This is a genomic window from Fibrisoma montanum (assembly GCF_003583365.1).
Taxonomy (GTDB): Bacteria; Bacteroidota; Bacteroidia; order Cytophagales; family Spirosomataceae; genus Fibrisoma; species Fibrisoma montanum.
This window is the reverse complement of sequence record NZ_QXED01000004.1, coordinates 57,672-115,342: the sequence shown is the minus strand read 5'-3', so window position 1 is coordinate 115,342 and position 57,671 is coordinate 57,672. Positions and strand designations below refer to the sequence as shown.

The window sequence follows — 57,671 nt, the reverse complement described above, 5'->3', positions numbered from 1 at the left end:
ACCGCTCCCGCCGGTGATAACATCGTGGGCTTCATTCGCATGATGAAAGACGAAAAAGTGACGCTTTACGAATTGTTTGCGTTTGAGCAGACCCCCGCAGGCCCAGTAGCGATGGTGAAGCACTTCAAACCCGGTCTGATTGGCGTCGAAGAGAAAGACAAGTCTGATCGCTATAAATTCATTGAAGCGAAACCGGACCAGGCCCTGTTTGAAAAGGAGGATGCGTCAATCCGGATCATCTACGAGCAGCGCGGTCCCGACCAACTCGTTATCCGGCGCGGCCAGCCTAAAGACGGTAACTGGACGTTCAACGACCTGTTCGTATTTTACCGAGTTCGGTAATCAGCACCTCATCGGACCGCTGAAGCCTGGTTCACAGCGGTCCGATGAGGTTACCGTCAACGCGTTACTACCTTTACCAGGGTGCCGCGGGCGACGCGGTCATCAGCACGCAGGCTGTTTAGGGTTCCCAGCTCTTCGAGACGGTTAGCAGGCATGCCCAGCGCCGTCATGACCTCGCGGAACGTACCGTCGCGGGGAGCGCTTTTCACCCGTACGCGTTCGGGCTGGCGGTTCAGCTTGTCAGAATCCGTTAGTTGACGAAATCCACCAGCCACCTGCTGAAACGTCCGGAACGGGCCATTGAACCCCTGCACAGCCGCCAGTCCGTGCAATGCATAAATGCTGCCGTTGTACTGAATCAGCCAGGAAGCGATCTGCAACGCATTTTGGGTAGTCTGTTGCTGTTGCTGCCCCTGCTGGGGTTGCTGCTGCGAAATGAGCACGTAGGCCGGGTTCCCGTTTATAGTCGTCCGCTGGTTTTCCAACACACGCAGCCCAAACTGCTGCACCGTGTTTTGAGCGGCTTCGTCGAGCGAATTGCCTTTTGCCAGCATCAGAATCATTGCCGACTTACCGTCTTTTGCGGCCATCTGAAACTGACTTGGTGAGTTCTGGTGCTGCCAGCCGTTTGGTACAGGAAACTGAAATTTGAGCTGGGGGTGATAAAACACATCGTTTTCAACAAACCCCTGTTTTGGATCTTCGCCAAAAACAAGGCCGTCGATCATCCGCAGGTACGACTCCCGATCGACCTGGTAATTTCCCGGATTTTTGGTCTGATACTGCTGCGCAAGTTCCAACACCCGCTTGTTGCGGTTGCCCGGATCGGGGTGGGTCGACTGAAACTGCGGGATGGCCTGCCCTGAGTTATCCTGAATACGTTTGATCGTTCCGAAGAAACCAGCCATCTGCTTGGCATCATATCCGATTTTGCTCGAGTACTCCACGCCAATACCATCGGATTCGGTTTCATGAGCGCGGCTGTAACCGAGCAGGGCCAATTGGAGCCCCTGTGCAGCAGCTTCGGTCAGTTGACCGGTTTTGTCCAGCAGCACCGAACCCAGAATCAGCCCGGCCGTACCAAACAGTTGTGTACTCTGCTGGCGGGCCGAATGCCGGGCCGTAATATGGCCGATTTCGTGTCCGAGCACCCCCGCAAATTCAGCTTCATTATTAAAATGCGCCATGATACCACGCGTAAAATAAACGTAGCCACCCGGCACAGCAAACGCATTTACAACCGGCGAATCGACGATGTAAAACTGATACGGCAGATCCGGACGGTGCGAAATGCGGGCCATCGCTTTTCCTTTTTCATTGATGAAATCCTGAAGGCGTTTGTCTTCATACAAACCCATGCTGGAAACTACCGTCGGGTGCGACTCCTGACCAAGGGCAATTTCCTGCTCTTTCGACATGAGAATCACCTCACGCTTGCCCGTAACGGGATTGCGGGAACAGGTTGTCAACGTTGCCAGGGCAATCAGCAGAACGAGTCGGGTTAGGGTATTATTCTTGTGCATAGTGTCTTATAAAACCCTTAACCTCCAAAGGGTTAATTAGTTAACGTATCCGGGGAGGTAATCAGAACGCGGATGTTATTGAGATAAACTACTTAGCCCGTCCGTTTTGTTTACCAACTTATTCTGCACAGGAGTCATCCCTTAGAGTTGACCAGCTTTGCGGAGCAGGTCAAGCACCTGGTCTACCGGCAAAGCACTGACCCGGTGCCCCTGATCGCCGGAGAGAGTCTGGGCCGCAAACAGTGAATTAATAATCGCTTCTTCGGTGGCTTCGATAGCCGCCATAAAAAGGGGAGAAATGTTGTCGTTACGCAGGTGTTTCACTTCATCAAACTGGCTGGTCGTTTCGTGCGGAATGCGGTACGCGGTCGATGCGGCAATGACATAATCTCCGCTGCCGTTGGACGCAATACCTCCCGTACGGGCTAGGCCCATAAACGCCCGTTTGGCGAGCCGTCGGAGATTACGCGCGTCCAGCGGTGCATCGGTGAGCACTACGATCATACACGAGCCGTCCAGCTTTTCCTTAAAGTCATACGCCCCGAGCCTGACGCCAACCGGTACGCCGGCAATCTGTAACACCCCGCCGAAATTTGTCTGCACCAATACCCCTACAGTATACCCGCCTAATGACGCGGGCAGTTTTCGGGACGACGTACCAATCCCTCCTTTGAAGCCAAAGCATACGGTTCCGGTGCCGGCCCCAACGTTTCCTTCCTCAACCGGACCGGTTTTGGCTTGCTGAAGCGCCTGAAGTACGTGTTGTTTAGTGACGTGACGCCCACGAATATCATTCAGAAAGCCGTCGTTGGTTTCGCCGACTACGGGATTGACTGATCGTACGCGGCCATTACCGGGCTGCGCCAATGTATAGTCGATCAGCGCATCGGTGGCTGTCGGTACACTTAGCGTATTGGTGAGGACGATGGGTGTTTCAAGCGTGCCCAGTTCCTCAACCTGACTGTAGCCGGTGAGCTTACCGAACCCGTTTCCAATGTAAATGGCTGCGGGCGCTTTCTGCTGGAAGATGTTGTCTTTATGCGGCAGAATGGCCGTAACGCCGGTCCGAACGCTTGTTCCCTGCTGAAGCGTCACCTGCCCAACCCGGACACTCGGTACGTCGGTGATGGTGTTTAGTGGACCTGTAGGCACTACCCCAAACCGAATACCGTATTCCCGGGGTCGTTTGTTTGGTTGCGCAACTGATGTAGTTAGAGACAAGCAGAGTAGAGAATATAAGAGCAGGGCGGTCTTCATGCCCAAAAATACGCTGGAACCCGAAAGCATACACACGCCGGCCTTGTTTCGTGTTCCGATACGGCATAAATCCGAAAAGTACCCGTGTTTAAAGCACACCCTTCACAAATCCCAGCACATTGTTGAGCTGCCCACGTACCGCCGGTTCAGCCGCCGACGCAGCAGGTCCCGCCTGCCTGAGCTTGGACAAACCACCCAATGCCCCGCTGATCAGCGAGTTTCCCGTGTTTGACGAGCCGCCACCAATCAAAGGCAAAGCGCCCTTCAGGACATTAAGATTAGACGTCAGTCCACCAATATTCGACAACAGGCTTCCACCCCCGCCCATCAGGCTCTGAAGTTTATTCGCGGCAAACGCCATTTTTGCCAGGCCAATCGCTTTTTGGAGAACATTCCCACCCAGTGCACCAGTTTGAGCCAGCGGTATGAGCTTTTTCAGATTTCCGGCCTGGCTCATTAATTTATCCTTGAAACTGGTAGTGCTTTTACCCGCTTCCTGTTCGAGAGCCGCCGAACTGGTCTGGAGCGCTTCGACCGTAGCCGCTTTGTTCCCCGCGCCGTTCGACGCAATAACCTTATCCAGCATGGCAATCGTAGAGTCGTTGGCCGCTGTCGTATCGGTTGCACTGGCTACGGCGGTGCTGGTAGGATCACCCTGTGAAACGCGATTCAATACGTTGGTCTGGGCCTGACAAGCGCAAGCCAGACCAGCGGCTAACCAAAGGCCGGCAGATAGTAGGGTCGTTTTCATGGGACAGTTGTTTCGGGATAAAACGTCAGGTCAAGTTAGGCAACTTTGCTGTAAGACGTATCAAATTGAGTATGAACCCTGTGAAAACGAAAAAACATGCCTTGCGGCATGTTCTTAACGTTAGCTTAAATCCTCAGTGGCTTCCGATCTAAACAACTTCGACGTTGACGGCATTCAAACCTTTCTTGCCGCGTTCAACTTCGAATTTCACCTTATCGTTTTCACGAATTTGGTCAATGAGTCCCGATGCGTGGACAAAAATGTCATCACCGGCGACATCCGGCTTAATGAAGCCGAATCCTTTCGACTCATTAAAAAACTTAACTGTTCCTGTTTGCATTGTAATATTTTAACAACTTCTAAAGATAACGCCTTTATCTGAGAATTAGTTATTTCTTCCCATTTTTTATTGTCAAAGGGTGTAAAAAGTCTAGTAAACGGCCTCTTTACCTTGTTTGTGAAGGGCTTATGCGCTACGTAGCCGATCACATGCCCGCAAAGTCAGTTACCGAACCGTCATAAGTTTCAGACACACAGGCGATGGTACACGCACGGATTTACCCGTATCGGTCAGCTTTCCGGTTTTAGAATCCAGGCGGAAAATGGTGATATTATCTGTTTCCTGATTAGCCGCCAGCACGTATTGCCCTTTCGGATCAATCAAAAAATTACGAGGAGTTTTGCCGCCCGTTGGCTGCTGCCCGATCAGCGTCACTTTGCCATCTGTAGCAATCGACATCATAGCCAGTGCATTGAAGCCCCGGTTTGACTGATACAAAAACTTACCGGCGGGATCGGTATGAATGTCGGCGCTGGTGTTGTTGCCACTAAAGTCGGCCGGCAGCGTCTTTACGTTATCCTGAAGCAGCGTTAATGCACCCGTTCTGGCATCGCGATTAAAACTGGCTACGGCGGAGGTCAGTTCTTCTACAACGTACACGTAACGACCATTCGGGTGGATTGCCAGATGGCGCGGTCCCGACCCTGGCTTCACGGAAGCAAACGGCGTCGACGCTGGTTTCACCTTGCCGTTTGCCGGATCGATTTCGTAAATGTAAACTTTGTCGGAGCCCAGGTCAGCTACATACACAAAGCGATTGTCGGGCGAGAGAGTGGCCGAATGAATATGCGGTTTTTCCTGTCGCTGCTGGTTGGGGCCGCTTCCTGTGTATTCTATTGATTCACTCGGTTCGCCCAGGGTTCCATCGGCCTTGATAGGCAGAACGGTGAAAACACCACCCCCGTAATTTGAAACAAACGCCAGCTTACCGGTTTGATCGATGCTGACGTGACAAGGCCCGCGCCCCTTCGACGATTGCTGGTTCAGTGGTTTCAGCGTGCCTGTTCCAGGCTCGATGGCATAAGCGCTCACCCCCCCGTTCTTATCAGCCCCTTCGTTGACGGAATACATATAATTCCCGGACGGATGAATGGCTAGAAACGACGGACTTTTATCGTTTGATACGGTTTGTATCTGTTTCAAGTCGCCGGTAGACCGATCAAATTCAAATACGTATATGCCTTCGCTGCCACGCACCGAATAGGTGCCAACGTACAGGATTTCTTTAGGCGACTGAGCGAATGCACTCAACATAATCAGGCACAGGATGGAAGTGAGAACCGATTTCATAAGGAGAAAACAAAGCAATGTTGCTTTGACGATAAACGAAATGAGCCCACTAATCTACTGTCATCAGCCGACATAGTAGGTTTCGACAACGCCCCGGTAACCATGTCTGCTTCAACCCCGCCCGCTCCCTCGGCTGCTGAATCGTACGATCCGTACGTATTGTCCACGGCCCGCATACGGCCCGCGCCGACAACCTTTATCGGCCGATTGCGCCATTTGGGGCCAGGTTTTATCCTATCGGCGGCCATTGTCGGGTCTGGTGAACTAATTGCCACTACCGCGCTGGGTGCCAAAGCAGGCTTTATCACGTTCTGGGTAATTCTGGTTAGTTGCCTTGTGAAAGTAGCTCTCCAGATTGAATTTGGCAAAAACGCGATTTACACGGGCCTGCCCACCATGCAGTCGCTGAATCAACTGCCGGGCTGGCGGATTCGCACTACCCACTGGACCATCTGGGTGTGGCTGAGCCTACAGGGCCTGAAGCTTTTGCAGGTTGGCGGCATTGTGGGTGGTGTCGCGCTGGTTCTCAACATGGCACTGCCTGTGCTCAGCGTCACGTGGTGGGCTATCCTGTCGGCTCTTGTTACAGCGCTGCTTATCTACCGCGGCAACTACGGCTGGATCGAAAAAGGCACCCTGTTGATGATTATTGGGTTTACGGCGCTGATTCTGCTGTCGTTGCTGCTGCTGCAATGGACGCCCTACGCTATCAGCGGAGAAGATATCGGCACCGGGTTGACCTTTTCCCTGCCTCCTGCTACCGTCGGAGTAGCATTAGCAGCCTTTGGTATCACGGGGGTTGGGGGCGATGAGATTATGTACTACAACTACTGGTGCATTGAAAAAGGTTATGCTACGTATACCGGACCGCGCGTGACCTCACCCGCAAGCGAAGCCAGCGCCTGGGCCGAACGGGCACGGGGCTGGATTCGGGTCATGACCGTCGACGCGCTGTTTTCAATGGTTGTTTACACCACCGTAACGGCCGCCTTTTATCTGCTTGGCGCATCGCTGCTACACGAACAGGGCCGGATCCCTGAAGGCTATGCCATGGTCGAAACGTTGTCGCGGCTCATGACCACCACGCTCGGGCCGGGGGCAAAGGTCGTTTTTCTGATTGGTGCTTTCTTTGTATTGTACTCAACCCTGTTCACCGCCACGGCCAGCTGGGCGCGCATTTTTGGTGATGCATTTGGCCAGCTCGGCTGGGTTCGTTTTGATGACCCGGCTATTCGGAAACGTACGTTATCCATTTTATCCTGTGTATTCCCGGCCATTTGGTGCCTGCTATTTCTGGGTATCAAACTGCCGGTTCTAATGATTTTACTAGGCGGCCTGGCAACGTCTGTGCTCTTACTGGTTGTGGTTTGGGCCGCGTTCGTATTCCGGTACCGTCAGCTTCCGGCTGAGCTAACGCCCTCCCGCTGGTACGATGCCTGGTTCTGGTTGAGCGTGCTGTCAATTCTGGGAGTAAGCGCTTACGGGATAAGCCAACTTTTATGAGATTGCGCTCAGGCGAAACCTAGTCTTTTAGACAACCGGACAAATTGATGATCAGGTTTTCGTAAAGGAGAACTACACAAAATAAAGAATCAGCCTTAAAAATTAGTACATAATAAAACCAGTGTTTTTATTAATTTTGTCCAAAAATTAACCCAACATACTTAATAAATGACGGTCAGTTGGCCGTCTTTTCGTTCAGCACTGTTTTAAAGTTAATCAAAGCCCATGAAGCGTTTACTGTTTGCCTGCGCTATTCTATCCCTGCTATCTTCCTGTGCCAGTAAGAAACGTCTGGCCGAGATCAAAGCCCTTCAGGAAGCTCGCGACAAAGCCCAGGCTTCGTTGAATGATTGTGACCGGCGTACAGCTGATCTGCGGACTCAACTGGCTACTCGGGAAACCGATATCCAGAATAAGGATAAGCAACTGGGTGACCTGCAGAACCAGTTGGACTATCTGAAGAAGAATAACACGAACCTGCTTGATCGCATGGCCGACCTCTCTGTTGTGAGCAAGGCTGGTGCCGAGAGTATGAAAAAATCGCTGGAGACGATTGCTGGTATGTCGTCGTCTATGCAGAAGAAAGATTCGATCAACCTCGTTCTTGTCAGAAGCCTGAAACGTTCGCTGGAAGATGTGAACGACGAGGACGTACAGGTTGAGGTCCGCGGTGGGGTTGTCTACGTATCAATCTCCGACAAAATGCTGTTCCGTTCAGGTAGCTACGATATTAACGCCCGCGCCGAAACGGTCCTGGGTAAAGTGGCCAAAGTAGCCGCTGATCATAAAGACCTGAACATCCTGGTTGAAGGCCATACGGACATCGTACCTATTTCAACCCAGTACATCAAAGACAACTGGGATCTTAGCGTTCTGCGTGCAACGTCAGTCGTTCGGATGCTGCAAACCAAATTTGGTATCAGCCCAGCGCGTCTGACGGCTGGTGGTCGTGGCGAATATGCGCCCAAAGCCGACAACGCTACGGCATCAACTCGTCAGGTAAACCGTCGTACGGAAATTATCCTGACACCGAAGCTTGATCAATTCTTCAATCTGGTTTCAACCGGCGAAGAAGGTCCCGCTACTGATGCCAAGTAAGGCATTACGTCAGTTCTAAATAAAATGACCCGGGCGAAGTCGCCCGGGTCATTTTATTTAGAGTAGTATTTCCTCCGTGATCCGGATCGAGAACGACGCATTGAATACTTGCCCTGCCCCAACCTGCTGAATGGCTTCCTTTTCCTGAATCGGCACGGCCTGGTCTTCGCTGTCGGCGCACCCAAGCCAGGGCTCAATACAAACGAATGAAGCACCGGGTTTTGCCCAGATCCCTAAGTAAGGAAAAGCTGTAAAATCGAGCGTAATGGCTTTACTATGTCTCCAGCTTTTCAGAGAAACCTGACGGGATTGCAGCGATTTGAAAACAAGTGCATCCTGATCAAACAAATGCTTCGTCAGCGGCAAACGGGTATCTTCGGCCTCCAGTTCAACAGGGCGGGTTTGGCCCGTAAATAAACCCGCCGATGACAGAACATGGGTTTTCAATTCTTCTTCTTTGTCAAATTCAATGTAATAATCCTCGTACGCTTCTTCTTCATTGAACGGAACACGAAACGCCGGATGGGCACCAACTGAGAAGTACATCGTCTGCTCATCCTCATTCTGTATCCGGTATGTTACCTGTAAGGTTGATTCGTTCAGTTCATAAATGATCTGAAACTGGAAGCGATACGGATAAACCGCTTCCGTTGTGCTGTCTGACGACAGGGAAAATACGGCGTGAGATGCTGTTGACTCTACCTGCATGAACGTCGACTGACGGGCAAATCCATGCCGCTCCATCGGGTAACCCTTTCCGCCGATGTGCAGCTGATTGTTCAGGCACCCCCCAACTACAGGAAATAAATTAGGCGCGTGCCACCCCCACACCGATGGATCGGCCTGCCAAAGGTGTTCAGTATTCGTTGGCTTATGAACAATAGATGTTAGTTCAGCGCCTTTCGGCCGGATACTAACCTTGAGCTGGTCGTTTTCTAAGGTCGTCATACCTCACAAAACTACAAAAGCCATCCAATGTTGGATGGCTTTTGGCGGTTAATCTATGAACAGGCAGATTAGAACCGGAAGTGCGAGAACGCTTTATTGGCTTCTGCCATGCGGTGCGTATCGTCTTTCTTCTTCACAGCAGCACCTTCCCCTTTCGACGCAGCAACGATTTCAGCAGCCAGCCGGTCTACCATTGTTTTTTCACCCCGCGAACGAGCATACCGGATCAGCCATTTCATGCCTACCGAGACCTTCCGGTCTGCCCGTACTTCGGTGGGTACCTGGAACGTAGCACCACCAACGCGACGGCTTTTCACTTCGACCGACGGCATAACGTTATTCAACGCCTTCTTCCACACGTCCAGACCACTGTCGTTCGTGCGCTTGGCGACTACGTCAAGTGCATCGTAGAAGATTGAGTACGCCAGGCTTTTTTTGCCTTCGTACATCAGGTTGTTCACAAATTTGGTTACCAGGACCTCCTTGTATTTAGGGTCGGGCAACACGTAACGCTTGGGCGGTTTCGCCTTTCTCATTGTGTCTTCAGATTTTTGGTCTTACTCTGAGCGTGTCCATAGTACATCTTCACGCCCAGTCAGATTTTATTAATTACTTCTTTTTACCTTTTGCGGGAGCACCTTTACCAGCAGCAGGAGCCTGGCCTGGTTTCGGACGCTTGGCACCGTACTTCGAGCGGCTTTGCAAACGGCCGCTTACACCCGCCGTATCCAGCGCTCCCCGCACGATGTGATAACGAACTCCCGGAAGGTCTTTCACCCGGCCACCGCGGATCAGCACGATTGAGTGCTCCTGCAGGTTGTGGCCTTCGCCCGGAATGTAGGCGTTAACTTCTTTGTTGTTCGACAACCGCACCCGGGCCACTTTACGCAAGGCTGAGTTTGGCTTTTTAGGCGTCGTCGTGTACACACGCGTGCACACCCCCCGACGTTGAGGGCAGGCGTCAAGAGCCGGAGACTTCGACTTAAACTCCAGCTTCTCACGGCCTTTGCGTACTAATTGTTGTATGGTAGGCATACTAAATTTGGTTACAAAAAACAGTATTCTCGAAATTTGAGGTGCAAAGATAGCCAAAAGTGGCTGAATGTCAATGCATGAACTGGCATTTAGTGTGAAGTTTGTGGTTTGTAGTTCGTGGTTTCAGTTTAACTACAAACCACAACTTTCCTATGCTTGCCCAACCGGTCCGCTGAAACCCGATGGAAACCGGAAACTATCGTTCGGCTGATTGATGCCGCCGTAGGCTTCTTCGTACCGATTAATATTTTCGCGTAAGGCATCGAGCAACCGTTTAGCATGTTCAGGCGTCAGGATGATGCGCGCTTTTACCTTCGCTTTGGGTACTCCCGGCATCAACCGGATAAAATCCAGAATGAACTCGCTGTTTGAGTGAGCAATCATAGCCAGATTGGCATAAACGCCTTCGGCAATCTCTTCGGTCAGTTCGACATCAATCGAACCTTCGTTGTTAGGTTCCTGAGGATTCATAGCTGAAGTTGGTCTATAAAAAAGGGTCAGGCCAACTGGCCTGACCCTACTCATTAATTGCTATTTGAGCGTATTTTATACCGTTGCCCGGCGTTTGCTGCGTGCAAACTGCTCGCGCGACTCGGTAATCGTATCCAGCTCTTCTTTTGAACCAACGATGGCTTGCTGGTAGCGACGGATACCTGTACCGGCTGGTACGAGGTGACCAACGATGATATTCTCTTTCAGGCCCTGCAACGTATCCTGCTTACCACGGATCGATGCTTCACTCAGTACCTTCGTCGTTTCCTGGAAGGAAGCGGCCGACAGGAAGCTATCGGTCCCCAGCGATGCCTGCGTAATACCCAGCAGGGTCGGCTGCGACACGGCAGCCATTGCATCGCGGACTTGTACGAGCGCCATGTCCCGGCGTTTCAGGCTTGAGTTCTCATCCCGCAGACGGCGTGACGTTACGATCATACCTGGCTTCAGGTTCTCTGAGTCACCGGCATCAACAACCACCTTAGCGTCGAGAACCTTGTCGTTTTCTTCGCGGAAAGCCCACTTGTCCACAACCTGTCCTTCGAGGAAGTTGGTATCACCTGAGTCGATAATCTCAACTTTCTGCATCATCTGGCGCACGATGGCTTCAATGTGCTTATCGTTGATCTTCACACCCTGCAGGCGGTATACTTCCTGAATTTCGTTCACCAGGTACTCCTGAACAGCCGTTGGCCCTTTGATTGCCAGGATGTCGCTCGGCGTAATGGCACCGTCCGACAAAGGAGCACCGGCCCGTACGAAGTCGTTATCCTGGACAAGGATGAACTTCGACAGAGGCACAAGGTACTTCTTCTTCGTACCGTCTTTCGACTCGATGTAAATCTCGCGGTTACCACGCTTGATCGTACCATATGTAACGACACCATCAATTTCGCTTACCACGGCCGGATTTGACGGGTTACGGGCTTCAAACAATTCCGTTACCCGTGGCAGACCACCCGTGATGTCACGCGTTTTACCTACGTTACGCGGAATCTTTGCCAGAGGCTGACCAGCTTTGATAGACTGCCCCTCTTTCACAACCAGACGTGATCCAACCGGTAGGTTATAGCCTTTCTGGAGCTGGCCGTTACCAGTTTCATCGAGGTGCAGCAGCAACGTACTGGTACCGCTCACAACGATTGCCGGGTTCTTGGTTTTATCACGACTTTCGATGATCACTTTCTCCTGGAAGCCTGTCTGTTCGTCAAACTCCTCCCGATACGTGATACCGTCTTCAATCGCGTCAAACGTTAGCGTACCTGTCAGTTCGGATAGAATTACGGCGTTGTACGGATCCCAGGCGCAGATATCGTCGCCTTTTTTCACCATGTCGCCATCTTTCACCCGCAGGAACGCGCCGTATGGTACGTTGTTGCTGATGTATACCTGGTTGCGGTCATCCGGATTCACAATCCGAACCTCACCCGAGCGGCCCATTACGACCGTCTGGGGGTTACCTTCATTGTCTTCCGATTGAACCGTCCGCATCTCTTCGAACTCGATAAGACCATCGAATTTCGCCTTGATCGACGCGTCGACCGCGATGTTAGAAGCCGTACCACCCACGTGGAAGGTACGCAGCGTCAACTGAGTACCCGGCTCACCGATGGATTGCGAGGCAATTACTCCTACCGCTTCACCGATGTCTACCATCCGGCCTGTTGCCAGGTTCCGGCCGTAGCATTTTCCACAGACGCCCTGGCGTGATTCGCAGGTGAGTACCGAACGGATTTCAACCATTTCGATACTGGTTTCATCGATAGCAGCCGCAATTTCTTCGGTGATCTCCTCACCTGCGCCTACCATCAACTCCTTCGTCAGCGGGTTATATACGTCGTGGACAGTCGTGCGGCCCAGAATTCGTTCTGACAGTGGTTCAACGATATCCTCGTTGTCTTTCAAAGCCGAAATCTGAATACCCCGCAGCGTACCACAATCTTCTTCGGTTACGATAACGTCCTGCGCTACGTCGTGCAGACGGCGTGTCAGGTAACCTGCATCGGCTGTTTTCAGAGCCGTATCGGCCAGACCTTTCCGGGCACCGTGGGTTGAGATAAAGTACTCCAGTACGTCGAGACCTTCTTTAAAGTTCGACAGGATTGGGTTCTCAATAATCTCCCCAACTGAGCCCTGCAGGTTTTTCTGTGGCTTAGCCATCAGACCCCGCATACCGCCCAGCTGACGAATCTGCTCCCGCGAACCACGAGCCCCCGAGTGCATCATCATGAAGATTGAGTTGAAACCGCCCTGGTCAGCTTCCAACTGCTTCATCAGCGTTTCGGTGATCCGTGAATTAACGCGCGTCCAGATGTCAATAACCTGATTATAACGCTCGTTTTCCGTGATCAGACCCATCAGGTAGTTCTGCCATACGCTTTCAACTTCCTGCTTCGCTTCTTCGATCAGGCCGTTTTTCGCTTCCGGCACCTTCACGTCGCTCAGACCGATTGAAAGTCCGCCTTTGAAAGCCATCTGGAAGCCAAGTTCTTTGATTTCGTCAAGGAACTGAGCCGTCCGGGCACCGCCCGAAATCTTGAAGATCAATGCAATAATCTGTTGCAGTTTCTTCTTCGTCAGCAGTTCATTGATGAAACCTACCTCTTCCGGAACGGCCTGGTTAAACAAGACCCGACCTGCGACCGTATCAATCAGTTTAGTCACCAGCTCACCTTTCTCGTCCCGTACTTTTAAACGGCACTTGATATTGGCATGCTTCGACAGTTTGCCTTCGTTGATAGCGATGATAACTTCCTCAGGGCCGTAGAACGTCATGCCTTCGCCAACCACCGGGTATTCTGGCGTAGACTTGCGGCCTTTGGTCACGTAATACAGACCCAACACCATGTCCTGCGACGGTACCGTGATCGGCGCACCGTTGGCAGGGTTCAGGATGTTATGCGAAGCCAGCATCAGCAGTGAAGCCTCAAGAATGGCTTCCTGTCCCAGCGGCACGTGAACGGCCATCTGGTCACCGTCAAAGTCAGCGTTGAAGGCCGTACAGACAAGGGGGTGCAGCTGGATAGCTTTACCTTCGATCAGTTTCGGCTGGAACGCCTGAATACCTAAGCGGTGCAGCGTCGGAGCACGGTTCAGGAGAACAGGGTGGCCTTTCAGAACGTTTTCCAGAATGTCCCAGATAACAGGATCCTTCCGGTCAACGATCTTCTTTGCCGATTTCACCGTCTTCACAATACCCCGCTCGATCAGCTTCCGGATTACAAACGGCTTGAACAATTCAGCCGCCATGTCTTTCGGCAGACCACACTCGTGCAGTTTCAGTTCAGGACCTACTACAATCACCGAACGACCTGAGTAGTCAACACGCTTACCGAGCAGGTTCTGCCGGAAACGTCCTTGCTTACCTTTCAGCATGTCAGACAGTGACTTCAACGCCCGGTTTCCTTCCGAACGTACTGCGTTCACTTTCCGCGAGTTGTCGAACAGCGAGTCAACAGCCTCCTGCAGCATCCGCTTCTCATTACGCAGAATCACTTCCGGCGCTTTGATTTCGATCAGCCGCTTCAGACGGTTGTTCCGGATGATTACCCGACGATACAGATCGTTCAGGTCAGACGTAGCAAACCGGCCACCGTCGAGAGGCACCAGCGGACGAAGCTCGGGCGGAATTACCGGTACCATCTTGATTACCATCCACTCGGGGCGGTTCTCAATGCGGCCATTGGCTTCCCGGAAGGCTTCGACTACTTTCAACCGCTTCAGCGCTTCGGCTTTCCGCTGCTGCGACGTATCAGTTGCAGCCGCATGGCGTAGTTGATACGACAGTTCGTCCAGCTGCAGGCGTGACAACAGCATCTCCAGCGCTTCGGCCCCCATCTTGGCGATGAATTTGTTCGGGTCCTTATCGTCGAGGTGCTGGTTCGTGCTGGGCAGCTTGTCAATAATATCCAGATACTCGTCTTCCGTCAGGAAGTCCAGTTCCGAAATACCATCGGCGGCTTTGATACCCGGCTGAATAACAACGTACCGTTCGTAGTAAATAATCTGGTCAAGCTTTTTGGTCGAAAGACCAAGCAGATAACCAATTTTGTTCGGTAAGCTGCGGAAATACCAGATGTGCGCAACCGGCACAACCAGTTCAATATGGCCCATCCGCTCCCGACGAACCTTCTTCTCGGTCACTTCCACGCCACAACGGTCGCAGATAATGCCCTTATAGCGGATACGCTTATACTTACCGCAGTGACATTCCCAGTCTTTTACAGGCCCGAAGATGCGCTCGCAGAACAAGCCGCCCATCTCAGGTTTGTAGGTCCGGTAGTTAATCGTCTCCGGCTGTGTCACCTCGCCGTAGGAACTCTCCAAAATTGACTCTGGCGACGCCAGACTGATCGTCACGCTGGCAAAGTCGCTATTGAGTTTTTTGTTCTTTTTGAACGACATTGGTTGGAGATTTAATTTATAAAAGGAGGAAAGGGAGGAAGGAGGAAGGGGAGGAAAGAACGTGGATCAGGTAGCGACCTTCTCCTTTTTCTTTCTTCCCTTTCCTCCGTTCTCCTTATTCTAATGTAATTTCTAGCGCCAGACCACGCAACTCGTGCACAAGTACGTTGAACGACTCCGGAATATTCGGCTTCGGCAGGTTTTCACCCTTCACGATAGCTTCGTATGCCTTCGCACGGCCAACTACGTCATCGGATTTAACAGTCAGAATCTCCTGCAGGATGTTTGAGGCACCAAACGCTTCGAGCGCCCATACCTCCATCTCGCCGAAGCGCTGACCACCGAACTGAGCCTTACCACCCAGCGGCTGCTGCGTAATAAGTGAGTACGGTCCAATCGAACGGGCGTGCATCTTGTCGTCTACCAGGTGGCCGAGCTTCAGCATGTAGATGATACCAACTGTAACCGGCTGATCGAAACGCTCACCCGTCAGACCATTGTACAGATACGTCCGGCCAAACGATGGCAGACCTGCCGCATCCAGTTCGTCGGCAACCTGCTGCTCGGTAGCTCCGTCGAAGATCGGCGTTGCGTACTTGCGGTTCAGCTTCTGACCGGCCCACGCCAATACTGTTTCGTAGATCTGACCGAGGTTCATCCGGGACGGTACACCCAGAGGGTTCAGTACAATGTCGACCGGCGTACCATCTTCCAGGAACGGCATGTCCTCATCACGAACGATCCGGGCAACAACCCCTTTGTTTCCGTGACGACCAGCCATCTTGTCACCCACCTTCAGCTTGCGCTTCTTGGCGATGTACACTTTGGCCAGTTTAACAATACCTGCCGGCAGCTCATCACCTACTTCCAGGGTAAAGCGCTCCCGCTTGAAGCGGCCCGTAATTTCGTTACGCCGGTTGTTATAGTTCTTCACCAGTTGAATCACCATCTGGTTGACTTTGTAGTCGTCCGTCCAGCCTTCCAGATTCAGGTCGGCCAGCAGGTTTACTTCTTCCGGTACGGCGTAGCTGCTTTCGTCGCGGTATGGATTACGATCCGGGAACAGGTTATCCGTAATGTTCTTACGGTTGAACTTAACTCCCTTGCTCATAATTTCATCGCCGAACTTATGACGGATACCCTGGCTGGTTTTTCCGTCCAGCAAAGTCACCATCTTCTCGATCATCCGATCACGGAATGCCGACAGTTCACGACCGTATTTTTTCATGAGGGCTTTAACCTCATCCTTGTGCTTACCCCGGTCTTCTTTCGATGGCCGTGAGAACAGCTTCGTATCAATCACAACGCCTTTCAGCGATGGTGGTGCTTTCTTGGACGCATCCTTCACGTCACCCGCTTTGTCACCGAAGATAGCCCGCAGCAGTTTTTCTTCCGGTGTTGGATCGCTTTCTCCTTTCGGTGTAATCTTACCGATCAGGATGTCGCCTTCTTTCACCTCCGTACCAATGCGGACAATACCATTCTCATCGAGGTTACGAACCGTTTCCTCTGATACGTTCGGGATCTCTGAAGTCAATTCTTCTTCACCCCGTTTCGTATCCCGAACTTCCAGCTCAAACTCTTCAATATGAATAGACGTAAAAATATCCTCGCGGACAACGCGCTCAGAGATTACAATAGCATCCTCAAAGTTGTATCCCTGCCAGGGCATGAAGGCCACCTTCATGTTACGTCCCAGCGCCAGTTCACCAGCCTGGGTTGCGTATCCTTCGCAAAGCACATCGCCTTTCTTCACCTTCTGCCCTTTCAGAACAGTCGGCTTGAGGTTAATGCAGGTATCCTGATTGGTCCGACGGAATTTTATCAGGTTATACGTCTTCCGATCTTCGTCAAATGTTACGGCCAGCTGATCAGTGTCTAAGTCGTACTTAACGATAATCTTTGTTGAATCAACAAATTCGATGACACCGTTAGCCTCCGCAATCACCAGCGTCCGTGAGTCAACAGCTACCCGACCTTCCAGACCAGTACCCACGATTGGGGCTTCCGGACGGAGCAGCGGCACTGCCTGACGTTGCATGTTCGATCCCATCAAAGCCCGGTTGGCATCGTCGTGCTCCAGGAACGGAATCATCGATGCAGCCACCGAGACAATCTGGTTCGGCGCAATGTCCATGTAGGTTACGTTCGATGGCTCGGCCATTGGGAAATCACCCTCAAAGCGAGCTTTCAAACGATCAACCTGGAAGTTACCACTCGGATCAACACCCGCGTTGGCCTGTGCAATGTAGTGTGAATCTTCTTCTTCGGCGGTCAGGTACATTACCGGCTTATCCATGGCTACCTTACCGTTTTCAATCACCCGGTATGGCGTTTCGATAAAGCCCATGCTGTTAATTTTCGCGTAAACGCAGAGTGACGAAATCAATCCGATGTTCGGTCCTTCCGGCGTTTCAATGGTACACAAACGACCGTAGTGCGTGTAGTGTACGTCACGAACTTCAAAACCAGCCCGCTCGCGTGACAGACCACCTGGTCCCAGTGCCGACATACGACGCTTGTGCGTCACTTCGGCCAGCGGATTAGTCTGGTCCATAAACTGCGACAGCTGGTTCGTACCGAAGAACGAGTTAATCACCGACGAAAGCGTCCGGGCATTAATCAGGTCAACCGGCTTGAAATCTTCGTTGTCGCGAACGTTCATCCGCTCTTTGATGGTACGGGCCATACGTGCCAGACCGACACCAAACTGAGCGTATAACTGCTCACCCACAGTCCGTACACGCCGGTTGCTGAGGTGGTCAATATCATCGACTACAGCCTTCGAGTTAATCAGACCAATGAGGTACTTAACGATAGAGACAATATCCTCTGTCGTCAGGACTTTCATATCAGCTGAAATGTCCAGACCTAACTTTTTGTTGATCCGATAACGACCTACATCACCAAGGTCATAACGCTTGTCTGAGAAGAACAGACTCTGGATAATTTCCCGGGCTGTTTGTTCATCTGGAGCGTCAGCATTACGTAACTGCCGATAGATCTGCTCAACGGCCTCCTTTTCAGAGTTTGAGCTATCCTTCTGCAGTGTATTATAAATAATGTTATAATCGGCCATGTTCATGTCTTCCTTGTGCAGGATGACCGACTTCTGGCCAGAATCCGTAATGGTATCGATGTCGTCGGCCGTGATGGCAGAATCACGCTCCAGCAGCACCTCGTTACGGCTGATTGATACTACTTCACCCGTATCTTCATCCACAAAGTCCTCCGTCCATGTGCGTAATACCCGAGCGGCCAAACGACGGCCAATTGCCTTTTTAAGGTTAGCCGGCGTTGCAGGCACCTCTTCAGATAAACCGAACAGGTCCAGAATATCTTTATCAGAGCCAAAGCCAATAGCCCGCAGCAACGTCGTTACCGGAAACTTCTTTTTCCGGTCGATGTACGCATACATGACATTATTGACGTCCGTCGAGAACTCAATCCATGATCCTTTAAACGGAATGATACGGGCTGAATATAGTTTTGTACCGTTGGTGTGCTTGCTCATTGAGAAAAACACGCCCGGTGAGCGGTGCAGTTGTGAAACAATCACGCGCTCTGCTCCGTTAATGACGAAAGAGCCTTTCTCCGTCATATAGGGGATGTTACCGAGAAAAACCTCCTGCTCTATCGTCTCGAAATCCTCGTTATCAGGATCATTGTTCGACAGGCGCAGTTTGGCTTTCAAAGGCACTGAGTACGTTAAACCTCGGTCAATACACTCATCTACTGAGTATTTTGGAGGGTCAACTGAATAATCGATAAACTCCAGCACAAAGTTTTCTCGAGAGTCCGTAATCGGAAAGTTCTCCTGAAAAACCTTGTAGAGTCCTTCCTGCGAACGATGGTCCGAAGGAGTATCGAGCTGGAAAAAATCTTTGAAGGATTTTACTTGGATATCCAGAAAATCTGGGTATCCAATTACTGGCTGAATCGTCGCAAAATTTTTGCGTGTACTATTGGTTTTCGCGTTTGTAGCCAAGATTGTGCTTCGTTTAGTTGCGTAACCGATTCTATATAAGCGCATTGCGTAGCATTGCCTCTGCGCTTGATTTAGCGGCCATTCAGACCCCAGGCGTCACCCACCCAAAGGGGCGTAAAGGCGTAACGTATTTCTATAAAAATTAGTTTGTCATATACAAGTGTATAGACAAAAAGTCTCCAAACAGGAAAAGACCTGACGTTGGCCAGGCCTCCCCTGCTTGGAGTAGTATGCGAGAAAACAGCTGCTTACTTAACTTCTACTTCAGCACCCGCTTCTTCCAGTTGCTTTTTCAGCGCTTCAGCTTCATCTTTAGCAACACCTTCCTTAACAGGCTTCGGTGCACCATCAACGAGTTCTTTCGCTTCTTTCAGGCCCAGTCCCGTCAGGTCTTTTACCAGCTTAACTACAGCCAGTTTACCAGCACCGGGAGCTTTGAGGATGACATCGAAAGACGTCTTTTCAGGAGCAGCAGCAGCCGCTTCGCCACCACCTGCAGCACCACCAGCTACCATCACAGGAGCCGCAGCAGCCGGCTCGATACCATACTCGTCCTTCAGGATAGCAGCCAGTTCGTTAACTTCTTTTACCGTCAGGTTTACGAGCTGCTCAGCGAACGCTTTTAAATCTGCCATTTTAGTATTCTTGATTAGATTGTGATACGATTATTTTGTCATGCGGGCGCTTCGCTGTTGCGATAAAACCCACTTTAAAAGTTATGCCGGATTATAAGCGGGCTTCCGCCCGCGTTACTAAGCTTCCTCCCGCTCCGACAGCGTTTTGAGGATACCCGCGATTTTGTTGCCACCACCCTGCAGAGCAGAAATAACATTCTTGGCAGGTGATTGCAGCAGGCCAATGATTTCGCCAATCAACTCTTCCTTGCTCTTCAGTGCAATCAACGTATCGAGCTGATCAGCACCAATAAACAGGCTGTAATCGATTGAAGCGCCTTTCAGCTGAAGCTTATCATTCGTTTTACGGAATTCTTTGATAAGCTGCGCCGGTGCTTTTTGATTCTCAGGGTGAAACATCACGCCCGACTGTCCTTTCAGCACCGTATCGTTGAACGGCGTATAGTCTGTATCGAGCGATTCGAGCGCTTTCTTAATGAAGGTATTCTTCACTACTTTGTACTCGATGCCCCGCTCAAAGCACATGCGACGAAGTTGGTTGGTTTCCGCAACCGACATGCCACTGGCTTCTGTGATATAGAAGAAGGGGATGGTTTGAAACTTACCAGCCAGTTCTTCAATGATCGTACCTTTTTCGTCCCGTGTCATGTCTTTAAATTCCCGCTACTGTACCCTTGTCAATAGTTACACTTGGACTCATTGTGCTCGACAGGTAAATCGATTTCACGTAGGTGCCCTTTGCCGATGAAGGCTTCAGACGCATCAACGTAGAGATAACTTCCTGTGCGTTTTCAGCCAATTTGTCCGGCGTAAACGATACCTTACCAATGCTGGTATGAATAATACCGGTTTTATCAACTTTAAAGTCAATCTTACCGGCTTTCACCTCGCGAACGGCTTTACCAACTTCGAGTGTTACCGTACCCGACTTGGGGTTCGGCATCAGCCCGCGCGGACCTAGAACACGACCCAGACGACCAACTTTAGCCATTACGTTCGGCATCGTGATAATCACGTCCACGTCCGTCCAGCCCTGTTCAATCTTCTGAATGTAATCATCCAGCCCTACGTAGTCAGCACCTGCTTCCTTCGCTTCGTTCTCCTTGTCCGGGGTGCACAGCACCAGAACGCGAACCGTTTTACCTGTACCGTGAGGCAGCGTCGCAACGCCACGTACCATCTGGTCAGCTTTACGCGGGTCAACGCCCAACCGAACGTCAATATCCACGGAAGCATCAAACTTGGTGTATGAAATCTCCTTCAGGATACCCGCTGCTTGTTCAAGCGAGTATTCTTTTGCAGCATCATACTTTGATTGCGCTTCCTTTTGCTTCTTCGTTAACTTAGCCATTTCTGTAAATTGCCTCGGCAAGTTTAATTACTTCTCAAAAGGCGCCTGGCCCGTTACCGTGATACCCATGCTGCGGGCCGTACCGGCCACCATCTTCATCGCTGACTCAACCGTGAAGGCATTCAAATCAGGCATTTTCGTTTCCGCAATGGTTCTGACTTGGTCCCAGGTCACTGAGCCAACTTTGTTCCGGTTTGGTTGAGCGGATGCACCTTTCAGTTTAGCCGCTTCCATCAGCATAATCGGCGCGGGCGGAGTCTTAATCACGAAGTCAAAGGACTTGTCCTTATAGTACGTGATAAGTACCGGCAACACCATACCCATTTTATCCTGCGTCCGGGCATTGAACTGCTTGCAGAATTCCATGATATTTAAACCCTTGGAACCCAGCGCCGGACCAATCGGAGGTGAAGGGTTGGCTTGCCCGCCTTTCACTTGCAGCTTTACGTAGCCACCGACTTCTTTTGCCATCGTCTTTCTGCTTTGTATCGGCTCAACACAACCACCACCCAGAGGGAAGCATAGTGATCATTGTATTCAACCGAAGGGTACTCTAACTCTCTTTTTCTACTTGTGCGTAACTGAGTTCTACCGGAGTACTCCGGCCAAATATTTTCACGACGACGTTAAGCTTTTTCCGTTCGTCGAACACTTCTTCTACCGTTCCGATGAAACCGCTAAATGGTCCATCAACAACCTTTACGGATTCTCCTTTCAGGAAAGCAACCGTTGGAGTAGCTATTTCCTGCGTTTCTTCGTCAACCTTACCCAGAATACGATTCACCTCCGACTGACGAAGAGGAACCGGAATCTTCGAGTTTGTTCCGGTTTGGGAATTTCCCAGAAAGCCCAGCACCCCCGGCATATTCAGAATCATGTCGAGTGCCCGGTTATTTGACAGGTCCGCCGAAATCAGAATATAGCCGGGAAAGAATGACTTTTCACGAACGCGTTTTTTTCCATTCCGCATTTCGTATACCTTCTCTGCCGGAATCAATACCTGCGGAACAACCTCATCCAACTTTTGACGAATGATTTCGTTATCTAAGTAAGATTTGATTTTCTTTTCCTGTCCGGACACCGCCCGTATGACGTACCAATTGATGCCGCTCATTACTATCTTCGTTTAGAAAGACTGATAAAATGCGTTCAGCCCATTCTCAAACACAAAATCGATCAACCCGACTAATAGCGCAAAAATCAGCGATGCTACCAACACCAGCGTTGAGCTGGCCTGCAGATCGCTGAATTTAGGCCAAGTCACATTGTGCTGAACTTCCTCCCAAGAGTATTTCAGAAACGAGATAAACTTGTCCATGTATGTAAGGGATTGGCACGGGTGGAGAGATTCGAACTCCCATCAACGGTTTTGGAGACCGCTATTCTACCCTTGAACTACACCCGTGTATTGGCTTATAGACACAAGATGCTGGACGTAAGAACTTGTATTACAAAAACAAAAGGCTCTAATGTCTAGCGTCAAATATCCAGTATCCCGAATTGGGACTGCAAAATTAGTAAATTATCTCAAAAAACAAGTGCATTCCTTTGAAGAAATGCACTTGTTATGAGGAATTTAATTAGTCGAGGATTTCAGTTACCTGACCGGCACCTACCGTACGACCGCCTTCACGGATAGCGAAACGCAGACCTTTCTCCATGGCGATCTTGTTGATCAGGCTCACTTCGATGGTGATGTTATCGCCAGGCATAACCATTTCTACGTTGGCGGGCAGTGTGATCTCACCCGTAACGTCTGTCGTACGGAAGTAGAACTGCGGACGGTACTTGTTGAAGAACGGCGTATGACGGCCACCTTCTTCTTTAGACAGTACGTAAACCTCAGCTTTGAACTTAGCGTGCGGAGTTACTGAACCCGGTTTGCAGATAACCATACCACGACGGATATCGGTTTTTTCAATACCGCGGAGCAGCAAACCTACGTTGTCACCAGCTTCGCCACGATCCAGAATTTTCCGGAACATTTCCACACCCGTTACAACCGACTTCAGGTTTTCAGCACCCATACCCAGGATTTCGACTGGCTCACCCGAGTTGATGATACCGCGCTCAATACGACCCGTAGCAACCGTACCACGACCCGTGATCGAGAACACGTCTTCCACCGGCATCAGGAACGGCAGATCCGTCTGACGCGGAGGCAGGGGGATGAAGCTGTCAACAGCATCCATCAGCTCTTCGATAGTTTTTACCCACTGGGCATCACCGTTCAGACCACCCAGAGCAGAACCCTGAATAACCGGAATGTTGTCACCATCAAAGTTGTAGAAGCTCAGCAATTCGCGGATTTCCATCTCAACGAGTTCGAGCAGCTCAGGGTCATCCACCATGTCCACCTTGTTCATGAACACGACGAGCTGAGGTACACCAACCTGACGGGCGAGCAGGATGTGCTCACGAGTCTGAGGCATCGGACCATCTGTAGCAGCTACCACGAGAATAGCACCATCCATCTGCGCAGCACCCGTTACCATGTTCTTTACATAGTCGGCGTGACCCGGGCAGTCGACGTGTGCGTAGTGACGCGAAGCTGTCTGATATTCTACGTGCGATGTATTGATGGTGATACCACGCTCCTTTTCTTCCGGGGCGTTATCGATCGAAGAAAAATCCCGTTTTTCGGCCAGACCCTTTTCGGCCAGCACTTTCGTAATGGCAGCCGTCAGCGTCGTTTTACCGTGGTCAACGTGACCGATCGTACCAATGTTTACGTGCGGTTTCGAGCGGTCAAAATTCTCTTTTGCCATGTTTTTAAAACGCTATTGTGAACTGTTATTGGTTTTTGGATGAACTTGCTTATTATGAAGAAAGTGCCCTCGCTGGAGCACTTACTTTCTGGGTCGCTGGTGAACGTCAAACAGTTGACGGCAATCGCCGTGTTTTGTCTTGCCCATCCTGCCAATAGTATCCTATCAGCGCTACGACATTGAGCCTTCTATCGGATTTGAACCGACGACCTCTTCCTTACCAAGGAAGTGCTCTACCACTGAGCTAAGAAGGCAGTTTGCAATTTTCAATCCACACAAAAAACAGCCATCTCCTGATAACTGTTAAGCGGTGGTCAGAACGTTGCCAGAGCGGAAGACGGGTCTCGAACCCGCAACCTATAGCTTGGAAGGCTATCGCTCTACCAATTGAGCTACTTCCGCAAGAATTAGTTTTCAGTTGGTTATTTCAATTTACGTCTTGAACCGTCGACTGAAACTTAAAACTGTAAACTTTTCTGTGGGGAGTGGAGGATTCGAACCTCCGAAGGCGTACGCCAGCAGATTTACAGTCTGATCCATTTGGCCACTCTGGAAACTCCCCGAAAATACTTTTAAAGAACAATTTGCCCGCCCCTTTTCGGTTTGGAGTTGCAAAATTACATGCTTTTACAACGTTGTCAACAATTCCAGTGAAAATTCTTTGTGGCAGACCTCAAATAATTTGTCTGCATGAGTGGCAGACGCTTGCCACTCATGCAGACATTGGATCACCAAACCTTGATACGTTCTTCTTTTGACTTGTACATCGTATTGCCCGGCTGCACGTTGAACGCCTGATACCAGGCATCAATATTCGATAATGGACCATTGCAACGGTACATTCCCGGCGAGTGAGGGTCGGTAAGAATTAGCTGGGCCTGGGTTTCAGGCAAAACATTGATACGCCATACCTGCGCCCAGGACAGGAAGAAACGCTGATCAGGTGTAAATCCGTCGATTTTAGTTTTTGATTTACCCTGTGGTGTTTTCTTGAACGCGTCATAGGCGATGGCCAGTCCGCCCAGGTCAGCCAGGTTCTCGCCAAGGGTTAACTTGCCGTTTACTTTCAACGAATCGAGTACCTTATACCCGAAAAACTGGGCTTCAACTTTGCCGGCTCGCTGCTTGAAGTTTTCAGCATCTTCCTTAGTCCACCAGTCACGGAGCGTACCATCAGCGTCGTACTGACGGCCTGAATCATCGAACCCGTGGGTCATCTCATGGCCGATAACGGCACCAATGCCACCGTAGTTGACAGCATCGTCGGCGTCGAAATCAAAGAACGGGAACTGAAGGATAGCCGCCGGGAATGCAATCTCGTTGTTTACCGGATTGTAATACGCATTCACAGTGGGCGGGGTCATACCCCACTCGGTACGGTCGACGGGCTTACCAAGCCGGTTGATCATGTAATTATACGACCACTTGCTGGCCGACTTTACGTTGCCGAAGAAATCACTACGGGCAATGTTCACCCCTTCGTAATTCTTCCATTTGTCAGGATAGCCGATTTTCCGCTTAAACGAGGTCAGTTTTGTCAGGGCCCGCTTCTTGGTTTCCTCGCTCATCCAGTCGAGGTTTTTAATATGCTCCTTGTACGACGCTTCGAGGTTGTCGACCAGGGTCAGCATACGCTGCTTGGCCTCCGGCTTAAAGTACTGCTGAACGTACAGCTGACCCAGCAGGTCGCCGAGCGTACCATCGATCAGACCACTAATGCGCTGCCAGCGGGGTGTTTGCTCTTTCTGCCCGGTCAACACCCGCGAGAACGCAAAGTTCTGCTTCACAAACGCATCGCTGAGGTAAGGCGCGGCTCCTTTTAAAATGTTCCAGCGCATGTATGTACGTAACTCTTCTACAGGCGTAGCCGCAACGAGGCTATCGATTGAACGGAAAAAAGCCGGGCTTTGCACCAAAATCGTGTCCTGATTTTTAGCGCCGTACTTTACCAGCTGATCGGCCCAGTTGATGCCGGGGGTTTGCTGCGAAAAGGCAGCTACCGCCAGTTTATTGTAGGTTTTATAGGGATCGCGCAGTTCAACCCGAGGCATTTGTGCTTTGGCAAGCGTAGTTTCAAGGCGCATAATCAGATCAGCGTCCTGCGAGGCCTGGGTTGGCTCTTCTCCGATCAGGGCAAACATCTTAGTCAGGTGATCGCGGTAGGCATCGCGTATCTTCTGGCTGCGGGCATCGTTTTTCAGGTAATAATCACGGTCGGGGAGCGTCGTACCACCTTGCGCAAACTGGGGCAGGTATTTGTTTACGTTTTTCCGGTCCTGCGCTACATAGAACCCGAACAGCATGCCATTTCCCTGCGCCCGCTGGTAGGCCAGTTCGTCGAGGAAAGCCGCTTTGTTGTTCACTTTCTCAATGCGGGCCAAATCCGGACGGATAGGATCAAAACCACGTTTTTCGATGGTGAGGCTATCCATCCCACTGGCATAAAAATCGCCAACCATTTGGTACAGACGCCCTTTTGTCGTCGTTTTTGAAGCCTCGTCCAGTAGTGACTTCATCGCGTCAAGGCTCTTATCACGCAATTCGTTGAAACTTCCCCACGACGTTTTTGATGCTGGAATCGGATTGGCGCGCAGCCAGTTTCCGTTGGCATACTGGTAAAAATTGTCGCCGGGCTTCACTGACATGTCCATGTTTTCAGGGTCAATGAATTTACGCTTCGGAACAGCCGGCTTCGGAGCTTTATCTCTGGGGTTCGTCGGGGGCGTTGCGGCCATCAGACCGAAGGTTATCAGTACCGCCGACAAGCAAATCGTTCGTTGATTCATGTATACTATCTGTTGGGTTAATAAACAGACTACAAATTTAATAGAACACAGACTAAAAATAGAACACGAGTCAGACACTGCCGGGGGCTGTTGCGGAATTTATCCGTTTTGGCCCAGCAATTTGTCTGACTCGTGTTCGACTTTGTCGTAATAAACTTATTCGCCAGCCTTGGCAGTCAGCGGTCCGGGATACAGTTTGGCGTATGTTCCGGTTTTGTATTTGTCGAACGGCTCCTTCTGGTTGTAGTCACCGCCGAAATAGGTAATGATCTGGTGAAAGGTACGTGGCTCCAGATAACCGGCAATCGGTTGAATGAGATTGAATTGCTCATCCATAAACACCGTCGACGGATAGCTCATCTGGTTCCGTAGCAAGGCGGCAGCCAGTTCGTGAATGCCCCGGCCACTGGCACTGCCAACGTATTTGAACGTCTGTTTGTTAATCGTGATGTCACCCTGCTGTTCGGCGTTGAACTTAACAGCGTAATAGTTCTCGTTGACGTAATCAACAACGGCCGGGTTCGTGAACGTTTGCCGGTCCATGACCTTACACCAGCCACACCAGTCCGTGTAGACATCAATGACAAACTTTTTGGGCGTTTTCTTACCCAGATCATAGGCTTGCTGTATGGTAAGCCACTTAATTTTTTTAGGGGCGGCTTTCGGCGAATCATCGGGCCGAAACGAGCTGAGAACGAACAGCATTAAGCCGGTAAGAAGCAGAAACAGACGGTTCATGCGCATGCTTTTTTGTTGTAACGCTCGAACTGAGAATAAATTTAATGAAATGACCTGCCAGGAACAATTTTTCTATAGTTGATCAGGCCGGCTTTACCGCCCGAATCACTTCCCGTTTGTAAGCCGGACCGGAATGTTTTTCTACATGAAAGCCCACAGCTTTCAAATTGCGCTGAACGTACCCTTTGGAACAGTAGGTAGTCAACATACCTCCAGGTAGCAAAATGTCTGCCATTTGTCGAAAAACGGTCTCGGTCCACAGTTCAGGTTGAGCCTCCGGGGCAAACGCATCAAAGTAGATCAGGTGAAAGCGATCAACCGTTTGAAACTCCTGCAACATGCCGTGCACCTTAATCAGTGAAAAAAACGGATGAATCTGTACAATCTGGTTCCAGTCGGCTTCGTGCAGTTGGTGCAGGTAATTTGTGCCCAGCAGTTGATCAAAGTTCAGTTGATGTGCTTCATCCAATGGTACGGGATACGCTTCAATGGCCGTATGGTGAACGTAGCGCTGGCGTTGTTCGGCCTCCTGGGCGGTCAGGAGCGCATTCAGCCCCGTACCAAATCCCATTTCAAAACTACGTATCGGCTCATCGGAAAATCGCCCGAAGGCTTCCTGAAGTCCCAGCTCGATGAATACGCGCCGGGATTCTTGCCAGGCACCATGGATGGAGTGGTAATGCTGCCGCGTTTCCTCGCTGTAAATCGAATGCGAACCATCGGCAGTCAGGACAAGTCGGGTACTTACTTTCATAATCTTCGCTTTTGGGCTACTTTTGCGCTCCAAAACAACAGGACCAATGATTCAACGCGTTCAGACTATATTTTTGTTTCTCATTACCGTAGCAATGGGCGTCGCGCTGGCAAACCCCATCTGGCAGAAAAGTGGAGGTAGTGCCGTGGAAACCGCTCAATTAACGGCTTTGCAATACAGCCAGCAAACCGGCCTGACGAACGTAATTACCCCGCTCTGGTATCTGGGACTGCTCATGGCACTGGTAGGCATCATTGCCCTGTACGCCATATTTCAGTTTCGAAACCGCCTGCTCCAAACGGGCTTATGCGCTATCAATGCGCTTCTACTGACGGCCATTATGGGTATTATTCTGTACCGGGCTTTGTACGCAGGAAAAGAATATGGTAATCCAGCCGATCAGGGTACGTTCCTGCTGGGCTTCTATGCCGTTATTGCAGCGCTGCTATTTAATGCCCTGGCTAACCGGTTTATTCGGCGGGATGAAAAAATGGTTCGCGATTCGAATCGGCTACGATAAGGTCAATTAAACCCGCTTTTTCTTAATAGGTAAAAGCGGGTTTTTTATGGGCCAGACAACGTCTTTTTTTGCAACGCCCACCGCTGCAGGGCCAGATACACCCCTACTGACGAGGCTACGCCTACCAGAGCACCAGCAAAGGTGTCCTCGACAAAGTGTTGAAACAGGTATACCCGCGAATAGGCCGTCAATACGGCCAGCAGTAGCCATAACCAGCTTCGGCCTTTCCGTTCGTCGAGCATGGCCAGCAGACTGAACACCGCAAAGGCGGAGATAGAATGCCCCGACGGGAAGCTGTTATAGCTGTGGATATCCAGCCCTTCAATAAGGTGATACTCATACGTTGAGTGTTCCAGACGCTTCAGGGGCCGGAGTGCTGTGGGGAAAGCCAGCTGCTTCAATGCAATCGAGGTCAGCGACGACAGAGCAAAGCTTGCAAACGCCATGACACCGATCCGCCAGTAACGAACGAGAAGGATCGTGCAGATGAGAACGAAGAAAGCGCCGTCGCCCATGTAGGTTGCATACGTAAAGAAAACGTCGGCGTAACTATTGTTTCGGGCGTTGACCCACTGCATGAGCTGTTCCTGTGAGTAGATCAACTGCAATCCTCCTACAACAAGTAGCACCAGCAGATAAGGTCCGAAAAAATACTGATTTTTACGCAGTAGATTAAACAACATCATTGACTTGCCCCATTTGCCCTTTCAACCGTAATGCCTACGCTCAATACGTTCAACAGCGGGTCCTGCCGCATATACTGCCGTATCTGAATCGTGTACAGCCCCGGTTTGGGAAACCGGTAGTTTCGTTTAATGAGTACTTTATGGTCAAAGAGATCACCAAGACCGTCGCCATTGGGTTCGCCGGTTTTCGGGTCCATCAACAGCAGCTCGTCTAACCTGGATTCAATCTCCCTGCCTGATGAATCGCGCAGATAACGAGTCAGATAAAGATTATAATACCCGTACGACAAGCTGTTTCGCAGGTTATAATAAATGTTGTACGGTATTGACGCGTCTTCAATCCGGAAGGTAAAGGAAGGGGCATTTTTTACTGACCACTTGCCATCTTCAAAATCTACATACTCTTTATAGACTATATTCTGGTCGCACCCGACAAACCCAACAAACAATACCAAAATCAGCCAGCCAAATCGTTTCATAGCATTATAAAATGTCTGCAAAGCTACAACCCTGTTGTATGCTTTTCAAACGATAAAAAACTACGCAATTAGTTTGCAAACGATATAAATAGTTATAGGTTTGCTATATGGAGAAACTAACCGCCAAGGAAGAAGAGGTCATACAAGTGTTGTGGAAAATGGAGCAGGCCTACGTTAAAGACATGCTGCCCCACTTTACCAATCCTCCTCTGCATTACAACACGGTGTCTACGATCATTCGTAATCTGGAGGAAAAGGGGTACGTGGGCCACCGGGTTTATGGCAACACCCACGAGTATTATCCAATCGTCAGCAAAGAGGATTATCAAAACCGCTTTGTGCTTAAGAAGGTAGTCGGCGAGTATTTCGACAATTCATACAAAAACCTGGTTAGCTACTTTGCGCAGAACGAGAAAATTTCGGCGGAGGAGTTACGGGAAATTCTGGCCATGATTGAAAATAAAAAATAAGCATGGAACTGCTGCGCTATTTTCTGCTGGCCAATCTGCTGTTAGCAGTTGTTAGCGGTGCTTTTTATGCGCTGCTCCGACGCGAAACGGCTTTTGATGCAAATCGGCTTACGCTCTGGCTTAGCCTGGCCGTCACTCTGGTTTTGCCCTTGCTGGAACTGCCCGACTGGCGACCTCAACCAGTACGAGCGGCTATGCAGCATACCGCGCAGCTTATTACCCCTAGCCCTTTGGCTCAGGCTCCACAGGTTATCATTACGTATCCGGATGGGCGAACGTACCCGGCTTTCAATTCGACTACTCCAGAAAACAACTGGTCTTGGCAAACCTGGCTGGGCTTTGGCTACGGCCTGGTTATGCTGCTGTTGCTGGGGCGATTTGGATGGCAACTGGCATCACTGGTGAAGCTGCTCCGTAGCGCACACCACGAAAGCTATGACGGTTTCACCCTGGTGCGGTCTGAGAATGCATCGTCTCCATTTTCGTTTTTTCGGTGGGTGGTGTTGAATCCATCCCAGCACGAGCCCGATGAACTGGAGCAGATTTTACGACATGAGCGTGTCCATGTTCGCGCCTGGCACAGCCTGGACATGATCATCGCAGAACTGATTTGCCTTATTTTCTGGCTCAATCCGGCTGCGTATCTCTTTCGGCAACTGGTCCATCAAACCCTCGAATATGCGGCTGACCGCGCCGTGCTGGACGAGGGTGTCGATGCTAAAACGTATCAGTACAGCTTGTTAAAAGTAAATTTGATGGCGGGGCAATCCGCCTGAGTATAGTCTCATTTCGAACAGCGATGTACTCATTTACCAATCATTTCAACGGTTCAACCTTACGAGAGCGCATCATCATGATGAATCGTCCTGATTCCGGTCGTTCAGTCTGGATTCGGTACGTTATGCTGGGATTGGTATTGTGTGTGGCTACATTATTCGCCTGCCGGCATAAAGTGGACAACCGTGAACGCGACGTTCGGCGCGCCCTGCTTCCGGCAACAAACCCTACGCGGGCCATGGTGCTTGAACTGGAAGATAAAAACTGGTTCTGTCATTTATCGCTTGTGAAGAATGGAGCAAACGCCCCACTTTGGAAAAGCGAACCAATTGCTGTCGTTTTACGGGGAAATCAGTTCGCGTTAGCCGATGAGTACAGAAACGAGACAATCCTGTACATCAATGGTAAGGCAGCCTCCGAAACACAACTACAAAAACTATCTCCTGAATTTGTAGATGAGGTATTTGTTCTCCGCAAATGGGAATACAGTTCAGACGCTGAGTACGACCCTAAACCTAATCGGGTACTCATTCAAACCAGTTCGCATCCGATCCAGTTTACCCAAAAACGTAGTCGTTTCTTTACGTTGCTACAAGCGGCCGCTCTCTCGAAGCATCCGTTTGGCGAAACGTATTCATTCAACATGAATCAGTTGCTGGAGGCTACGTTCTTTCACAACAAGAACGCGCTGGTTGAACGCACAAAGAACCAGCATCTAAAACTTTACGACGAGTTTGCCGATAACACTGATGTTCTTATCAATGGTATTCTGGTTAAACCCGAAGACGTGACCTCAGTACATGTTCGGGAGGTCGCTCGTTTGTATACCCGTGAACGCCCCTTCACTGACTGGTTTCGAGCCGACCAACCATCATCAAGATTTGAGCTGAACATCCAGACGGCCCCCAGCCGCGCCAAACGCGACAGTTCATACTACGTATTCAGTCCTTTTTATTCAGGCGATTTTTAAGCAGCAGCCTCCTTAAACTAAAGCCCTGCCTGGCTTGTCTAACTACTGTAGTTATGACAACTGAAGCACTATGAAATTTTACCTGCGTTTTTTCGGAGTTGTAGTAGGTCTGCTGGTTTCATCCGGTACAACCTTCGGTTATTCGCCGGCTGACGCTACCAGTCGGTCGGATACGACCAGACCTAACCGGACGAGATCCCGATCGGCGTATGAACGACCGGCGCCTATGATTATGCCGGGAATGTCGCTGGACTCAAACTTCAGATCGCTCCCTCAGCAGGACCCGGCCGTTCAACGGGTTGTACCGGCCTGGCTGAAAGCTAAAATAACCGGTAAGCCGACCTATGTCGTAAATGGTAAGGTAGCTACGGCCGCTCAGCTACGTGGTCTACAGCAGCGACAGGTCGTATCAATGAAAATTCTTCCCGGCGACGATGCCTCAAAATTATACGGCAAAAATGCCAGTCAGGGGGTCGTGCTTATTACTACCGAGGCTGGCCTGGCACCGAAGCGATAATTCGTTTTTAAGCAGACAGCCCGTCAGTCGATGACTAACGGGCTGTCTGCTTATTGTGCTTTGCCGTTAAGCGGTGCTGGTGCTCCGTTTGTAGTTCCGGTTTTAGCTTTGGTCTTCTTTTTCTTCTTTTTCGACTTGGTTGCGTACTTTTTGTCCAGTCGATCAAGGTCGCTGTTCAGAGCGGCTGCGGTTACCGGCTCTTTGTCGGCTACCGGGGTCAGTACATCGAACGATTCCGGAATAACGCCCTGCTTGTTTAACTCGACAATTTCCAGCACACGATTGATCGGCAATGGATACCAGGTACTTTCGGTACCGTAGCCAAACCACATGATTTTACGGAAGATGTCGGTTTTCTGTAGGTACGCCCGGCCTTTCTGGGTTTCGAGTGGCTTGTCGATCGTCGGAATATCGCGAAGCGCATCCACGTACGTATCTAGTTCGTAGTTCAGGCAGCACTTTAACCGACCGCATTGCCCCGACAGCTTGGCCGGATTCAACGACAGATTCTGGTACCGGGCCGCCGATGTAGCAATGTTTTTAAAATCAGTCAGCCACGTAGAGCAGCACAATTCACGGCCGCATGAACCAATACCACCCAGCCGGCCGGCCTCCTGCCGCAAACTAATTTGCCGCATCTCAATCCGGGCTTTGAACTCAGCCGCCAATAATTTTATCAGCTCCCGAAAATCGACCCGTTCTTCAGATGAATAGTAGAACGTAGCTTTCGTGTTGTCCGACTGAAACTCAACGTCAGACAGCTTCATGTTCAATTTCAGATCGCGAATAATTTCACGGGCTCTGTACAGCGTCGGCAAATCGCGGTTGATCGCCTGTTCGTGCTTTTCCAGATCCTTTGGCGTAGCTATCCGGTGGATTACTTTCGTATCATCGGACACTTTGATGCCCCGCTTTTTAACCTGAAGCCGCACCAGTTCGCCCTGAAGCGAAACCGAGCCCATGTGGTAGCCTGACTGCATTTCAACTACCACAAAATCCCCTGTTGTTAAATCAAGCTGATGAACATTACGGTAGTAATCCTTGCGTCCACCCTTAAATTTGACTTCTACTATGTCGTATCGTTGCCAGCCTGGCGTTGCCATATCGCTTAGCCAGTCGAACGAGTTCAGTTTATTGCAACCACCGGTTCCACATCCTCCGCTGGAGCATCCTGCCACGGCCGTTTCTTTACCGTCGGCCGCTCCGCGTTGGGTGCCACATCCGCCCGTTGCGCAAGATTTGCATCCCATATATGTTACGTTTACAGTATTCGGTCTACAGCGGCCGGCGCTCCGGTTTTTTGCTCAACCAGGCTAACCATAAACAGTAAACCGAAAACTAATCCTGGTACCGAATCAGGTCAAGCCCGATGTCTTTCCGGTACTGCTTCCCATCAAATTGCACGGTTCGGGCCGCTTCCTGCGACTTCCGAACTGCGTTTTCGAGCGAATTGGCCAAAGCCGTCAGGGCCAAAACCCGGCCGCCGTTGGTCAATACCCGCCCATCTTGTGCTGTTGTACCAGCGTGGAACGCCGTTACATCTTCCAAACGTTCCAGATCGGTAATGATTTTACCTTTCTCGTATACATCTGGATATCCATTCGACACAATAACCGTTGTAACCGCCGTTTGGGGCGAAACCTGCAGGGCTATTTTGTCAAGTTCGCCGTCGGCGGTAGCCACCATCAATTCTGCAAAGTCATTCTGCACCCGGGGCAGAACTACTTCGGTTTCCGGGTCGCCCATGCGGGCATTATACTCAATCACGTACGGCTCACTCTTCACATTCATCAGTCCGATGAAAATGAACCCCTGATAATGTATGCCGTCCTGCTGCAACCCGGCCAGCGTTGGTTTCACCACCTTCTCTTCAACTTTGCGCAGGAAGGTTTCATTAGCAAACACTACGGGCGAAACGGCCCCCATACCACCCGTATTGGGGCCTGTATCGGCTTCGCCAATGCGTTTGTAGTCTTTAGCTTCCGGCAGGATCTTATAGTTGACTCCATCCGTTAACACAAAGACCGACAGTTCAATACCACGCAAAAACTGCTCCACAACTACCTTACTGCCGGCATCGCCAAACTTCCGCCCATCGAGCATATCGCGAAGCGTGGTTTGAGCGTCACCCATCGTTTCGGCAATTACGACACCCTTTCCGGCTGCCAGCCCGTCAGCTTTCAGCACCACCGGCAACGAATGATCCTCCAGGTAGCGCAGTCCTTCGTCGAGGGTCTCCACTGTGAACGTCCTGGATGCGGCCGTTGGGATACCATGCCGGAGCATAAAGCTTTTCGAAAAGTCTTTGCTGCCTTCGAGTTGCGCACCGGCCTCGTCGGGACCAACGATGCGTAATTTTGCAAGGTCTGGCTGTTGACGCAGAAAGTTTACAATGCCTTTGACGAGTGGCTCTTCCGGGCCTACGATCAATAAGTCAATAGAATGCTGGCGAATAGCCGTTGCTACGCCCTCAAAATCGTTGTATGCTACTGCTAAGTTGGTGGCTATCTGCGCCGTTCCGGCATTACCGGGAGCAACAAATAAAGCATCACATAATGGACTTTGCGCTAACTTCCACGCAAAAGCGTGTTCGCGTCCGCCCGAACCCAGTACAAGTATTTTCATTTAGAGTCTTCAGTTTTCAGCTTTCAGTGTACTATTTACTGGCAGCTTACGATAGCCGACGGCAAACTGTACATTGAAAACCGAAACGTATTTAGTTAGCTACTTCCGACAGGAATTTGATACGCATCAACCGCAGATCCTGTTCGGTGAAATCATCCCCGCCAAATTCACGCATGGCAACGGCAATGTTGTCGGTTTCGGCATTCATGAAGTAATCGTAGATTTCTTCCTGCCGGTCGGTGTCCATCACCTGGTTGATGTAATAATCGAGATTCAGCCGGGTTCCTGAGTAGCAAATGTGTTCAATCTCCTCAATCAGGTCTTCCATGGTCAGAGATTTTGCTTCCGCAATCTCTTCCAGGTCAACCTTACGGTCTATTTGCTGAATAATGAAAATTTTAACCTTCGATTTATTAACCGTCGATTTTACGACAACATCCTTAGCGGTTTCGATCTCGTTTTCTTCGACGTACTTCGTGATCAGGTCAATGAACGGCCGCCCGAACTTCTGCACCTTACCCATACCGACGCCGTTGATCTGCGCCATTTCCTCGCGGGTGGTTGGGTACGTAGTGGCCATTTCTTCCATCGACGGATCCTGGAAGATTACATACGGTGGCAGGCCTTTTTCTTTGGCAACTTTTTTACGCAGCGCTTTCAACAGGCCCAGCAGCTCCTCGTCGTAGGCGTTACCGCCGGATGTCGGCGCTACGTCCTTGTCTTCATCCTCACGACCTTCGGCTACCTGTTGATCATAGTGGTGATCTTTTGTGAGCGAAATTGGATATGGGTCTTCAATGTAGTTCAACCCACGCTGGGTCAGTTTCAGAACACCGTAATTATCAACGTCCTTCTCAATGTAGCCGTAGATCGTAATCTGCTTTAGCAGCGAGCACCAGAATTCCGACGTTTCGTTGAACTCCCGGCCTTTACCATATACCTCCAGCCGGTTGTGTTCATAGCTGGTGATGTATTGGTTATCAGTGGCAGTCAGTACGTCGGCCAGGTGAGCAACGTCAAAGCGCTGATCGGTTTGCAATACAGACTGCAACGCCAGAACGACCTCGTCCTGCGCCTTGAATTTTTCCGTGGGCTTCAGGCAGTTGTCGCAGAACCCACAGTCCTTGTCTAAAAACTCGCCAAAATAGCTCAGCAGCTGCCGACGCCGGCATACACCCAGGTTGGCGTACGATACCATTTCGGCCAGCAAGTGCTTGGCATTATCGCGTTCGGTGACGGGCTTATCTTTGTTGAACTTCTCCAGCTTGACAATATCGTCGTAGCTGTAGAACATTACGCAATTCCCTTCCAGTCCGTCGCGGCCGGCCCGCCCTGTTTCCTGGTAGTAGCCTTCCAGCGACTTCGGAGCGTCGTAGTGAATCACAAACCGAACGTCTGGCTTGTCAATGCCCATACCGAACGCAATCGTGGCAACGATGACGTCTACTTCCTCATTCAGAAATGCGTCCTGGTTGTTCATCCGGGTGACAGGGTCCAGCCCGGCATGATACGGCAACGCCTTAATGTCATTGACGTTCAGGAGTTCGGCAATGTCCTCAACCGTTTTGCGGCTCAGGCAGTAGACGATTCCCGACTTGCCTTTATTCTGCTTGACGTATTTAATGAGTTGCTTTTTAGCCTCGACCTTCGGCTTGATCTCGTAGTAGAGATTCTTGCGGTTGAACGACGATTTGTAGAGGTTGGCATCCTCCATTTGCAGGTTTTTCTGAATATCCTGCTGCACTTTAGGCGTAGCGGTTGCCGTCAGAGCGATAACGGGGAGATTACCGATATTATCGACTATACCCCGGATTTTCCGGTATTCCGGCCTGAAATCGTGCCCCCACTCCGAAATACAGTGGGCTTCGTCAATAGCGACGAACGAAATATTGGCCTTCTTTAAAAAATCTAAGTTTTCTTCCTTTGTCAGCGATTCGGGCGCAATGTAGAGAAGTTTAAGCGAGCCGTTGAGGGTATCCCTTTTCACCTTGTTCATTTCGGCTTTCGACAAGGTGGAATTCAGAAACTGCGCGTTAATCCCGAAGGCATTGAGCTGATCAACCTGGTTTTTCATCAGCGCGATCAGGGGCGAGATGACGATGGCTGTACCGTCGCTGACAATAGCCGGCAGCTGGTAACACAGCGATTTGCCGGCACCCGTCGGCATGATTACGAACGTGTTCCGGCCGGCCAGAATACTGTGTATAATGGCTTCCTGATCACCCCGGAATTGACTATATCCAAAAATTTCTTTCAGCCGCTCTTTGAGGGTCACATAGACCGTCTGGTCAACCTGCATCATTCTCTAAATTGTACAAAAGTTACTTCTCTTTACGGCTTGCCGTATCTTTGCAGTATAAAGTTAGCGAATTTACAAACAAACCATTCGCTAAGGCGAATCCGGACTTGAAAGTAATAAAAAAACCACAAACCATTGCCCGCGCTGTTCTCCTGGCTGAGGCTGATGCGATACGGGAGGCTGTTGATCGGCTCGATCATCATTTTGATGCGGCCGTTGAGGCTATCCTGAACGCCAAAGGCCGGCTGGTAGTTACGGGAGTGGGCAAGAGTGCGCTAATCGGTCAGAAAATTGTAGCGACTATGAACTCGACCGGTACGCCTTCGCTATTCATGCACGCGGCCGATGCTATCCACGGCGACCTTGGCATGATACAGCCCGACGACGTTGTGCTTGTCATTTCGAAAAGCGGCAATACAGCCGAAATTAAGGTCCTGGTGCCTTTGCTTAAACGCACAGGGGTGCAATTGATCGCGCTGGTCTGTGATGTTCATTCTTATCTGGCGGCCCACTCCGACCATGTTCTGCACGCGTTTGCTGCGTGCGAAGCCGACCCCATGAACCTGGCTCCCACAACCAGCACAACCGTAGCGCTGGCCCTGGGCGACGCGCTGGCCGTGAGCCTGCTCGAAGCACGAGGCTTCACGCGCCAGGACTTTGCCCGTTATCATCCGGGTGGTTCACTGGGCAAAAAATTATACCTGAAAGTACAGGATATATACACGCATAATCAATGCCCGACCGTTGGGCTGGACACGATGGTGAAAGACGTCATCTTCGAAATTTCGGCAAAACGGATGGGGGCTACCGCCGTAGTGGACAACAATGGACTCCTGGCCGGTATTGTTACGGACGGGGATATACGGCGTATGGCCTACCAGTATGATTCATTCATGCAGCTGTACGCCCGCGACGTCATGACGCCCACCCCCGTGTGCGTAGCGCCCGACGATTATGCCGTAGCGGCTCTTCAGCTGATGCAGGAACGTAATATCGCGCAGGTAATTGTGGCCGACGGCCGGCATGTGAAAGGCTTCGTTCACCTCCACGATCTGCTGAAAGAAGGGTTGGTATAAAGCACTCAGGGTTCCAGGTTGCTCTGCTTGTTTTCAGGCACCCGGAAGGTTAAACCCGGAACCTTGAACGGCTCAAAACTTCCATTTTACCCGCAGTGCTACGTTCCGGCCAATGTCGTCGGCGTAGTACCGGAACCGGTTTAGGTAATCGCGGTACACCGTATTGAACAGATTAGTAACGGATAGATTCAACTCCAGTTTATGTGTGTCCCCCAATGGGAGCGTACCTCCGGCCGACAGACCCCAGAGGGCGTAGGCAGGCGGAGGGGCTACAAAGTCGCTGTTGGGCGGTACCCGCTTCTGACGGGCCACGGCCAGATTACTAACACCAACGTAAGCGTCCTGCAGGCGGCTTACCTCCGCCCATTCGTAGCGAAGGCCATTCTCCCACCGATTAGGCGGAATCCAGACCAGCGGCTGATCCTGTTTCAAATCCTGAACGTACAGATAGGCCAGTTTGGATGTCCATTGTAGCCCCCGCCATACGTCCACCGACACAGTAGCGTCGAAACCCGTATATAGCGCGTTTGTTTGTGTGTATTTGAAATACGGAAATGCGCCCCGAATGGTCAGCCGGGCTTCGGCCTGGGGCTTCAGATATATGTAATCGTTAATATGGTTGTAGAATGCATCGAATTCCGCCCGCACCCGGGGTCTGGTATACTGCACATTCCACGTCAGGTTGTAGGCGGTTTCAGGCCGTAAGGTCTGATCGCCCTCTTCAAACGCAGCGGCACCGTGGTGTACCCCATCGCTGAATAGCTCGCTGATGTTTGGGGCCCGCCAGGACGTACCAAAATTCACCCGGCTCGTCCAGCGTTCGCTGGGTGCATACGTTACCCCTACGGTACCTGATCCATTCGCAAAGGTAAAGACGGGATTAGTCAGCACCCGGTTCTCGTACCGAAATACCTGCATGTGCCGATAATCGAACCGGAGGCCCGCTTCGTACTCCCATTGCTTATGCCGTAGTTTCTCAATCCAGAATACGCCCCCCTGATAGGTGCGAAAATTTGGAATAAGCGGACGTCCGTTCATTATATTGAACTGATAGAGTGCGTTAATGCCCAACTGTCCGTTCAGTCTGCCGATCGGCTTGTGTTCATACACCAGATCAGACGTAAAGCTGGTCAGGCGAAAGCGCAGCTCGGGACGATTCAGGGCAGCGAGTGAGTCGTTGCGGGGCCGGTTTAGGTCGTACTCCATCCGGTCGTCGTATTGTCGGGCTACGGTCAGCGTCCAGATGTCGCCGTGGCGAGGTTTATAAACAGTACGCCATTTTAAAAGATCATGGGTAATGTGTTGATACGGCCGGCCGATCGTATAGCTAAATCCCGACGTAACGAATGGCCTGCCTGACTGCAGTACTGCCAGAAGGTCCGTTACGCTGCCGATGTGCGAACCGGAATAAATGCCAATATCCGTCGCAAATCGACTATAATATAGGTCAGACGTAATCCGGCCAATGCGGTACCCGACCGCACCGGATACGTTTTGCTCAGCAACGCCCGTGTTATCCAGAAAATAGGTAGGCGTCCGAATGTTGCCGCCACGCTTAAGCGTTCCCTGCAACCGCCAGCTTAGCTGCGCGTTTTTTCCGGTAGTAGTCGCACGCGTGGCGCCTTCGGTTTGTAGAGAAATCACCCCTTGCCGTCCGTTGGTAAAGCCGACCGCGTTCAGTTCGCCATGAATCCCGGGCAGCGTCGGTAGAGGTCCCGGCTCGATCAGTATTACGCCCCCAATTGCATCGGGGCCGTATCGAACCCCCGAAGCACCTTTAATAACGGAAAGCCGGGTCGCCACAAACGGATCAATTTCGGGTGCATGCTCCGACCCCCATTGCTGCCCCTCCTGTCGGATACCGTTGTTCAGCAGCAAGACGCGGTTGCTGTGGAAGCCGTGAATAACCGGCTTAGCGATGGAGGAACCAGTTTGTAAGGTCGTGACACCGGCCAGGGTGCGAAGCGCTTCGCCGAGCGATTGTCCACGAGTCTGATCTAATTCGCGGCCTTCAAGCGACGTAACAGCCTGGCTGCTCAGGGCATTCGACTTTTGTGCAGTAACGTTTACGTCGTTCAGATGGATGGATTCTTCGTTAAGAAAAAAGTCCTGTTCTGCCACGGCATGGTTAAGAGCCAGCCGAACCTGCACCTCCTTATACCCTATAATACGGCTGACTAACGTGTAGTTTCCCTGACAAAGCTTATCGATTCGGTAAGCCCCGCTGGCATCTGTTACGGTACCCTGACCCGTTTCTTTAATCAAAACAATCGCACCGGTCAGCGCCTGTCGACTCTCCTGATCTAATACGATGCCTTTAACAAAGCAGGTACATCCTTCCTGATTCTGTGCCAACGCAGGACCGGAAGCGGATAAATAACCTAAAACTATTAGAAAACCGATGAATCGCACAGACGTACAGTACTTAAACTCCTGCTTTAACTCTACAAAGATACCAAATTAACGCAACACGGTTGCAGTTCATACGGTTTTGAATCCATTTTGGCAGTTTTTGACGTATATACAGTACTTGTTCTTTGGCATGCCGATATCTTGTTTAAGAAAAAATGTGGAATCTTAAACAGAGTGTGGACTACAGATTCCACAGTATGTGGGGGATTTTCCACACTCCACACTTCATTTCAGTCAACGTATATAAACCATAATCATAATTTTGAGCCTTTTAAACCACTGTTTTTGACGCTTTTAGGTGCTTTTTAGCTGTAACAACAATTTTTTTTTCAATGTTGGTTGTTTTTTTGTTCAATCACTGTGTAGATTTGATTCAACAAAAACATAAACACAGTCATGACCGCGCTCGAATTCACCTATCATATCGGAAAAGTGTCAAAGTCGTTGCGCCCGTTCGCACTTCGGCTAACGAAAGATGTTGAAGATGCAAACGACCTGCTGCAGGACACTTTGTTAAAGGCATTTACAAATCGTGATAAGTACACGGACGGCACTAACCTTAAAGCTTGGTTGTACACCATCATGAAAAATACGTTCATCACAAACTATCAGCGGATGGTACGTAAGAATACGTTCATCGATACGACTGATAACCTGCACTACATCAATTCGATGGAAAGCAGCACTGATAACATGGCTTATTCTTCGTTTGCTCAGGAGGACATCAACCGGGCCGTGAATAATCTCGACGATACGTACCGGACGCCCTTCATGATGCACTTCCGGGGTTTTAAATATCACGAGATCGCTGCGAAGCTCGATATCCCCATCGGCACGGTGAAGAACCGGATCCACATTGCCCGCAAAGAGCTTAAGGATCAGCTGAAAATATATGCTCACGCATAAGAAACTTTACTGACGTTCATACGTCTCAACAATATTGATTGAGTAGTTTTTGGTTAAAAAAGAGGAAGGTTCGAAAAGTTGGATGGTTTCCGTCCAACTTTTTTCGTTTTATTGGGTTGATTGTTTGTTGCTTAGTGAATTAGCTGCGCTTATAGGTAGCAAACCGGATAGCCAACCTCCATTCGTTCTAAAGTTTGTTTCCGTTCGGCAGCCAAATCCACTGATCTTCCTACTTATTAATTACCCACCTACTAAAATGCCCAGGCGTGTTCTTGTTGTCGGGGCCGGCTTTGCAGGACTGGCAGCAGCTACCAGTCTTGCCGATAAAGGCTACGACGTAACTATTCTTGAAAAAAACGATAGTCCGGGTGGCCGCGCCCGTGTTTTTCGTGCAGAAGGGTTTACCTTCGATATGGGCCCCAGTTGGTATTGGATGCCCGATGTGTTTGAAACGTATTTTGCCCGATTCGGCAAAAAACCCTCCGATTACTACAATTTGATCCGGCTCGATCCTTCGTACAGCGTCATTTTTGGCCCTACCGAATCAGTTGATCTCCCGGCGGGTCTTCCCAATCTGGAACGGCTCTTTGAGCAGATGGAGCCCGGCAGTGGCGCCAGACTCAGCGAGTTTCTGAAACAGGCTGCCTATAAGTACAAGGTGGGCATTCATAACTTCGTCTGGAAACCCAGCCGCTCGGTAACTGAATTTCTGAGCCTGAAGCTCCTGTACGACGTAACCCGGCTCGATGTGTTCCAGTCGTTTGCCAGCCACGCCCGCAAATTCTTTAAAAATCCCCGCCTGCTCGAAATCATCGAGTTTCCCATTCTGTTTCTGGGGGCCACACCCGAGAACACACCGGCGATGTACAGCCTGATGAACTACGCGGAAATGACGATGGGCACATGGTACCCCATGGGTGGCATGCATGAGATTGTCAGGGCGATGGTTAGCCTGGCGGAAGAAAAAGGGGTAAAAATTCTTCTGAATCAACCCGTTCGAAAAGTGGAGATTGCCGATGGCAACGCCAAACGGGTCATCACAGACGAGGGAATTTATGAAACCGACATCGTAGTTGCCGGGGCAGACTATAACCACGTCGAGACCAAGCTGGTTGATAACGCTTTCCGGAATTACGACGATGCGTACTGGCAAAAACGGGTTATGGCACCTTCGTCGCTGCTGTTTTACCTAGGCGTCAACAAGCGAGTGCCGAAGCTAAAGCACCACAACCTCTTCTTCGACGAGGATTTTAAACTTCACGCTCAGGAAATCTACGAAACGCCCCGCTGGCCAAGTCGCCCACTATTCTACGTATCGGCTCCCTCGGTAACGGATCCAGGTGTTGCCCCTACCGGGTCAGAAAACCTGTTCATTCTGATTCCGGTAGCCCCGGATCTGACCGACGACGAAGCTACCCGCGAACGCTACTATGATATCGTTATGGATCGGCTGGAAAGCTACGTCGGCGAAGACATCCGTAATTACGTAGTGTATAAGCGAAGCTATGCTCACCGTGATTTTAAAGACGATTACAATGCATTCCGGGGAAATGCATACGGGCTGGCTAACACACTCAAACAAACGGCTTTGCTAAAGCCTTCTTTGAAAAACAAAAAAGTTTCTAACCTGTTTTATACGGGTCAATTAACAGTTCCCGGCCCAGGGGTTCCTCCTTCGTTGATTTCGGGATTAGTGGTAGCGGATGAGGTTGCGAAAGAATTTGCCTAACTTGTAAACTAACCAGATACGGTGATCCCATTACGACGTATATAGGTCTACCGTACCAACCACGACTTAGCTATGATGGCTTTATTCAACCAGACCGCCTTGGAATGCAGTAAATTAATTACGGAACATTACAGCACGTCATTTACACTGGGAATCCGGACGCTGGACCGAAAGTTTCACCTGCCTATCTACGCTATCTACGGTTTTGTCCGCTACGCCGACGAGATTGTGGATACCTTTCACGATTACAACAAGAAAGCCCTGCTCGCCAAGTTTAAAGACGATACGTACCAGGCCATTGAAGAAGGGATCAGCCTAAACCCTATTCTTCAGTCGTTTCAGTTGGTGGTTCGCGAGTATAACATCGAGTACGACCTGATTGATGCGTTTCTGAAGAGCATGGAAATGGACCTGTATTTTCAGGACTACGATGCCGATGGCTATCAGGAGTACATCTACGGTTCGGCTGAAGTCGTGGGGCTGATGTGTCTGCGCGTTTTCTGTGAAGGCGACTGCAAAGCCTATGATCATCTGAGAGAACCGGCCCGTAAACTGGGATCCGCTTTTCAGAAGGTCAATTTTCTACGCGATCTCAAAAGTGATTACGTTGACCGGGGCCGTACGTATTTTCCGGGCGTTGATTTTAATGCGTTTGGCCGGGACACCAAACAGCTCATCGAGGACGACATCCAGCGGGACTTCGACGAAGCGTATCAGGGCATCCTGAATCTACCCCGCGGAGCCAGAATGGGGGTGTATCTGGCCTACACCTATTACCAGACCCTGTTCAATAAAATCAAGCAATTGCCGGCCTCCCGGATTCAGAACGAACGAATCCGCGTACCGAACCCCCAGAAGCTGGCCCTGCTGGCACAGACGTACCTGAAATATCGGCTAAACGTAATATAACGGCCCCTTCGTGCCTTTTCGCTATCTTTGCTACATACCACATCTTTGACGCATGGTAGTTGAAAAAACCATATCATCAGATGTACTGTCGAAGTACGAGATGGTCGTTGGCCTGGAAGTACACTGCCAGCTGTTGACCCAAAGCAAGATTTTTGCGGCCGATGCTAATTCATTCGGAGCCGATCCCAATACCCAGATCAGTGTCATTACGCTGGCTCATCCCGGCACCCTGCCGAAATTAAATCGACAGGCGGTTGAATTTGCGGTTCGGATGGGTCTGGCCTGCGGCTCAGAAATTACCCGCTACAACGTATTTGCCCGCAAAAACTATTTTTATCCTGACCTGCCAAAAGGTTACCAGCTCTCGCAGGACAAAGGGCCGATCTGCGTGGGCGGAGGCATCCGGGTTAAAGTTAAAAACCCGGTCACCGGCCAGCCGTACGAAACGACAATCCAGATTCATCATATCCACCTCGAAGAGGATGCCGGTAAATCCATCCACGACGGCGACGACTGGGCTACGCAACTGGATTACAACCGGGCTGGCACACCCCTGATCGAAATGGTTACGGACCCGTGTATTCAGACGGCCGAAGAAGCGGGCCAGTACCTTACGGAAGTACGACGGCTGGTTCGTTACCTCGACATTTGCGATGGTAATATGGAAGAAGGTTCACTCCGCTGCGATGTCAATATTTCAGTTCGCCTGAAAGGCGCTACACAACTGGGCACTAAGGTAGAGGTGAAGAACCTGAATTCAATCCGAAACGTACAGCGAGCCATCGAAGCCGAGTTTCGTCGGCAGATCGACGTTGTGGAGGCAGGCGGCAGACTTATTCAGGAAACCCGCACCTTCGATGCAGCGACCGGCCGCAGCTACGCCATGCGGGAGAAAGAAACGATGAACGATTACCGGTACTTTCCGGACCCCGACCTGACACCGGTTGTTATCTCTGACGATTGGCTGGCCGACATTCAGGCCAACATGCCCGCCTTACCAGGCGCCGTTTACCAGAAGTTCACGACATTCTACGGTCTGCCCGATTATGATGCGGCACTGTTGAGTGATACAAAAGAACTGGCCGAGTTTTACGAAGCCGTTTGCACCGACACAACCAACTACAAAGCGGCCTCAAACTGGATCATGGGTCCACTGAAAGGACAGCTTACCGAAAAGCAACTGCGGGACCGGCAGTTTCCCGTAACCCCCAGCCAGCTAGCCGCGTTGATTACGCTTATTGACAACGGAACCGTAAGCCAGACGGCGGCCCAGCAAATTTTTGGCCTGATGGCGAATCAGCCCAACGCCCAGCCGGCTGCCATTGCCCAGGCGCACAATCTGGTGCAGAACCGCAATACCGACGCGCTCAAAACGTTGGTAGAAGAGGTGTTGGCTGCCTGGCCAGACAAAGTTGACCAGTATCGAAAAGGAAAGAAAAACCTACTGGGCCTATTTGTTGGTGAGGTGATGAAAAAGTCAAAAGGCTCAGCGGATCCCAAACTTGTCAATCAGCTACTGGTTGAAACGTTGGCCGGGTAATTGCACGAACGCTGTGTAAAACAGCCCGCGAACCGGTCAGGTCCATAACCTTCTTTTTTTGCTTATTCGTAAGAAACGATTATGAAACATTTTTTTGCGGCAATTGGCTTTGTAGCCGCCTTACACGGGATGGTTCAGGCGCAGAACGGCGCTCCAGCGAACCAGAAAGAGTTTACAGTAACGGGCACCGTCAAGCGGTTAGCTCCCGGCGAAAAGATTTATCTGGAATCCAACAACCAGCCCAGCCGCCGGCTCGACTCAACCCAGGTTGGACCAAACAATTCCTTCACGCTGAAAGGCCGCGTGCCGGAAGGTGGCGATGTGATGGTGCTGAACGTAGGTGGTGGTCAGAAACTGGCCCTGCTGGTCGAAGGTGGCGAAACGCTGACCGTAGCGGCAGACGGCTTTAAGATGGATCCGAAGTCCGGCCAGGTGGGCCAGGCAACGGTGACCGGCTCCAAAAACATGGAGTATTATCAGAAGCTAATGACCTTGCGCACCGATATGGAAACGAAGGTCTCGAACTGGAACAAGCAGTATGCCGCGGCTACCGAAAAGAAGGACTCCAAGAAAATGGAGCAAATTCAGAAGGATTACGAAGCTGCTGAGAAAGAAGTGGTCAGCCAGGTAAAAGCCATGCTGCCTGACATGGGTACGTCGCTGGTATCGCTGTTTGCGTTGAATTTCCTGAATATTGATACCGATCTTCCTACGTTTGATGCACTGGCACAACGTTTTGAAAAAGAGAATCCCAACAGCCCCCATGCGAAATCTCTCATCGGCCGCGTAGCCCGCATCAAAGGCGTAATGGTTGGTGCGAAGGCGCCGGAAATTGCACTGAGCGACACAACGGGCAATACCGTTCCTCTTTCGTCGCTGCGGGGCAAATACGTTCTGGTTGATTTCTGGGCGTCGTGGTGCGGTCCCTGCCGGAACGAAAACCCGAACGTTGTCCGGATGTACAATAAGTTCAAGGATAAAGGATTCACCATATACAGCGTTTCGCTTGACCGCCCCGGCGACCGTGAGAAATGGGTCCGGGCTATCCGCAACGACAACCTGACCTGGACGCACGTATCCGACCTGAAGTACTGGCAGTCGGCTGCGGCTCAGCAGTACGGCGTACAGGCCATTCCGGCTACGTTCCTGCTGGATAAAGAAGGTAAAATCATTGCGAAAAATCTGCGGGGCGACGCCCTGGAACAGAAACTGACTGAGATTCTGAAAGAAGGCGGTCAGTAGATAAATTTCATTGTAGTTTTGCCCGAAGGTCAGGTTAGCCAACCTGACCTTTATTTTTGCCATCTTAATCAAGCGGATTTACTAAACCCACTGCGCTATGAGAATTGCAATCGTTGGCTGCGGCAATATGGGAATGGCATTTGCCAAATCTTTCCTGCAATACGATCTGGTAAAGAAGGACAACCTCCTTTTGATTGAAAAAAGCACTGAGCGCTCCGAAGCCCTCAAAGCCGAGAAAGCCGGTGTTGTTGTCGATACCATCGGCCCCCGCGTCGGCGAAGCTGACCTCATTATTCTCTCTGTTAAGCCCCAGGATTTCAGCAGTGTTTTTGAAGCCCTGCGAGCCGTAATCCAGCCTAATCAGGTCATCTTGTCCATTATGGCGGGGATACCTATTGCACAAATTCAGGAGCGGCTGAACCATCCGCTGGTGATTCGGGCCATGCCCAATACCCCGGCTATGCTTGGCATGGGCATTACCGGTTTTACAGCCGCTAAAGAAGTTGATCTGGCTAGCCTTCGCCGGGTCGAAAACCTCATCAATGCTACCGGCCGGTCCATTTTCCTGGAAGAAGAAAGCATGCTGGATGCCGTGACGGCGCTAAGCGGCAGCGGCCCGGCTTATTTTTACTACGTCGTCAAGGCGATGGTTGAAGCGGGCAAACAGATGGGCTTCGACGATTCGGTCGCGACCTTGCTGGTCAAGCAGACTATGCTGGGGGCGTATCATCTCATTAACACCGCCGATAAATCGCTTGATGAGCTTATCAAAGCTGTTGCCTCAAAGGGTGGCACAACCGAAGCCGCCCTTCGGGAGTTTGAGTCCGGCGGCCTCACCGATACGTTAGTAACCGGCATCAAAGCGGCCCAGACCCGCGCCACGGAATTATCAAAAAGTTAATGGAACACAGGCCGGATTGTATTTGGCCTGTGTTCCATTTTACAGACCTGTGTACGTAAACGGTGTAATGGCGTATAGTTCGGCTTTAACCGAATCAGATACGTCCAGCCCATTGATGAACTGCTGAATTGTCTGCTCCGTAATTTTCTCGTTGGTACGGGTCAGGGCCTTCAACGCTTCATACGGTTGTGGGTACCCTTCGCGCCGTAGGATTGTCTGGATACCTTCTGCCACGACGGCCCAGTTGTCTTCCAGATCGGCCTTAAGTGCCGCTTCGTTCAGTTCCAGCTTGTTGAGTCCTTTCAGAAGCGCTTTCAGGGCAATAACCGAATGGGCAAAGGGGACGCCAATATTCCGCAATACGGTCGAGTCGGTCAGGTCACGCTGCAGCCGGGAGATCGGCAGCTTGGCCGACAGATGTTCCAGCAAGGCATTGGCAATACCCAGGTTTCCTTCCGAGTTTTCAAAATCTATTGGATTAACCTTATGCGGCATGGCGGATGACCCTACTTCGCCGGCTTTGATTTTCTGTTTGAAGTAGTTCATCGACACGTACGTCCAGACATCGCGATCAAGATCAATCAGGATCGTGTTCAGCCGTTTGAACGCATCAAGCGCAGCGGCCAGCATGTCGTAATGCTCGATCTGCGTCGTAAACTGACTGCGCACCATGCCCAAGCCTTGGACAAACTGATCCCCGAATCGCTTCCAGTCCTCGCCTGGATACGCTACGCTGTGGGCGTTGAAATTACCCGTTGCCCCGCCAAACTTGGCAGCAGTCGGGATAGCGGCCAGCAAGTGCAGTTGCTTTTCGATACGTTCGCAGAAAACGCTTAACTCTTTACCCAAGCGCGTTGGTGAGGCCGGCTGTCCGTGCGTTCGGGCCAGCATCGGAATGGTTTTCCACTGCTCGGCCAGTTCCTGCAGCCGGACGTACACGTCCCGGTACAACGGCGTAATTTCGTTCTCCAGCGCGTCGCTCAGAAGCAACGGAATGGCTGTATTATTGATGTCCTGCGAGGTTAATCCAAAGTGGATAAACTCCAGAAACGGTTCCAATGCCGAACCAGCAAGTTTCTCTTTGATGAAATATTCAACGGCTTTTACGTCGTGGTTCGTAGTGGCTTCAATCTCCTTAATCCGTAGCGCATCAGCTTCGGTGAAGGTTTCATACAAGGCCCGCAGGTTGGCAAAATCGGCGGCATTAACACCCTGCAACTGCGGAATCGGCCATTCGCAGAGCGCGATAAAATACTCAACTTCAATACGAACCCGGTAACGGATCAAGCCAAATTCGGAGAAATAGGGAGCCAGCGCATCAACCTGACGTCGGTAGCGGCCATCAACTGGCGAGATCGCCGTTAAAGCAGATAAATTCATAGGGATGGTACCAAATGACAAAAGTACGGACTTCCAGAAAATGATTCATCCGATGACGGGCCGCCATCGGATGAGCCAGGTTTTCGTGACTGAAAAAATTTCGTTTAGAATGGGTTCATGTACATTCCTATGCCTACCCAGGTTGTCTGCTGATCTTCGTACTGACTATACGGCCTGAACCCGGAGTACCCTTCCAGCAGGAACGTAATGCCACTGGCCGGCCGGCCCACTTCCAGACCGAGCCCCGCGTGGATGCCCGGCCGAAAATCGGTTTGCTGCCAGAATTTAACATCAACACCACCCACAAGCCGTGGCGACTGGGATGCGGGTTTGCGGTAATACGTACCAATCTGAGCGCTTAGCAGTTTTCGCTCCGACGATTTCCGCAGCACGAACCCAATCCCGCCGTAGGTACGCCATCCATTTGCGGATGTGCGGCTATAGGTTGCATCGAGCAGTTCGTAATTGACTGGGTTAGCGGTATAGGTTGTAATTCGGTTGCGGATAATGAAATCGTCGCCCAGATGCGATGACAAATGATACAGCCGGAAACGCCAGGTATTCTTACCGCGTAACAGGTTGTAATTGAAACTAAGCTTATAATCGTTGTTGATCAACTGCCGACGCTGGCGGTTCCTATCGGCATCATAATACACTTCAAACTGCGTGTACGAGGCTACATCCAGCACCCACTCGTTGGCCCGATCCGGAGCGAGTGTCCGCCGGTAGATCGGCTTGATAAAACCAAACTCAAATGGAACGATACTGCCTTTGTACCGATTACCATCCATCCAGTATCCCGGCAGCACACTAATAAATGACTGAGCTTCCAGTGGGTCCAGCAGAATGGGCTCGAACAGGTGGCCTTTTGGCAAAAACTCCTTCGTGATCCGTACTGACGCTACGGTATCCGGTCCCAACTGCCTCGGGCTACTGATTACAGCGGGTGCTTTGGCAGCTTTCTGCTGTTGCTTACGTTCGCGAGCCTCCCGCGCCTGGGTTTCGCGCGCCAGTCGTTCCTGCTCTTTCTGCGCCTGACGAGCCGCCCGCTCCTGCTCCCGCTGATTTTGTCGATCTCCGTCAGATGTACGCACTTCCGGTTCAGAACGGGGAGCCGGCGTAGTAACAGCCTCGGTTTGTTGTGGCTCGACGGGCTGCGGTTGAGCCTGCGGTTGTACAGGCTCAGGCGTAACAGCAGCCGGTGGTGGAGCGGTTGTCACTTTAGCCGTCCGGCCAGCCGATTTCTGCGCATCGTCCTCTTGGCGACGTCGCTCTTTTTCAGCTTTCTTAGCTAGACGCTCACGCTCCTTCTGGGCCTGTTTGGCCTGGTACTCACGCTGCTCCTGTGCCCATTTGGCCCGCAGCTGACGTTCTTTTTCGGCGGCTCGCTCCCGCTTTTCCTTTTCTCGTTGTTCTTCGGGCGTCAATGGCCGGGGCTGCGGAGCGGCCGGCCGGGAAGCAGTCCGGGCGGGCGTGGTTGCGGTTGAACTGGCGGGCGCCGATCCAGGTTGCTGCCCCAACGCCAGCAAACTGACCAGACTACTGAAAATAAAAACAAATAACGCTTTCTTCATCAGTCAAGGGAAAAAGTGTCTCCCAGCCAAGACCGGGATGAGAGCCGGGTTAAGTTACTGCTTGAGCGCTGCGTAATTTTTGTAGAAATAAGGGATTGTTTCAATGCCTTTGTAAAAGTTGAACAGTCCGTAGCTTTCGTTGGGTGAATGCAGGGCATCACTATCCAGGCCAAAGCCCATCAGAATCGATTTAATGCCTAACTCACGCTCAAACAGAGCTACAATCGGGATACTACCGCCACCCCGGGTTGGGATCGGCTTCTTTCCCCATGCCTGCTCAAAAGCGCGGCTGGCCGCTTCAAACTCGACTGAATCGGTTGGCGTAACGTAGGGAAGCCCACCGTGATGGGGCGTAACTTTCACCGTTACCGTTGGCGGGGCGATGGCCGTAAAGTGGCGGGCAAACAGTTCAGTGATCTCGTCCGGATTCTGGTCAGGTACCAGACGCATGCTGATCTTAGCGCTTGCTTTAGACGGCAGCACCGTTTTCGCGCCCTGCCCTATATACCCACCCCAGATACCGTTTACGTCAAGCGTTGGTCGGATTGATGTTCGCTCGTTGGTGGAATACCCCACTTCACCCGCTACTTCGGCGATACCCAGATCGCGCTTGTATTCATCCAGATCAAAGGGTGCTTTGGCCAACTCGGCCCGGTCGGCGTCACTCAGGTCGACCACCTTGTCGTAAAAGCCGGGAATTGCAATCTGCCCGTTTTCATCCTTAAGCGAGGCAATCATGTCGCAAAGTACGTTGATTGGATTAGCCACGCCCCCGCCGTACACACCCGAATGCAGATCGCGGTTAGGGCCGGTTACCTCCACTTCAACGTACGACAAACCCCGCAATCCGGTTTCAAGCGAGGGGGTTTCGTTGGAAATGATACTGGTGTCCGAGATCAGAATGACGTCGGCCTTCAGCATATCGCGGTTCTGGGCCACGAACGTACCCAGATGATCAGACCCAACCTCCTCTTCACCTTCAATCATTACTTTCACATTACAAGGCAGGCCATCGGTTGCTACCATGGCTTCAATTGCCTTAATGTGCATGTAAAACTGGCCTTTATCATCGCAGGCGCCCCGGGCATAGATGCGTTCATTGCGGATGGTAGGCTCAAAAGGGGGCGTTTGCCAAAGGTCGTACGGATCAGCCGGCTGAACGTCATAATGGCCGTATACCAGCACGGTTGGCTTAGCCGGATCAACAATCTTTTCGCCGTAAACGACCGGATGGCCCGCCGTTTCGTACAACTCGGCTTTATCCAGCCCGGCCGCCAGTAGCTTCTCTTTTACGTACTCGGCCGCCCGCCGAACATCGTCCTTAAATGCTGAATCCGCCGAGACAGATGGAATGCGTAGTAACTCCAGCAGTTCATCAAGAAACCGCTGCTTGTGGGTGTCGAGGTAGTCAGTCATACGTCAAAAAAGTCGCCCCGAAGTTACGCACTTTTCGCGCAACGACGGGGCGTCATATAAGTATAGCACTAATTTCTTATTCTTCGCGCTTCTTTCGTAAGCGGATCAGCACGGTACGGCTTTCCTGCCCCCGCAGGAGCCGGCCAATGTTTTTCTGGTGGGTCAACACCACCATAACAAAAATCAGAAAACCGAACGCAATCAGCAGCGGACTTTCCTTTTCACCAAAAATGCGCAGCAGCAACAGCACCGGGAAGGCGAGGGCAGCCATCATGGAGCCGAGAGATACGTATTGTGAAGCAATCACAACGAGCAGGAAGATCCCGATGCAAACGGCCGCCATCTCAGGATGAATGGCCAGGATCATGCCCAGTAGTGACGCTACGCCTTTCCCACCTTTGAAATCAGCAAATACCGGATACAAATGCCCAATTACGGCAACTATGCCAAAAACCAGCTTGAACGTCAGTACTTCATTGAACGTAATTATGCCGAAATGCCAGAGGAGCGTCGACAAAACGGCGGCTGTGTATCCCTTCAATACATCAACCAGCATAACGATGGTACCAGCTCGTTTGCCTAACACGCGAAACGTGTTCGTTGCGCCGGCATTGCCGCTTCCAAATTGTCGGATGTCGATGCTGAAAAAACCCTGACCATACCAAACTGCTGTCGGGATAGACCCCAACAGATACGCCAATACCGTAGTTGCACTAATTAACAGAACGTTCATTTAACTGAGTAAAGTAAGCTGTAACTAAGCAAAGAGAGCAGGCTCGTGAACCTACCGGTAAGTGAAGGGAATGTGACCTCAAAATTATGCTACTATTAGCAAAAAGACAACCAATTTACTTATGAAACAGTTTGGTTACCTTATTAATTTCATCGGGTAACATTACTTTCCCCCCAACAACGACTTCCTGCAAACTATCGTCAATCAAATACTGTCTGGCGGCCTCCAGTATCTGTTCAGGCGTAACCATCCGTAGATTCGCAATATAGGTAGTCAAGAAATCGGCAGGCAATCCGTCCAGTAAGATTACTTTATATCGGTCTGCAATTTCAAACGGGGTGTTTAATGAGCCGACAAATTCCCCGGCCATGAAATTTTTCACGGTTTCCAGTTCTTCGGATGTGACCAGTTCGGTTTGCAGCAACCGGATTTCCTTACGTATCTCGTCCAGCGTCTGTTCTGTGTTTTCCCGGTTTACATCCGTTCCGATCAGAAAGTAGCCGTCGCGCCGGAACGACACTACGTTTGATGAAATGCCATAGGTAAATCCTTTCTCTTCCCGAATGTTTTTCATCAATCGGGACCCAAAGTAGCCACCCAACACCTCATTCGTTACCAGCATAGGAAAGAAATCGGGGTGCTGGCGGGTAAACAGCCGACGTCCGAACCGAATCGACGATTGGATACTGGCCGTTTTTTCAAATAGAACCGGCTGTTGATCGCCTTCCTGGCGTATAGTATGGGCTGGTACCGCCGTATCGCCCTGAACCGGCAACTGTCCAAGTTCCCTGTTAATCAGGATACTTTCGTTTTCTGTGACCTGACCGGCTACCAGAACCTGGAATGGGCGATTTTGGATAACCCGTTCGTAAAAGCCCAGTATCTCATCCCGGGTTAACTTTTCGATTAATTCCGGGCGCTGACTACGGCCGTATGGGTGATCGCTCCCGAAAAGCTTCTCACGAAAAAGTACACCGGCCAGATAGGCATTCTTCTCGTAATTAACCCGCAGGTTCTGGAGGGTGATGTTGCGTAAGTCTTCCAGTTCTTTCTCGGGGAAGACGGGTTCCGTAAGCAGCTCCCGAATCAGGGGCAGAACGTTGGGGAGGAATTTAGTCAGGCAATAAACGACCAGACTGGCCCGGTCGGGCCCACTGCTAAGCTCAAGGAACGCGCCGTATCGATCAATGTACTCGCTAATCTGACTCGCTGTACGGCCCTGCGTACCCTCGCCCAGCATCTTCACGGCAAAAAATGCCGTATTCGACGTTGTTTCGTACCAGGTACCCGCATCGAAAATACACTCCAGGCGAAGAATTGGCTGCTGCTGAACGGCAACCGAATGAAGCAACATGCCATTGTCGAGTGTTTGCGTTTGTACGGTCGGCAGGCGAATTTCCTGAATAGCCTGGTAGGCAGGAGACTGTGTTCTATCAATTATCATAGTGGAACTACCCTAAACATAAAATGGCATCTCAGTGAGAAATGCCATTGTTAATGCACCGACGTTAAATGAAGGCATTCAACATCATTATGTATTTAATTCGAGTCGTTGGTTATTGACTCTTCACTATCATCACTAAAGGCCCCCGACCCTCGGTTGAAATTAAACAGGAGCGATACCCTGAACGTCTGGGCTAATGGGCTACCCTGTCTAATTGGCAACAGGTACGAGAAGTCGACACCAAACCGTTGCTGTAGCCGGAAACCAACTCCCGTCGTGAAATATTTACGGCCACCTTTCAGGTTCGATTCGCCAAAATAACCGCCCCGAACCGCAAACTGATCGTTGTACCAGTACTCAACACCAGTTGAGATAGTAAATTCTCTGATTTCTTCGCTAAAGCCGTCGGGTGCATCGGCAAACGAGCCGAAAATGGCGCTGAAATAATTTCGATTCGGATTTTGACCAGCCAGGATCACCGATTGTCCGTTTACTACGGTAGTTGAAGGGGGCGTTGGGACCATCAGCTTATTCGCATCCACGACAAAGTTGAATTTGTTGTACTGGTCGGCGTAATACGTCAAGCCGGCGCCCAGCCGTAGATTTGTCGGAATAAAGTAACGCTCGGTTCCGCCGTAATTGATTCGACCACCAAGATTGGAGATCATTCCCCCAAACGTCCAGCCGAGTCCCTTACCCGTAGCATCATCACGTACCTGATTCTGGTAAAAGGCACTGATTTCAGCTGCGGCCGTAGCGCCCGGCTGCAAACCCGGATTAGCCGAACCGGCCGCCAGGTTGGAGTTCAGATATTTCAGATTGACACCCAATGAAAAATTCTGCGACAGCCGCTGGGAATACGAAGCTGTTATGGCATACTCACGCGAGTTGAACGAGCCAAGCTGAACACCCTGCGCGTTGGTAAAATCGACGGTTCCTAAATCAAAATACATCAGAGAGCCACCTACCACTGAGTTCTTGCCAATTTTGGAATAACCGGCCAGATACGTATAGTACATATCGCCGATCAACTCCCGAAGCCAGGGAGTATATGAAATGGTAGCACCTTTATCCTGCTTGGCAAACACCAGCTTGGAGGGGTTCCAGAACATCGCATTGGCATCGGGATCACCAAGGGCTACACCTGCTTCGCCCAACGCTCCACTACGGGCATCGGGCGTAAAATTCAGAAAGGGTACAGCCGATGTTGGCGTTCGCAAAACCTGGCCACTTAAGGCTGTCAATGAACCATTTTGCGCGTTGGCAAGAAACGGGAGGAAGCTACTGGCACTTAAAAGAACACAGGAAAAAATGCGCTTCATAAATTGTGTTGGTCAACCACAGCCATCGCCATTTATTCAAAAGGCAATACTGCGCGGTCAAAATTACGACGATTCGTTAGATTAGAAAAAAAACAGGGCATATGGCCCGATAAATCACCTGGATAGTACCAATCGCCCTTTGCTGGTGGCTTCGGCTCCGTCGGCCACCGACCGGACCTGGACCTGATAGATGTAAAGCCCGTTTGGCAGTATCTGCCCGGTATCTGCCCGACCGTCCCAGCTACCCACCTCAAGTGTTTCGCTACAATCGCTGCACTGGCCCGTCTGGCGGTTAAACAAGCGGCCGTTGAGGTCATGGACGCTGAGTATCCAGTCCAGCGGCTCTCCTGATCGGTTGTGTTCAAGGGTCAGTGTGGTTTGCCCAACCACCGGATTCGGGCTGGCCCGAAGGGTCCGGATAATGAGTGTCGGCTTTTCGGAAACTATTATGGTCAACGCCCCTTCTGCTGAATTATTGTTAATATCCCAGGCTTTCACCCGAACGGTATACCGCCCAGGAGTAACATTTGTAAATGTATACAGCACTTCGCCCTGTCGGCCGTCGGAGCCCGTTGCTACATACGAGTCATTCAGTATTATCGATTGTCGGTCCCCCAGTTGAGCCGTCAGTTCGTGCCCTAATCCTGATCGCGCCAGATTAATCCCCTGATCATCGCTCAGGGAGATCCGTAACGTTACGTCGGGACCGGACACCCGCACCACCTCACCGTCGGCTTGTCCATCCTTTACCGACAGCTGAACAACGGGTGGCTGATTGTCAATCTTTTCCGGCGTAGCACTTCCTCCCACCTTCAGGCTATCGTAGCTGCCGATGGCATCGAATAAACTGTCCGCACGAACGGCGTAGGCATATAGCTTGGCTTTACCAATGGCATAGTCAATATCTTTTGGCATCACGAACCGGACCGTAAACCGCCCCTGCTGAACCGCTACCTGGCCCGTGAAAACGGGGCTGTTAAACGTACTGTACGACATTCGGCTGCTCTCGGTACCCAGTGTTGTCTGAGTAGTCGCCTTATCGTATAAGGTCAGCCGGAGTGTACCGGTGAAATCGTTTAGACGTTGACCCGCCTGGCGTATTTCGCCGGTCAGTTCCGTCGTCTGCAAAGCCCGCAATGTGTCTACCCCGCCTTTATCAACCGACCGGCCGTTTACCTGCGTCAGAGCTACCTGTGCTCTGGGGTACGCCAGTCGCATGGAGGGATCACCTAACAGTGCAAAGTTGCGGTTTACGGGTCCGCTTAAGCTATTATTCTTTGTCGCCCGCATAACGTCCCCCAAGCGCGGCATCTGACCGTCAACCGGCGTAAATACGGATTGGTAAAACGCCCGGTTAAGCACCAGGTTCGTATTGGCAAATACAGGCCGGGTGGTTGTAAGCAAGCCAATGGCACCGCCCAGCCGGCTTAGCAACGACAATTCCGCGCCGGAGTTTATGTTTGGGTCATCGTAGCGGCCAAACTCGCACGTAGCGGTGACTAATAAAGGCAACCGGCGGTTTTTCCACGACAAAATGTCCTGCAGCGTAACGACCTGCTCCTCCGCCAGGCCCGTTTCGCCACCGTGCCCACTATAATTGATGATCAATCGTCCATCGTTCATCGCCCGATTGATGAGCTGGTTAATCACGGGCGCTCGCTGTCCGTTCGCCGTCGACTGCTGCGGATACGCATCGAGAAACACCCGTTCGGGTCGGTACATGGGAGCCGTTCGTTCGATC

General features: G+C 51.0%; 49 protein-coding genes and 4 tRNA genes (2 of these 53 cut by a window edge). 15 read left to right on the top strand and 38 right to left on the bottom strand.

The features are described 5' to 3' along the window. Positions 1-342 carry the 3' portion of a DUF6265 family protein gene (locus DYU11_RS14495; RefSeq protein ID WP_119668417.1) on the top strand. 156 nt of this gene lie to the left of the window's left edge, so 342 of the gene's 498 nt are visible here — the last part of the coding sequence; its start codon lies off the left edge, out of view; its stop codon occupies positions 340-342. 56 nt (positions 343-398) lie between these two features. Here the strand turns inward: DYU11_RS14495 and DYU11_RS14490 are convergent, their stop codons facing one another. From DYU11_RS14490 to DYU11_RS14470, 5 genes are all read right to left on the bottom strand, one after another. Beyond that, positions 399-1,865: a M48 family metalloprotease gene (locus tag DYU11_RS14490; RefSeq protein ID WP_119668416.1), complete on the bottom strand. Its 1,467-nt coding sequence runs from the start codon at positions 1,863-1,865 to the stop codon at positions 399-401. A gap of 141 nt (positions 1,866-2,006) precedes the next feature. After that, positions 2,007-3,122 carry a DmpA family aminopeptidase gene (locus DYU11_RS14485; protein WP_119668879.1) on the bottom strand — a complete coding sequence of 372 codons (1,116 nt, stop codon included), beginning with the start codon at positions 3,120-3,122 and terminating at the stop codon, positions 2,007-2,009. A gap of 88 nt (positions 3,123-3,210) precedes the next feature. Then, the gene (locus tag DYU11_RS14480) at positions 3,211-3,873 is read right to left on the bottom strand and encodes a hypothetical protein (RefSeq protein ID WP_119668415.1); all 663 of its coding nucleotides are present in this window, start codon (positions 3,871-3,873) and stop codon (positions 3,211-3,213) included. Between the two features lie 148 nt (positions 3,874-4,021). Then, on the bottom strand, positions 4,022-4,213 hold the full coding sequence (locus DYU11_RS14475; protein ID WP_009285389.1) for a cold-shock protein: 192 nt from the start codon (positions 4,211-4,213) through the stop codon (positions 4,022-4,024). A 165-nt stretch (positions 4,214-4,378) separates the two neighbouring features. Then, the gene (locus tag DYU11_RS14470) at positions 4,379-5,503 is read right to left on the bottom strand and encodes a lactonase family protein (RefSeq protein ID WP_119668414.1); all 1,125 of its coding nucleotides are present in this window, start codon (positions 5,501-5,503) and stop codon (positions 4,379-4,381) included. Between the two features lie 102 nt (positions 5,504-5,605). Here DYU11_RS14470 and DYU11_RS14465 point away from each other — a divergent pair, with 102 nt between their 5' ends. Together DYU11_RS14465 and DYU11_RS14460 are read left to right on the top strand one after the other, a co-directional pair. Continuing rightward, positions 5,606-7,006 carry an Nramp family divalent metal transporter gene (locus DYU11_RS14465; protein ID WP_199736726.1) on the top strand — a complete coding sequence of 467 codons (1,401 nt, stop codon included), beginning with the start codon at positions 5,606-5,608 and terminating at the stop codon, positions 7,004-7,006. Positions 7,007-7,231: 225 nt separating this feature from the next. Beyond that, complete coding sequence (locus DYU11_RS14460; RefSeq protein WP_119668413.1) at positions 7,232-8,104, top strand: OmpA family protein; 873 nt, start codon at positions 7,232-7,234, stop codon at positions 8,102-8,104. 57 nt (positions 8,105-8,161) lie between these two features. On the opposite strand, the gene DYU11_RS14455 is transcribed toward DYU11_RS14460, so the two are convergent. From DYU11_RS14455 to mnmC2, 20 genes are all read right to left on the bottom strand, one after another. Further along, positions 8,162-9,052, bottom strand: coding sequence for an aldose 1-epimerase family protein (locus DYU11_RS14455; protein WP_119668412.1), 891 nt, complete (start codon positions 9,050-9,052; stop codon positions 8,162-8,164). A gap of 68 nt (positions 9,053-9,120) precedes the next feature. Further along, positions 9,121-9,588: a 30S ribosomal protein S7 gene (gene rpsG / locus DYU11_RS14450; RefSeq protein ID WP_119668411.1), complete on the bottom strand. Its 468-nt coding sequence runs from the start codon at positions 9,586-9,588 to the stop codon at positions 9,121-9,123. 73 nt (positions 9,589-9,661) lie between these two features. Beyond that, positions 9,662-10,087, bottom strand: a complete 426-nt coding sequence (gene rpsL, locus DYU11_RS14445; protein WP_119668410.1) for a 30S ribosomal protein S12 — start codon at positions 10,085-10,087, stop codon at positions 9,662-9,664. A gap of 150 nt (positions 10,088-10,237) precedes the next feature. Next, complete coding sequence (locus tag DYU11_RS14440; RefSeq protein ID WP_119668409.1) at positions 10,238-10,558, bottom strand: DUF3467 domain-containing protein; 321 nt, start codon at positions 10,556-10,558, stop codon at positions 10,238-10,240. A gap of 75 nt (positions 10,559-10,633) precedes the next feature. After that, positions 10,634-14,983, bottom strand: a complete 4,350-nt coding sequence (rpoC, locus tag DYU11_RS14435) for a DNA-directed RNA polymerase subunit beta' (RefSeq protein WP_119668408.1) — start codon at positions 14,981-14,983, stop codon at positions 10,634-10,636. Between the two features lie 115 nt (positions 14,984-15,098). Continuing rightward, a complete protein-coding gene (gene rpoB / locus DYU11_RS14430; protein ID WP_119668407.1) occupies positions 15,099-18,971 on the bottom strand; it encodes a DNA-directed RNA polymerase subunit beta in 3,873 nt (1,290 codons plus the stop codon). 248 nt (positions 18,972-19,219) lie between these two features. Continuing rightward, positions 19,220-19,606, bottom strand: a complete 387-nt coding sequence (gene rplL / locus DYU11_RS14425) for a 50S ribosomal protein L7/L12 (RefSeq protein ID WP_009285378.1) — start codon at positions 19,604-19,606, stop codon at positions 19,220-19,222. A gap of 117 nt (positions 19,607-19,723) precedes the next feature. Beyond that, complete coding sequence (rplJ, locus tag DYU11_RS14420) at positions 19,724-20,254, bottom strand: 50S ribosomal protein L10 (RefSeq protein WP_119668406.1); 531 nt, start codon at positions 20,252-20,254, stop codon at positions 19,724-19,726. A 4-nt stretch (positions 20,255-20,258) separates the two neighbouring features. After that, entirely contained in the window at positions 20,259-20,957 is a 699-nt protein-coding gene (gene rplA / locus DYU11_RS14415) for a 50S ribosomal protein L1 (RefSeq protein WP_119668405.1), read from the bottom strand. A gap of 27 nt (positions 20,958-20,984) precedes the next feature. After that, the gene (gene rplK, locus DYU11_RS14410; RefSeq protein ID WP_119668404.1) at positions 20,985-21,428 is read right to left on the bottom strand and encodes a 50S ribosomal protein L11; all 444 of its coding nucleotides are present in this window, start codon (positions 21,426-21,428) and stop codon (positions 20,985-20,987) included. 82 nt (positions 21,429-21,510) lie between these two features. Next, positions 21,511-22,071: a transcription termination/antitermination protein NusG gene (nusG, locus tag DYU11_RS14405; protein ID WP_119668403.1), complete on the bottom strand. Its 561-nt coding sequence runs from the start codon at positions 22,069-22,071 to the stop codon at positions 21,511-21,513. 12 nt (positions 22,072-22,083) lie between these two features. Continuing rightward, positions 22,084-22,275: a preprotein translocase subunit SecE gene (secE, locus tag DYU11_RS14400; protein WP_009285373.1), complete on the bottom strand. Its 192-nt coding sequence runs from the start codon at positions 22,273-22,275 to the stop codon at positions 22,084-22,086. Positions 22,276-22,288: 13 nt separating this feature from the next. After that, positions 22,289-22,362, bottom strand: a tRNA-Trp gene (locus tag DYU11_RS14395). Positions 22,363-22,537: 175 nt separating this feature from the next. Continuing rightward, positions 22,538-23,725, bottom strand: a complete 1,188-nt coding sequence (gene tuf, locus DYU11_RS14390; RefSeq protein ID WP_119668402.1) for an elongation factor Tu — start codon at positions 23,723-23,725, stop codon at positions 22,538-22,540. Positions 23,726-23,907: 182 nt separating this feature from the next. Beyond that, positions 23,908-23,979: transfer RNA gene (locus DYU11_RS14385), tRNA-Thr, on the bottom strand. Between the two features lie 75 nt (positions 23,980-24,054). Further along, a tRNA-Gly gene (locus DYU11_RS14380) sits at positions 24,055-24,127 on the bottom strand. Positions 24,128-24,204: 77 nt separating this feature from the next. Then, positions 24,205-24,287: transfer RNA gene (locus DYU11_RS14375), tRNA-Tyr, on the bottom strand. Between the two features lie 166 nt (positions 24,288-24,453). Then, positions 24,454-26,511 carry a M13 family metallopeptidase gene (locus DYU11_RS14370; protein WP_119668401.1) on the bottom strand — a complete coding sequence of 686 codons (2,058 nt, stop codon included), beginning with the start codon at positions 26,509-26,511 and terminating at the stop codon, positions 24,454-24,456. A gap of 156 nt (positions 26,512-26,667) precedes the next feature. After that, on the bottom strand, positions 26,668-27,255 hold the full coding sequence (locus DYU11_RS14365) for a thioredoxin family protein (RefSeq protein ID WP_119668400.1): 588 nt from the start codon (positions 27,253-27,255) through the stop codon (positions 26,668-26,670). 76 nt (positions 27,256-27,331) lie between these two features. Further along, the gene (mnmC2, locus tag DYU11_RS14360; RefSeq protein WP_119668399.1) at positions 27,332-28,003 is read right to left on the bottom strand and encodes a tRNA (5-methylaminomethyl-2-thiouridine)(34)-methyltransferase MnmC2; all 672 of its coding nucleotides are present in this window, start codon (positions 28,001-28,003) and stop codon (positions 27,332-27,334) included. 46 nt (positions 28,004-28,049) lie between these two features. On the opposite strand from mnmC2, the gene DYU11_RS14355 reads away from it, so the two are divergent. Next, on the top strand, positions 28,050-28,523 hold the full coding sequence (locus DYU11_RS14355; RefSeq protein WP_119668398.1) for a DUF4293 domain-containing protein: 474 nt from the start codon (positions 28,050-28,052) through the stop codon (positions 28,521-28,523). Between the two features lie 44 nt (positions 28,524-28,567). On the opposite strand, the gene DYU11_RS14350 is transcribed toward DYU11_RS14355, so the two are convergent. Beyond that, positions 28,568-29,209 carry a phosphatase PAP2 family protein gene (locus DYU11_RS14350; RefSeq protein WP_119668397.1) on the bottom strand — a complete coding sequence of 214 codons (642 nt, stop codon included), beginning with the start codon at positions 29,207-29,209 and terminating at the stop codon, positions 28,568-28,570. Next, complete coding sequence (locus tag DYU11_RS14345) at positions 29,206-29,688, bottom strand: gliding motility lipoprotein GldH (RefSeq protein WP_119668396.1); 483 nt, start codon at positions 29,686-29,688, stop codon at positions 29,206-29,208. The genes DYU11_RS14350 and DYU11_RS14345 overlap by 4 nt, the downstream gene beginning before the upstream one ends. Positions 29,689-29,795: 107 nt before the next feature. Here DYU11_RS14345 and DYU11_RS14340 point away from each other — a divergent pair, with 107 nt between their 5' ends. The 4 genes from DYU11_RS14340 (at position 29,796) to DYU11_RS14325 (ending at position 32,422) form a co-directional block, all read left to right on the top strand. Beyond that, positions 29,796-30,158, top strand: a complete 363-nt coding sequence (locus tag DYU11_RS14340; protein WP_119668395.1) for a BlaI/MecI/CopY family transcriptional regulator — start codon at positions 29,796-29,798, stop codon at positions 30,156-30,158. Positions 30,159-30,160: 2 nt separating this feature from the next. Continuing rightward, positions 30,161-30,934: a M56 family metallopeptidase gene (locus DYU11_RS14335; RefSeq protein ID WP_119668394.1), complete on the top strand. Its 774-nt coding sequence runs from the start codon at positions 30,161-30,163 to the stop codon at positions 30,932-30,934. Between the two features lie 23 nt (positions 30,935-30,957). Beyond that, complete coding sequence (locus DYU11_RS14330) at positions 30,958-31,905, top strand: hypothetical protein (RefSeq protein WP_229365835.1); 948 nt, start codon at positions 30,958-30,960, stop codon at positions 31,903-31,905. A gap of 70 nt (positions 31,906-31,975) precedes the next feature. Continuing rightward, positions 31,976-32,422, top strand: coding sequence for a hypothetical protein (locus DYU11_RS14325; protein ID WP_119668392.1), 447 nt, complete (start codon positions 31,976-31,978; stop codon positions 32,420-32,422). A gap of 50 nt (positions 32,423-32,472) precedes the next feature. Here the strand turns inward: DYU11_RS14325 and DYU11_RS14320 are convergent, their stop codons facing one another. The 3 genes from DYU11_RS14320 to recQ all read right to left on the bottom strand — a co-directional run bounded on the left by DYU11_RS14320 (position 32,473) and on the right by recQ (position 37,349). Next, positions 32,473-33,672: a PSP1 domain-containing protein gene (locus tag DYU11_RS14320; protein ID WP_229365834.1), complete on the bottom strand. Its 1,200-nt coding sequence runs from the start codon at positions 33,670-33,672 to the stop codon at positions 32,473-32,475. 88 nt (positions 33,673-33,760) lie between these two features. Next, positions 33,761-35,047, bottom strand: a complete 1,287-nt coding sequence (purD, locus tag DYU11_RS14315; protein WP_119668390.1) for a phosphoribosylamine--glycine ligase — start codon at positions 35,045-35,047, stop codon at positions 33,761-33,763. Positions 35,048-35,138: 91 nt separating this feature from the next. Beyond that, a complete protein-coding gene (gene recQ / locus DYU11_RS14310; RefSeq protein ID WP_119668389.1) occupies positions 35,139-37,349 on the bottom strand; it encodes a DNA helicase RecQ in 2,211 nt (736 codons plus the stop codon). Positions 37,350-37,453: 104 nt separating this feature from the next. Between recQ and DYU11_RS14305 the strand changes: the two genes are divergently transcribed. Continuing rightward, on the top strand, positions 37,454-38,422 hold the full coding sequence (locus tag DYU11_RS14305) for a KpsF/GutQ family sugar-phosphate isomerase (RefSeq protein WP_119668877.1): 969 nt from the start codon (positions 37,454-37,456) through the stop codon (positions 38,420-38,422). A 72-nt stretch (positions 38,423-38,494) separates the two neighbouring features. Here the strand turns inward: DYU11_RS14305 and DYU11_RS14300 are convergent, their stop codons facing one another. After that, positions 38,495-40,777 carry a TonB-dependent receptor gene (locus tag DYU11_RS14300; protein ID WP_229365832.1) on the bottom strand — a complete coding sequence of 761 codons (2,283 nt, stop codon included), beginning with the start codon at positions 40,775-40,777 and terminating at the stop codon, positions 38,495-38,497. A 453-nt stretch (positions 40,778-41,230) separates the two neighbouring features. On the opposite strand from DYU11_RS14300, the gene DYU11_RS14295 reads away from it, so the two are divergent. The 6 genes from DYU11_RS14295 to proC all read left to right on the top strand — a co-directional run bounded on the left by DYU11_RS14295 (position 41,231) and on the right by proC (position 48,061). Further along, complete coding sequence (locus tag DYU11_RS14295; protein ID WP_119668387.1) at positions 41,231-41,740, top strand: RNA polymerase sigma factor; 510 nt, start codon at positions 41,231-41,233, stop codon at positions 41,738-41,740. A gap of 256 nt (positions 41,741-41,996) precedes the next feature. Continuing rightward, complete coding sequence (crtID, locus tag DYU11_RS14290) at positions 41,997-43,469, top strand: bifunctional phytoene desaturase/3,4-desaturase (protein ID WP_119668386.1); 1,473 nt, start codon at positions 41,997-41,999, stop codon at positions 43,467-43,469. Positions 43,470-43,541: 72 nt separating this feature from the next. Beyond that, a complete protein-coding gene (locus DYU11_RS14285) occupies positions 43,542-44,378 on the top strand; it encodes a phytoene/squalene synthase family protein (protein WP_119668385.1) in 837 nt (278 codons plus the stop codon). Between the two features lie 52 nt (positions 44,379-44,430). Continuing rightward, on the top strand, positions 44,431-45,918 hold the full coding sequence (gatB, locus tag DYU11_RS14280; protein WP_119668384.1) for an Asp-tRNA(Asn)/Glu-tRNA(Gln) amidotransferase subunit GatB: 1,488 nt from the start codon (positions 44,431-44,433) through the stop codon (positions 45,916-45,918). 81 nt (positions 45,919-45,999) lie between these two features. Further along, positions 46,000-47,160, top strand: coding sequence for a TlpA disulfide reductase family protein (locus DYU11_RS14275; protein WP_119668383.1), 1,161 nt, complete (start codon positions 46,000-46,002; stop codon positions 47,158-47,160). Between the two features lie 97 nt (positions 47,161-47,257). Beyond that, a complete protein-coding gene (gene proC, locus DYU11_RS14270; RefSeq protein WP_119668382.1) occupies positions 47,258-48,061 on the top strand; it encodes a pyrroline-5-carboxylate reductase in 804 nt (267 codons plus the stop codon). A 39-nt stretch (positions 48,062-48,100) separates the two neighbouring features. Here the strand turns inward: proC and purB are convergent, their stop codons facing one another. From purB to porU, 7 genes are all read right to left on the bottom strand, one after another. Continuing rightward, complete coding sequence (purB, locus tag DYU11_RS14265; protein WP_119668381.1) at positions 48,101-49,441, bottom strand: adenylosuccinate lyase; 1,341 nt, start codon at positions 49,439-49,441, stop codon at positions 48,101-48,103. A 104-nt stretch (positions 49,442-49,545) separates the two neighbouring features. Further along, positions 49,546-51,015 (bottom strand): DUF1207 domain-containing protein, encoded by a 1,470-nt coding sequence (locus tag DYU11_RS14260; protein ID WP_119668380.1) that lies wholly within the window; start codon positions 51,013-51,015, stop codon positions 49,546-49,548. Between the two features lie 54 nt (positions 51,016-51,069). Beyond that, positions 51,070-52,431, bottom strand: a complete 1,362-nt coding sequence (locus DYU11_RS14255) for a dipeptidase (RefSeq protein ID WP_119668379.1) — start codon at positions 52,429-52,431, stop codon at positions 51,070-51,072. Positions 52,432-52,507: 76 nt separating this feature from the next. Continuing rightward, entirely contained in the window at positions 52,508-53,164 is a 657-nt protein-coding gene (gene plsY, locus DYU11_RS14250) for a glycerol-3-phosphate 1-O-acyltransferase PlsY (protein WP_119668378.1), read from the bottom strand. Positions 53,165-53,279: 115 nt separating this feature from the next. Continuing rightward, on the bottom strand, positions 53,280-54,608 hold the full coding sequence (locus DYU11_RS14245; protein ID WP_119668377.1) for a M16 family metallopeptidase: 1,329 nt from the start codon (positions 54,606-54,608) through the stop codon (positions 53,280-53,282). 95 nt (positions 54,609-54,703) lie between these two features. Beyond that, on the bottom strand, positions 54,704-55,930 hold the full coding sequence (porV, locus tag DYU11_RS14240) for a type IX secretion system outer membrane channel protein PorV (RefSeq protein WP_119668376.1): 1,227 nt from the start codon (positions 55,928-55,930) through the stop codon (positions 54,704-54,706). 114 nt (positions 55,931-56,044) lie between these two features. Next, positions 56,045-57,671, bottom strand: the 3' portion of a protein-coding gene (porU, locus tag DYU11_RS14235) for a type IX secretion system sortase PorU (protein ID WP_119668375.1). 1,781 nt of this gene lie beyond the right edge of the window; 1,627 of the gene's 3,408 nt are visible here — the last part of the coding sequence; its start codon lies off the right edge, out of view — the gene reads right to left on this strand; it ends in the stop codon at positions 56,045-56,047.

Coding starts and splice junctions, on each gene's coding strand:
- DYU11_RS14255 (WP_119668379.1), bottom strand. CDS start 52,431: ATGACTGACTACCTCGACACCCACAAGCAGCGGTTTCTTGATGAACTG.
- purD (WP_119668390.1), bottom strand. CDS start 35,047: ATGAAAATACTTGTACTGGGTTCGGGCGGACGCGAACACGCTTTTGCG.
- rplA (WP_119668405.1), bottom strand. CDS start 20,957: ATGGCTAAGTTAACGAAGAAGCAAAAGGAAGCGCAATCAAAGTATGAT.
- secE (WP_009285373.1), bottom strand. CDS start 22,275: ATGGACAAGTTTATCTCGTTTCTGAAATACTCTTGGGAGGAAGTTCAG.
- tuf (WP_119668402.1), bottom strand. CDS start 23,725: ATGGCAAAAGAGAATTTTGACCGCTCGAAACCGCACGTAAACATTGGT.
- DYU11_RS14245 (WP_119668377.1), bottom strand. CDS start 54,608: ATGATAATTGATAGAACACAGTCTCCTGCCTACCAGGCTATTCAGGAA.
- purB (WP_119668381.1), bottom strand. CDS start 49,441: ATGAATTTATCTGCTTTAACGGCGATCTCGCCAGTTGATGGCCGCTAC.
- DYU11_RS14325 (WP_119668392.1), top strand. CDS start 31,976: ATGAAATTTTACCTGCGTTTTTTCGGAGTTGTAGTAGGTCTGCTGGTT.
- DYU11_RS14275 (WP_119668383.1), top strand. CDS start 46,000: ATGAAACATTTTTTTGCGGCAATTGGCTTTGTAGCCGCCTTACACGGG.
- nusG (WP_119668403.1), bottom strand. CDS start 22,071: ATGAGCGGCATCAATTGGTACGTCATACGGGCGGTGTCCGGACAGGAA.
- plsY (WP_119668378.1), bottom strand. CDS start 53,164: ATGAACGTTCTGTTAATTAGTGCAACTACGGTATTGGCGTATCTGTTG.
- DYU11_RS14480 (WP_119668415.1), bottom strand. CDS start 3,873: ATGAAAACGACCCTACTATCTGCCGGCCTTTGGTTAGCCGCTGGTCTG.
- DYU11_RS14285 (WP_119668385.1), top strand. CDS start 43,542: ATGATGGCTTTATTCAACCAGACCGCCTTGGAATGCAGTAAATTAATT.
- rplJ (WP_119668406.1), bottom strand. CDS start 20,254: ATGACACGGGACGAAAAAGGTACGATCATTGAAGAACTGGCTGGTAAG.
- porV (WP_119668376.1), bottom strand. CDS start 55,930: ATGAAGCGCATTTTTTCCTGTGTTCTTTTAAGTGCCAGTAGCTTCCTC.
- DYU11_RS14345 (WP_119668396.1), bottom strand. CDS start 29,688: ATGAAACGATTTGGCTGGCTGATTTTGGTATTGTTTGTTGGGTTTGTC.
- DYU11_RS14350 (WP_119668397.1), bottom strand. CDS start 29,209: ATGATGTTGTTTAATCTACTGCGTAAAAATCAGTATTTTTTCGGACCT.
- proC (WP_119668382.1), top strand. CDS start 47,258: ATGAGAATTGCAATCGTTGGCTGCGGCAATATGGGAATGGCATTTGCC.
- rpsL (WP_119668410.1), bottom strand. CDS start 10,087: ATGCCTACCATACAACAATTAGTACGCAAAGGCCGTGAGAAGCTGGAG.
- mnmC2 (WP_119668399.1), bottom strand. CDS start 28,003: ATGAAAGTAAGTACCCGACTTGTCCTGACTGCCGATGGTTCGCATTCG.
- rpoC (WP_119668408.1), bottom strand. CDS start 14,983: ATGTCGTTCAAAAAGAACAAAAAACTCAATAGCGACTTTGCCAGCGTG.
- DYU11_RS14260 (WP_119668380.1), bottom strand. CDS start 51,015: ATGAAGAAAGCGTTATTTGTTTTTATTTTCAGTAGTCTGGTCAGTTTG.
- rpsG (WP_119668411.1), bottom strand. CDS start 9,588: ATGAGAAAGGCGAAACCGCCCAAGCGTTACGTGTTGCCCGACCCTAAA.
- recQ (WP_119668389.1), bottom strand. CDS start 37,349: ATGATGCAGGTTGACCAGACGGTCTATGTGACCCTCAAAGAGCGGCTG.
- DYU11_RS14490 (WP_119668416.1), bottom strand. CDS start 1,865: ATGCACAAGAATAATACCCTAACCCGACTCGTTCTGCTGATTGCCCTG.
- DYU11_RS14485 (WP_119668879.1), bottom strand. CDS start 3,122: ATGAAGACCGCCCTGCTCTTATATTCTCTACTCTGCTTGTCTCTAACT.
- DYU11_RS14370 (WP_119668401.1), bottom strand. CDS start 26,511: ATGAATCAACGAACGATTTGCTTGTCGGCGGTACTGATAACCTTCGGT.
- DYU11_RS14440 (WP_119668409.1), bottom strand. CDS start 10,558: ATGAATCCTCAGGAACCTAACAACGAAGGTTCGATTGATGTCGAACTG.
- DYU11_RS14465 (WP_199736726.1), top strand. CDS start 5,606: ATGTCTGCTTCAACCCCGCCCGCTCCCTCGGCTGCTGAATCGTACGAT.
- rplK (WP_119668404.1), bottom strand. CDS start 21,428: ATGGCAAAAGAAGTCGGTGGCTACGTAAAGCTGCAAGTGAAAGGCGGG.
- DYU11_RS14335 (WP_119668394.1), top strand. CDS start 30,161: ATGGAACTGCTGCGCTATTTTCTGCTGGCCAATCTGCTGTTAGCAGTT.
- DYU11_RS14365 (WP_119668400.1), bottom strand. CDS start 27,255: ATGCGCATGAACCGTCTGTTTCTGCTTCTTACCGGCTTAATGCTGTTC.
- DYU11_RS14295 (WP_119668387.1), top strand. CDS start 41,231: ATGACCGCGCTCGAATTCACCTATCATATCGGAAAAGTGTCAAAGTCG.
- DYU11_RS14330 (WP_229365835.1), top strand. CDS start 30,958: ATGTACTCATTTACCAATCATTTCAACGGTTCAACCTTACGAGAGCGC.
- DYU11_RS14320 (WP_229365834.1), bottom strand. CDS start 33,672: ATGGGATGCAAATCTTGCGCAACGGGCGGATGTGGCACCCAACGCGGA.
- DYU11_RS14340 (WP_119668395.1), top strand. CDS start 29,796: ATGGAGAAACTAACCGCCAAGGAAGAAGAGGTCATACAAGTGTTGTGG.
- DYU11_RS14355 (WP_119668398.1), top strand. CDS start 28,050: ATGATTCAACGCGTTCAGACTATATTTTTGTTTCTCATTACCGTAGCA.
- DYU11_RS14460 (WP_119668413.1), top strand. CDS start 7,232: ATGAAGCGTTTACTGTTTGCCTGCGCTATTCTATCCCTGCTATCTTCC.
- DYU11_RS14455 (WP_119668412.1), bottom strand. CDS start 9,052: ATGACGACCTTAGAAAACGACCAGCTCAAGGTTAGTATCCGGCCGAAA.
- crtID (WP_119668386.1), top strand. CDS start 41,997: ATGCCCAGGCGTGTTCTTGTTGTCGGGGCCGGCTTTGCAGGACTGGCA.
- gatB (WP_119668384.1), top strand. CDS start 44,431: ATGGTAGTTGAAAAAACCATATCATCAGATGTACTGTCGAAGTACGAG.
- rplL (WP_009285378.1), bottom strand. CDS start 19,606: ATGGCAGATTTAAAAGCGTTCGCTGAGCAGCTCGTAAACCTGACGGTA.
- DYU11_RS14475 (WP_009285389.1), bottom strand. CDS start 4,213: ATGCAAACAGGAACAGTTAAGTTTTTTAATGAGTCGAAAGGATTCGGC.
- DYU11_RS14470 (WP_119668414.1), bottom strand. CDS start 5,503: ATGAAATCGGTTCTCACTTCCATCCTGTGCCTGATTATGTTGAGTGCA.